Annotated in this window: 41 protein-coding genes and 1 pseudogene; 11 read left to right on the plus strand and 31 right to left on the minus strand. The window is 54.6% G+C overall.

Annotation, left to right across the window (positions count from 1 at the left end; all coding sequences use genetic code 11):
* Positions 1–318 precede the first annotated feature (318 nt).
* Both DQX05_RS19615 and DQX05_RS33455 read left to right on the plus strand, forming a co-directional pair.
* Positions 319–2,367 carry a methyl-accepting chemotaxis protein gene (locus DQX05_RS19615; RefSeq protein ID WP_119795171.1) on the plus strand — a complete coding sequence of 683 codons (2,049 nt, stop codon included), beginning with the start codon at positions 319–321 and terminating at the stop codon, positions 2,365–2,367.
* 95 nt (positions 2,368–2,462) lie between these two features.
* A pseudogene (locus DQX05_RS33455) lies at positions 2,463–2,540 on the plus strand (transposase); the annotation flags it as partial.
* Between the two features lie 14 nt (positions 2,541–2,554).
* Here DQX05_RS33455 and DQX05_RS19625 read toward each other — a convergent pair.
* Genes DQX05_RS19625 through DQX05_RS19640 form a run of 4 tightly spaced genes read right to left on the minus strand, consistent with a single transcriptional unit; the run spans position 2,555 to position 5,231 of the window.
* Positions 2,555–3,376, minus strand: coding sequence for a pyruvate, water dikinase regulatory protein (locus DQX05_RS19625; RefSeq protein WP_119795172.1), 822 nt, complete (start codon positions 3,374–3,376; stop codon positions 2,555–2,557).
* A gap of 24 nt (positions 3,377–3,400) precedes the next feature.
* Entirely contained in the window at positions 3,401–4,114 is a 714-nt protein-coding gene (locus DQX05_RS19630) for a helix-turn-helix transcriptional regulator (RefSeq protein ID WP_119795272.1), read from the minus strand.
* Between the two features lie 57 nt (positions 4,115–4,171).
* Positions 4,172–5,068 carry a phosphoenolpyruvate protein kinase gene (locus DQX05_RS19635; protein WP_119795173.1) on the minus strand — a complete coding sequence of 299 codons (897 nt, stop codon included), beginning with the start codon at positions 5,066–5,068 and terminating at the stop codon, positions 4,172–4,174.
* Entirely contained in the window at positions 5,058–5,231 is a 174-nt protein-coding gene (locus tag DQX05_RS19640; protein WP_087440908.1) for a GapA-binding peptide SR1P, read from the minus strand. Before DQX05_RS19640 ends, DQX05_RS19635 begins: the two co-directional genes overlap by 11 nt.
* Positions 5,232–5,486: 255 nt before the next feature.
* Between DQX05_RS19640 and glpX the strand changes: the two genes are divergently transcribed.
* Complete coding sequence (gene glpX / locus DQX05_RS19645; RefSeq protein WP_119795174.1) at positions 5,487–6,506, plus strand: class II fructose-bisphosphatase; 1,020 nt, start codon at positions 5,487–5,489, stop codon at positions 6,504–6,506.
* Between the two features lie 84 nt (positions 6,507–6,590).
* On the opposite strand, the gene DQX05_RS19650 is transcribed toward glpX, so the two are convergent.
* From DQX05_RS19650 to DQX05_RS19695, 12 genes are all read right to left on the minus strand, one after another.
* Positions 6,591–7,841: an ABC transporter permease gene (locus DQX05_RS19650; protein ID WP_119795176.1), complete on the minus strand. Its 1,251-nt coding sequence runs from the start codon at positions 7,839–7,841 to the stop codon at positions 6,591–6,593.
* The gene (locus DQX05_RS19655; RefSeq protein WP_119795177.1) at positions 7,829–8,611 is read right to left on the minus strand and encodes an ABC transporter ATP-binding protein; all 783 of its coding nucleotides are present in this window, start codon (positions 8,609–8,611) and stop codon (positions 7,829–7,831) included. Before DQX05_RS19655 ends, DQX05_RS19650 begins: the two co-directional genes overlap by 13 nt.
* Positions 8,612–8,837: 226 nt before the next feature.
* Positions 8,838–10,304 carry an ABC transporter substrate-binding protein gene (locus tag DQX05_RS19660; RefSeq protein WP_119795179.1) on the minus strand — a complete coding sequence of 489 codons (1,467 nt, stop codon included), beginning with the start codon at positions 10,302–10,304 and terminating at the stop codon, positions 8,838–8,840.
* 149 nt (positions 10,305–10,453) lie between these two features.
* The gene (locus DQX05_RS32360) at positions 10,454–10,591 is read right to left on the minus strand and encodes a hypothetical protein (protein WP_259392124.1); all 138 of its coding nucleotides are present in this window, start codon (positions 10,589–10,591) and stop codon (positions 10,454–10,456) included.
* 367 nt (positions 10,592–10,958) lie between these two features.
* Positions 10,959–11,651: an extracellular solute-binding protein gene (locus DQX05_RS32365; RefSeq protein ID WP_259392125.1), complete on the minus strand. Its 693-nt coding sequence runs from the start codon at positions 11,649–11,651 to the stop codon at positions 10,959–10,961.
* A complete protein-coding gene (locus DQX05_RS32370; RefSeq protein WP_259392126.1) occupies positions 11,590–12,204 on the minus strand; it encodes an ABC transporter substrate-binding protein in 615 nt (204 codons plus the stop codon). Before DQX05_RS32370 ends, DQX05_RS32365 begins: the two co-directional genes overlap by 62 nt.
* Positions 12,201–12,407, minus strand: a complete 207-nt coding sequence (locus DQX05_RS32375) for a hypothetical protein (RefSeq protein ID WP_259392127.1) — start codon at positions 12,405–12,407, stop codon at positions 12,201–12,203. The genes DQX05_RS32370 and DQX05_RS32375 overlap by 4 nt, the downstream gene beginning before the upstream one ends.
* Before the next feature lie 322 nt (positions 12,408–12,729).
* Positions 12,730–12,996: a hypothetical protein gene (locus DQX05_RS19675; RefSeq protein WP_119795180.1), complete on the minus strand. Its 267-nt coding sequence runs from the start codon at positions 12,994–12,996 to the stop codon at positions 12,730–12,732.
* A gap of 384 nt (positions 12,997–13,380) precedes the next feature.
* Positions 13,381–14,802, minus strand: coding sequence for an ABC transporter substrate-binding protein (locus tag DQX05_RS19680; protein WP_119795182.1), 1,422 nt, complete (start codon positions 14,800–14,802; stop codon positions 13,381–13,383).
* A gap of 82 nt (positions 14,803–14,884) precedes the next feature.
* Entirely contained in the window at positions 14,885–16,375 is a 1,491-nt protein-coding gene (locus DQX05_RS19685) for an extracellular solute-binding protein (RefSeq protein WP_119795183.1), read from the minus strand.
* 82 nt (positions 16,376–16,457) lie between these two features.
* Complete coding sequence (locus tag DQX05_RS19690; RefSeq protein ID WP_119795184.1) at positions 16,458–17,945, minus strand: ABC transporter substrate-binding protein; 1,488 nt, start codon at positions 17,943–17,945, stop codon at positions 16,458–16,460.
* Between the two features lie 185 nt (positions 17,946–18,130).
* The gene (locus tag DQX05_RS19695; protein WP_119795186.1) at positions 18,131–19,414 is read right to left on the minus strand and encodes a DEAD/DEAH box helicase; all 1,284 of its coding nucleotides are present in this window, start codon (positions 19,412–19,414) and stop codon (positions 18,131–18,133) included.
* Between the two features lie 345 nt (positions 19,415–19,759).
* Here DQX05_RS19695 and DQX05_RS19700 point away from each other — a divergent pair, with 345 nt between their 5' ends.
* Positions 19,760–20,014, plus strand: a complete 255-nt coding sequence (locus DQX05_RS19700) for a DUF2573 family protein (RefSeq protein ID WP_119795188.1) — start codon at positions 19,760–19,762, stop codon at positions 20,012–20,014.
* Between the two features lie 126 nt (positions 20,015–20,140).
* Here DQX05_RS19700 and DQX05_RS19705 read toward each other — a convergent pair whose 3' ends face one another.
* Both DQX05_RS19705 and DQX05_RS19710 read right to left on the minus strand, forming a co-directional pair.
* Entirely contained in the window at positions 20,141–20,917 is a 777-nt protein-coding gene (locus DQX05_RS19705) for an SDR family NAD(P)-dependent oxidoreductase (RefSeq protein ID WP_119795190.1), read from the minus strand.
* Positions 20,918–20,999: 82 nt separating this feature from the next.
* Complete coding sequence (locus tag DQX05_RS19710; protein WP_119795191.1) at positions 21,000–21,476, minus strand: chemotaxis protein CheX; 477 nt, start codon at positions 21,474–21,476, stop codon at positions 21,000–21,002.
* A gap of 464 nt (positions 21,477–21,940) precedes the next feature.
* On the opposite strand from DQX05_RS19710, the gene DQX05_RS19715 reads away from it, so the two are divergent.
* Entirely contained in the window at positions 21,941–23,995 is a 2,055-nt protein-coding gene (locus tag DQX05_RS19715; protein WP_119795193.1) for a methyl-accepting chemotaxis protein, read from the plus strand.
* A gap of 288 nt (positions 23,996–24,283) precedes the next feature.
* Here DQX05_RS19715 and DQX05_RS19720 read toward each other — a convergent pair whose 3' ends face one another.
* The 7 genes from DQX05_RS19720 to DQX05_RS19750 all read right to left on the minus strand — a co-directional run bounded on the left by DQX05_RS19720 (position 24,284) and on the right by DQX05_RS19750 (position 34,015).
* Complete coding sequence (locus DQX05_RS19720; protein WP_119795194.1) at positions 24,284–25,609, minus strand: glycoside hydrolase family 125 protein; 1,326 nt, start codon at positions 25,607–25,609, stop codon at positions 24,284–24,286.
* Between the two features lie 163 nt (positions 25,610–25,772).
* On the minus strand, positions 25,773–27,152 hold the full coding sequence (locus DQX05_RS19725; RefSeq protein WP_259392128.1) for a sulfatase family protein: 1,380 nt from the start codon (positions 27,150–27,152) through the stop codon (positions 25,773–25,775).
* Between the two features lie 45 nt (positions 27,153–27,197).
* Positions 27,198–28,031: a carbohydrate ABC transporter permease gene (locus DQX05_RS19730; RefSeq protein ID WP_119795195.1), complete on the minus strand. Its 834-nt coding sequence runs from the start codon at positions 28,029–28,031 to the stop codon at positions 27,198–27,200.
* Positions 28,024–28,908 (minus strand): carbohydrate ABC transporter permease, encoded by an 885-nt coding sequence (locus tag DQX05_RS19735; protein ID WP_119795197.1) that lies wholly within the window; start codon positions 28,906–28,908, stop codon positions 28,024–28,026. Before DQX05_RS19735 ends, DQX05_RS19730 begins: the two co-directional genes overlap by 8 nt.
* A gap of 169 nt (positions 28,909–29,077) precedes the next feature.
* On the minus strand, positions 29,078–30,406 hold the full coding sequence (locus DQX05_RS19740; RefSeq protein WP_119795199.1) for an extracellular solute-binding protein: 1,329 nt from the start codon (positions 30,404–30,406) through the stop codon (positions 29,078–29,080).
* A 250-nt stretch (positions 30,407–30,656) separates the two neighbouring features.
* Positions 30,657–32,273 carry a response regulator transcription factor gene (locus tag DQX05_RS19745; RefSeq protein ID WP_119795201.1) on the minus strand — a complete coding sequence of 539 codons (1,617 nt, stop codon included), beginning with the start codon at positions 32,271–32,273 and terminating at the stop codon, positions 30,657–30,659.
* On the minus strand, positions 32,270–34,015 hold the full coding sequence (locus tag DQX05_RS19750) for a sensor histidine kinase (RefSeq protein ID WP_259392129.1): 1,746 nt from the start codon (positions 34,013–34,015) through the stop codon (positions 32,270–32,272). Before DQX05_RS19750 ends, DQX05_RS19745 begins: the two co-directional genes overlap by 4 nt.
* Positions 34,016–34,231: 216 nt before the next feature.
* On the opposite strand from DQX05_RS19750, the gene DQX05_RS19755 reads away from it, so the two are divergent.
* Together DQX05_RS19755 and DQX05_RS19760 are read left to right on the plus strand one after the other, a co-directional pair.
* Entirely contained in the window at positions 34,232–35,212 is a 981-nt protein-coding gene (locus DQX05_RS19755; RefSeq protein WP_119795204.1) for a zinc dependent phospholipase C family protein, read from the plus strand.
* Positions 35,213–35,277: 65 nt separating this feature from the next.
* Positions 35,278–37,974 carry a calcium-translocating P-type ATPase, SERCA-type gene (locus DQX05_RS19760; protein WP_119795205.1) on the plus strand — a complete coding sequence of 899 codons (2,697 nt, stop codon included), beginning with the start codon at positions 35,278–35,280 and terminating at the stop codon, positions 37,972–37,974.
* A 180-nt stretch (positions 37,975–38,154) separates the two neighbouring features.
* Here DQX05_RS19760 and DQX05_RS19765 read toward each other — a convergent pair whose 3' ends face one another.
* Entirely contained in the window at positions 38,155–39,474 is a 1,320-nt protein-coding gene (locus tag DQX05_RS19765) for an MFS transporter (RefSeq protein ID WP_119795206.1), read from the minus strand.
* A 270-nt stretch (positions 39,475–39,744) separates the two neighbouring features.
* Between DQX05_RS19765 and DQX05_RS19770 the strand changes: the two genes are divergently transcribed.
* The 3 genes from DQX05_RS19770 to DQX05_RS19780 all read left to right on the plus strand — a co-directional run bounded on the left by DQX05_RS19770 (position 39,745) and on the right by DQX05_RS19780 (position 43,574).
* A complete protein-coding gene (locus DQX05_RS19770; protein WP_119795208.1) occupies positions 39,745–41,448 on the plus strand; it encodes a DUF4127 family protein in 1,704 nt (567 codons plus the stop codon).
* 398 nt (positions 41,449–41,846) lie between these two features.
* Positions 41,847–42,749: a LysR family transcriptional regulator gene (locus DQX05_RS19775; RefSeq protein ID WP_119795209.1), complete on the plus strand. Its 903-nt coding sequence runs from the start codon at positions 41,847–41,849 to the stop codon at positions 42,747–42,749.
* 12 nt (positions 42,750–42,761) lie between these two features.
* On the plus strand, positions 42,762–43,574 hold the full coding sequence (locus DQX05_RS19780; protein ID WP_119795211.1) for a histidinol-phosphatase: 813 nt from the start codon (positions 42,762–42,764) through the stop codon (positions 43,572–43,574).
* A 155-nt stretch (positions 43,575–43,729) separates the two neighbouring features.
* Here the strand turns inward: DQX05_RS19780 and DQX05_RS30365 are convergent, their stop codons facing one another.
* From DQX05_RS30365 to DQX05_RS19790, 3 genes are all read right to left on the minus strand, one after another.
* Positions 43,730–43,936 carry a hypothetical protein gene (locus DQX05_RS30365; RefSeq protein ID WP_147385210.1) on the minus strand — a complete coding sequence of 69 codons (207 nt, stop codon included), beginning with the start codon at positions 43,934–43,936 and terminating at the stop codon, positions 43,730–43,732.
* A 98-nt stretch (positions 43,937–44,034) separates the two neighbouring features.
* Positions 44,035–44,190 (minus strand): MerR family DNA-binding transcriptional regulator, encoded by a 156-nt coding sequence (locus DQX05_RS19785; RefSeq protein WP_310735685.1) that lies wholly within the window; start codon positions 44,188–44,190, stop codon positions 44,035–44,037.
* Between the two features lie 115 nt (positions 44,191–44,305).
* Positions 44,306–45,058: a metallophosphoesterase family protein gene (locus tag DQX05_RS19790; RefSeq protein WP_119795213.1), complete on the minus strand. Its 753-nt coding sequence runs from the start codon at positions 45,056–45,058 to the stop codon at positions 44,306–44,308.
* Positions 45,059–45,423: 365 nt separating this feature from the next.
* On the opposite strand from DQX05_RS19790, the gene DQX05_RS19800 reads away from it, so the two are divergent.
* Entirely contained in the window at positions 45,424–46,791 is a 1,368-nt protein-coding gene (locus tag DQX05_RS19800; protein ID WP_119795216.1) for an aldehyde dehydrogenase, read from the plus strand.
* On the opposite strand, the gene DQX05_RS30370 is transcribed toward DQX05_RS19800, so the two are convergent.
* Both DQX05_RS30370 and DQX05_RS19805 read right to left on the minus strand, forming a co-directional pair.
* Positions 46,772–47,104, minus strand: coding sequence for a hypothetical protein (locus tag DQX05_RS30370; RefSeq protein WP_147385211.1), 333 nt, complete (start codon positions 47,102–47,104; stop codon positions 46,772–46,774). The genes DQX05_RS19800 and DQX05_RS30370 overlap by 20 nt on opposite strands.
* A gap of 27 nt (positions 47,105–47,131) precedes the next feature.
* Positions 47,132–47,521 carry a hypothetical protein gene (locus DQX05_RS19805; protein WP_182914826.1) on the minus strand — a complete coding sequence of 130 codons (390 nt, stop codon included), beginning with the start codon at positions 47,519–47,521 and terminating at the stop codon, positions 47,132–47,134.
* Positions 47,522–48,107 lie beyond the last annotated feature (586 nt).

Consider the following 48,107-nt stretch of genomic DNA (forward strand, 5'->3'; position numbering starts at 1 on the left):
CCGCGACCGGACTCTCACCGGCTAGATGATGCGTGCTTCGCTGGGCACGCTGAAATGCAGAAAGGGGCTGTCTCATGGTAGTTAAAAACGACTTATGAGACAGCCCCTTTCTTTATTTCTTCATGATTCGAATGTTCGCCACGCCCATTTACCGTAATTTACCTATTTAAAAACACTTAAATATTTCCGTTGAATAGATTTGTAGACTTCTAATCATATATTTCCAAATAGTTGGGAAGGAGGCATATATATAGATGGAAAATCGGATTTACATAGGAGTCATAGGAACATATCTTGTACATCAGGGGTGAGACGAGGATGGTAACACTTAAGAAGTGGGGCATTCGCATCGCGAATATGTCACTGCAAGTAAAGCTTCCGTTATTAATCAGCACCTTGGCGGTATGCATGTTGATCGGAACAAGTTCCATACTGTACTGGTACGGGTCCGACATGCTTTTGAAGGAAAGCAAGAACAACATGATTTTGAATGCCAACCGCATCGGTGAAGGTTTATGGTCGTCCGTGCAACTGGAGGAGCAGTCCGTTTATCTGGCGTCTATTAATCAGACATACCTCTCCTTGCTGCAGCTTCGGGCAGAGCATTCATTAATGGATGCCGATTTTTTCTCTGAACGCAATCCGCTTTTCACGAAGGCGAATAAGCTGATGGCTGATAGTCTCAAAATGAGCACGGGCAGTCTCATCGATAAGAACGGCATCATCATTGCGAGTTCGAACCGAGACAACATTGGAAGCAGCCGCACGGATCGAGCCTATTTCCAAGAGGCAATGAAAGGACAATCGTTCATCAGCGAGTCGATTGTATCCAAAAGTACCGGCAGTCAGGTGGTTGTGTTCGCACAACCTATCCTGGGGGACGGCGCGAATGTTGAAGGTGTGTTTATTATGACCGTAGACACCTCGTTTTTTGTAGACCAACTGAAGCATGTGGACAGCAATGAGCAAGGAAGCACCTTGGTCTTGGATCGCGAAGGCCGAACCATCTTCCACTCAGACAATGACTCTGCAATCGGGCAGATGGTAGAATCCGACAAGTTTACTACAGTCGTTCAGACTCCGGTTAAGGGGCAATTATCCCGAGGAGGTATTGAGGATCCGGAATACTTTATCCGTTATTCAAAAATTCCGAAAGCAGATTGGACAATTGTGGTACAAGACAGCTATAAGAACATTAATAAACCTCTTGATGATCTTTTCGCCAAAATATCGATCATTACGCTTGTTGCCCTATTGATATCCTTGGCGGTGGGTATCATCATCTCGCGTACGATTACGCGGCCAATCGCAAGACTAACCGACTTATTCAAGACATTGGCGTCCGGCGATCTTACCGTTGCCGCAACGGGCAACTACAAGAGCGAATTTAAAGAGTTGGCGGACAGCTTCACCGTCATGGTCGAACAAAATAAGAGCCTGATTTCCCAAATGAATCACTCAATCGAGCACTTGAACACAAGCACAAATGAATTGGATACCGCCTCCAAGCAAACGACGATATCCATTCAGGAAACATCGATTACGACCATGGAAATCGCCAAAGCTATAGAGTCCCAAGCGCTGGATACCGAGCAAATCGTAAATAAGTTCGGTGATCTCGGGGATAAAATTGCAGTTGTCAATCAATTGTCATCCGCTGTGAAGGATCGGACGGATTCCATTATTGAAGTCTTCCATAGTGGAAATGAAGTCGTGAATCAGTTGATCCATACCCATGGTGACAGTGAACAGGAAGTTGCTTCAATCGCAGCCATCACGGCCAAGCTGGAGGAAAGCTCCTTACGTATTGCCTCCATTACGGAAACCATTGGCAAGATTGCAAAGCAAACGAATTTGCTCGCCCTTAACGCCTCGATAGAAGCCGCGCGAGCTGGGGAGCATGGCAAAGGATTCGCCGTTGTCGCTTCCGAAGTAAGACAATTGGCTGAGCTATGTGCAAAGCAGTCAAGCGAGATCGAGGAAATCATAACAGACAACCTTAGCTTGGCGCAGGAGGCAAATGGATCAGTAAGAAGCCTTCAAGATGTATCTGCCAAGCAAAATCAATATGTTGACAATACGAAGCTGGCGTTTGAAGCCATTTTGAACAACGTTGTTGACATTACAGAGCAAATTAAGGGCATGGCCTACGAAATGGACAACATGAAGCGGGGCAAAGAAGATGTTATGGAGCTAGCTCAGAACTTGTCTGCCTCTGGCGAAGAAGTGTCCGCTTCGGTTGAGCAGGTAACCTCTACGATTCAAGTACAATCGGCTATGGTTCAACAGTTGGCCTCCATGATTGAAGAGATCGACGCATTGACCAAGCAGCTAAGAGAGGCTTCCTCGAAATTCAAAACCGAATAGAATGCAAAAATGGGGCTGTCCCAAAAGTCATTTGAAATGACTAGGGACGCCCCTTTTTCAAAAATTAAAACAAAAAAGAAACCGTTCTTTAGTAAAATGGGAGTGGATTTAGACGCTTCCTGCTTCGAGGGCTGTCGAAAATAAGCCTTGAGGTCGGGTGGCTTTCCCTCGCCGCAATCCCCTTCTCTTATAAAGACGGAAGCAGCCGGATAATGGCGTTCGCCGTCTCTTCAATCGCTTTGTCGGCTACATCGAATACATGGCAATTCCATTTGTCGGCCAGCATGGCCGCATAATCCAGCTCCTCCTGTATCCGCTCGGCAGAGCAATACATGGAGCTATGCGGCAGGCCCAGATTCTTCAGCCTCTCTTCCCGGATGCGCAGCAGACGCTCGGCTGGCATCGTCAGCATGAAGATGCGCTCGCCCGGCATCCGGTAGATTTCCTGCGGCGGCTTCACTTCCGGCGACAACGGAATATTAGCGACTTTGTAGCCCTTGTGGCTCAAAAAGACGCTCAGCGGCGTCTTCGAGGTGCGGGAAGGGCCAATCAGCACGATATCCGCTTCGGCAATCGCCGTCGTATCCTTTCCGTCATCACATTTGACCGTGAATTCAATGGCCTCCATGCGGCGAAAATAATCGTCATCCATCGTATGAAGCAATCCGGGCTGACGCTTCGGAGAGTCGTTGAACGTATCGATGAATGCTTGCATCATCGGTCCCATAATATCGACCGCGCGCACGCCGAGCCGAATCGCTTCTTCCTTCATCATTTCCCGAAGCTCGGGCTGCACCAGCGTATAGGCGACGAAGCCGCCTTCGCGACTCACCTGCTCCATCAACGCTCTAATTTCATCCTCTTGCTTCACATGGCTCTTCCGTTGAATAATAATTTCCTGTCCATGGAATTGTCGTGCTGCCGCCCGTACGACGGATTCAGCGGTATCTCCCAACGAATCGGAGCATACCGTCACAATGTATGGAGATTGTTGGCTCGATTCTCCCATGCTTGCGCTTCCCCTTCCCTTCCTTTACCTGCCCTTCGCCTGGCGAAGAAATACTTTCAGAATCGTCGTCTTGGATATCCGTCCAACGACCTCCCATTTGTCGTTGGACGCATCTCCACCCTGTACAACGACAGGCAGCGTATCGATATCATGCTCGTCCAGCTTTTTGGCGGCCTCGATAATCGAATCCTCCGGCTGCACGGTAATCAGCGGCGTGCGCGTCATCACGAAGCTGACGGGCATCGTCCCCGCCACCGCATTGCCGAGCGTTACCTTCAACAGATCTTTTCTTGAGACGACGCCAAGCAGCATCCCCTCGTCATCAGCTACAATCAAACTTCCTACATTCTCCAAAAATAAATTGACTACGGCATCATGAACAGTGGAAGTGTCCCGGACGATGATGGGCATGCTCTGGACGTCCTGTACTCGAATGTTCAATGGCTCGCTTGGAGCGCCTGCCGTAATGTTTCCCGGGAAATAACCGACCTTCGGCTTGGCATCCAAATATCCCAGCATAACAAGCACGGAAAGATCAGAACGAATCGTCGGCCGGCTGATCCCGAGCTGCTCTGCGATCTGCTCGCCGGTAATCGGCGCGGACCGTTGCACGAGCTGGACGATTTCTGATTGGCGCGGCGTAAGTTGAATGGCGCATCCCCCCTTTTTCCTTCGACAAAATTCATGTTCATGCGCATCTTCATTCCCTACATTGTACTGCAATTCGACATCTTCCATCAATGCCCGACAGAAGAGACGATCTTCACCGCCAGGCAGGAAGATCGTCTCCATGGCTTAATAAGGGGAGAATGAGCATCTCCATACGATATCCGCATCCGTAATCCGCTCATCTTCATCTACCCCCGCTTCATCGCCCGTAATCCAAAGACCGACTAACGGGCCGCTTCGCTTGGCCGTCTCGCCCATAATCTGCTCGGCGGCAGAGCGGGCCATATGGACATGCTTCTCCCATGCCTCCGATTGATAGGGGAGCATCACGGTGACATGAGCTTTGCTGCCGTTCCGGTAACAACGATCGACGGCCCGGAACAGCGCTTCCGCCTGCATGTCTATCCAATCCGGCACGACGTCCGAGATGAAGGCCGGCTTCCGGTCCTCATCGGCAAGTAACCATTCCTTCCAGCGGCGCAGCACGAACCACTGCTGGTTCACCTTCTCAAGGCTGCGTCCTTCTGATTCCGCAGCCAGGCGCTGCAGCACTTCCATCCGCTGCTCGATATCCGTCAGGCTCGGGAGCGCTTCCTTCAAGCGGGCATCCGCCAGTATGATATATAGATGCACGGGGCGTGATGATGAGGCCGCCTTGATGGAGGACTCATATTCTGACGTCATGAACGGAACCAGCTTGTCAAGAGCGGCGCTTCGCTCAGACGCATTGGCCGCCTGCAGCATCTCCCTCACCAGCCGGATTCGCTCCGGCGTCAAGAGCGGCTCCGAACCCGAGGTGAGCAAAATGTGAGCGGCTTCCTGGCTGAGCGCTACATGAATGTCTGAACGCTTCCAGCAGCGCATGACCGTGCGGCTGAACGCTGCTCTCTGCCCTGAACTGTCTTCATCCCATATGTGTCCCCATGCGGAACCGGTGCGGCGAATGAGGCGAAAATACGCTGCCTGTCCGCCCTCGCTCCATTCCGCTTCCTGATGCCATGCCGGCTGCGCACTAGACTTCAAGGTACTGTACCTCTCTTTCCGATGCCGCATCCTCGTGACAGCCATGTGATTTGCAGTCCATGTAATAGACCGTTACCCGTTCCGTATCTTGTTCTGCGATAAACCGGTTGCATTGTTTGCATAGAATGACGCCCAATAGCGGCTTGCATTGGGTTTGTTCCATCACACTCATCCACCTCTCCTTAGTCATCGTGACGGGTATCCTAACGCGATGCATTATGGTGTCATTAATGACGGTGATCGCGGAAGCCTCTGGCTGATACCCTATAAATATGACGGCATAAACCATCATATTCTTGCAACAATTCGTTTGACTGGACAAAATAACGGATTGCTTTTCCATATTATATATCATATTATTTAATAACACACAATATTTAATTATTTAATACGTCATATTCAGGAGTGGTGAAGAAGTATGGATCGTCAATTAAGTTTGGAATGTGTTCGCGTGACCGAAGCGGCGGCATTGGCATCGGCGCAATGGGTTGGCAGGGGGCGTTCCGATGAGGCGGATGACGCGGCGACCCGCATGATGCGCAGCATGTTCGCTTCGGTTCCGATTCAAGGTATGGTCGTTATCGGGGAGGGCGAAATGGACGAGGCCCCGATGCTCGCCATCGGAGAATCGGTCGGATCCGGCGAAGGCTCGGAGGCGGATGTCGCGGTAGACCCCGTCGAAGGCACGGAATTGGTCGCCAAAGGATTGAACGGAGCATTATCCGTCATCGCTATTGCTGACCGGGGACAGCTCCTTCATGCACCCGATATGTATATGCGCAAGCTGGCCTGCGGACCGCGGCTAAGAGGTCATCTTCATCTGGATGATCCGCTTGAATGGACGGTCCGGAAGGCGGCCACCGTCTTGGGGCGCGAGATATCGGAGTTGACGGTGTCCATTCTCGATCGGGAACGCCATGCCACCGAGATCGCCGCCCTGCGGCGCGCCGGCGTCCGGCTGAAGCTGCTCGAGGCCGGCGATGTGGCAGGCGCGCTGGCCACGGCCTTCTCGGAGTCCGGCGTCGATCTGTATGTCGGCTCGGGCGGCGCCCCGGAAGGCGTCTTGGCCGCAGCCGCTCTGCGCTGCATGGGCGGAGAAATGCAGGCTCGTCTTATGCCGGCTGGCGAAGACGAATGGAACCGGTGCCTGGCGATGGGAGTTCACCCTCCCGATCGGCTGCTGCATACGGAGGATCTGTGCGGGCGCGGCGATGTCATCTTCGCGGCGACCGGGATCACGCCGGGAGATGTGCTGCAAGGAGTGCGGAACACATCGGGCAATTACGCGGAGACGCATTCGCTCGTGCTGCGCTCGAAGACCGGAACGCTGCGCTTCGTCCGAACGCTGCACGCGATGGATCCCTGCTCCCTGCAGCCGGATGCCGTTATCCCGGAGGTCGCGTCGGCCTCGGCAGACAGACGCTCCGATGTGATATAGATGGCGGCGCTCCTCATCACGCCTTCGAATCACGAAGAAGGGTATCCCTGCGCCCTTAAGCGCCGAATACCCTTCTTGCTGTCTCTAGGCTTCATCATCATCCGCCCGCCGCTTGGCGCGCTTGAGACGGAACAAGAGCACAAGCGCAAACCCGCCCGCCGCGGCGGCTCCCTTGAAGCTCCAAGCCGTCGCGCCCAGCCAGAGCGGGATCAGCAGGACGATGGCGCAGCTTAGATGGATGGCTGTGCTCATGCGCAGCGCCGCCTCATGCCGGGCGTTAGGCGGCAGGGGATAAATGCTTCGCATGACATCATGCCGGTGATACGTGAACAAGGTATGAAGCTGGGCTCCGATAATGAGCAGGAGCAGCCCGTAGGCCGCTGCGCTCCAGACGGAGTCCCGCACCCAAAATAAGGCGAGCAGGCCGATGACGGTGAGGCGCATCAGAATGCCCAGCAGCTCGCTGTGGGCGAATGTCTTCGCCAGCAAATACCGGTAAGCGGCATGAGGCCGGTAGGCATGGCGATCGCCGAACCGCTTCAGCCAAGGCCGCATATACCGGCGCTCTTCCGTGACGGCAATGTCGACGAAGTTCGAAAGGAACAGAAAGACCCGGCTCGTATGAACCCGCTCCGTCTCGATGTGGCGCTCCCATGGAAAACGGAGCCTGCTCCGGGAAAGCGCCCAGCCGATATAGCCTAGTCCCGCCGCTCCCGTAACCAGCGCTGCAGCCGGAACGTTCAGCCACAGCCAGCTCGCCAGGGATCCCCAGACCCAAGCATAGCGAAGCCATTGGCCCGCTCTGCGGAGAGACGGATCGCTCATCTGCCGTTCGGCCCAGCTGCCGGCGGCAACGACAGACTTCAACAATATAATCACCGCTAGCATCAGCGCAAAATGCTTCGGCTGCGCATCCGCCCGATGGTACAACGGCCACAGCACGGTCCATACCGCCAGCGGCAGCAGCATTCTCGGGATAAGACTGTAACGGATGCTTCGCTTCATGTAATCGGCCATCCGTCCTTCCACCCGGAGCAGGAAGACCAGATCCGGCGGCTCCAGGAACGTACGGTAGGTCATGTAAGCCGTCGCCGGCGCGACCAGAAGCAGCACCAGCTCGCGAACCGGAAAGCCAGACGGAATATGATCCAAATAGTTGGCGTAAAAAGCCGTCCCGGTGATAAATCCCAATACAAGAACTATGGCCAGTCCGCTCTGCGCGACATACCCTAAATAGGGAATCACTTGCCTCCAAAACCGCTGCCGTCGCTCCTGCCATAACCGGGCGGCCTCGAACATCGCGGCTCCGTCCGCTTCCCGGGTTATCCGTTCCATGGACGATCACCGCCCTCCTGCACACCGGTCACCCACGTATAGAAGAGATCCTCCAGCCGTTCTTCTGCAGGCCGTCCGGATTGGCCGCTCCACTGCTTCCGCAGCTCCTCCCGACTGCCCGCGCCCAGCACTCTTCCTTGGTGCAGCAGGACGAAGGCGTCGCAATAATGCTCGATCGTGGACAAAATATGCGAGCTGACGAGCAGCGCCGCCCCTTCTTCCTTGACGCTCTTCATATATTGAAGCAGCGAACGGATGCCGAGCGGATCAAGGCCAAGGAACGGCTCGTCAATGATATAGAGCGGAGGGCGAACCGCAAATGCGCACATCAGCATCGTCTTCTGCTTCATGCCCTTGGATAGATGCTGAGCCGCCTTATCCAGATGAGGCTCCATCTGGAACAACTGCGCAAGCTCGGCCACCCGCTGCTCGAAGCGGGCCTTGTCCACCCCGTAAGCGGTCGCCGTCCAGACCAGATGCTCGCGTACGGTTAAGGCGTCATACAGCAGCGGCGACTCGGGAACATACGCCAATGCCGCCCGGTACTGCTCCGGCGCTTCAGCGAGCGTGCGGCCCTGCAGCGTCACCTTGCCGGACTGCGGCTCAAGCAGCCCAAGAATATGCTTCATCGTCGTGCTCTTGCCGGCGCCGTTCAGCCCGATCAACCCGATCATCTGGCCGGCTTCGACCGTGAAGTTAATATCGTGGAGAACCGGTCGGCCGACACTATAGCCGCCGGTCAACCGCTCAATATGTAATAAAGATTCCATATATCGTCACCTCACAGCCTATTATACCGGACACGGAGAGGGGATGCGAACCCCACGGTATCATGCGGGCGCTGACGGAAGCTTTGTCTGCAGCTTCGGCTTCGGCTCGGGACACGCTCCGGGTAAGCTCGGGGCACGATCGGGGTACGCGTGGGATATGCGCTGGACACGCTTGAGACACGATCTTAAGCGCGGGGACCACGGCAGTATCCCGCTGCCCGGCTCCTTACTCGCTTTCGGCCGTTCCTTCCTTGTCCTCTTGCGCCGCCGAGCCTGCGTCTTTCCCGCTATGCTTCGCGGCCTCCCGCTTCATCTCCGCCGCCTCCCGCGCCTGCTGGAGGGCCGCATTGCCTTCGGTCTCGATGACAGCCACGGCTTCCTCCGCAGACTTTCCGTTCTCGACCATCGCCTTCAATTCCTTAATGATTAGATTCGAAAAGGCCATGCGGAAACCGTCCGGGAGATTCACGTTCGAGCCCCCCCATACGGACCCGCCCGAAGCTTTTGGACGCAGCATATAGAAGGCTTCCGTGCTTTTGCCGTCCACTTCTTTCATCGCGTCCACCCTTGTCGGCAGTTGGCCCCGGAAGGAACGGGAAGCGGCCTTCGCCATCTCCGGGCCGTTCACGAACTTCACGAACTCCCAAGCCGCCCGCTTGTTCGGGGAATCGGCCGCGATCGCATAGATAGAGTCCAACACCGTAAAGGCAGATTCCTCCGGCGCAGCCGGATCGACGGGCGCCGTAACGAAGTCCCAATTGATTTCTTCGATGCCGCTGTCATACTTCGGCCGGTTCCGAAGATCGCTCATGAGCCAGCTCGATCCGAACATCATCGCGACTTTGCCCTTGAAGAACTGCTCGGTCTGCAAAAAATACATCGTATTTTCTTTTTCCGGCTCCAGAGAAGCCGTATAGAGCGCTTTGCCGCGAATCGCCTTGGCTGTCACCTCCATCGCTTCCTTCCAGCCGTCCGTATTGAAGGTGATCTTCTCCCCCTTCGCGTCGAACACCCGGAGCGACGAGCTGTTTGCCACATTAAAAAGCATCCCTTCGACTTGACCAAATTCATCGGACAAACCATAAATCTGATCGTCCCCGGAACCGATGCCCGCGAAGCGGCTCGACAATTCGAGCAGTTCTTTCCAGCTCATCTTATTGCGCGGCGGGTCAATCTGATGTTCTCTGAACAGATCGGCGTTATAGTAGACGACCGAGGCATTAAAGTATGGAGCCAAGCCGTATAACGAGCCGCCGCCGCGTTCCCGAAGCATATCGACGAGCCCGGGCATATATCCGTCAAGATTGACTTTCTCCTGCTCGATCACCGTGTCCAGATTGTACAGCTTCCCTTCCTGCGCAAGCTTCTCGAAGCTGTCCGAACCCGTCATAATGACATCCGGCTTGTGTTTCTCGATAAACTTGAGATATTCCTCCTCATAGCTCGTCCCGTTTTCCTGCATATCCTGATAGATTGTGCCCGTGTTGATGACCTCGAATTCAATATTGGGATACTTCACATTGAAGTTGTTCCCGTAATCGCTATAAAAGCTGCCCTCGTCATAATAGAGTACTTTAAGTTTCCCCTTGCCCTCGGAATCCAGCTCTTCAAGCGCGGGCTCCCCGCCGAAGCACCCCCCCAGCAAAGAAATCACAGCAAGCAGCAGTATGACAACCTTCCATTTCTTTCTCAATCCGTTCTCCTCCTTTTCGTTACAAGAAGCAAGTATATCGGTGCTTTCCGCATCATTCAACCAAATAAAGGAAATCTTAATCAAATCGATAGGAGATGTTAAGAACTATTAAGGAATCTGCAATCGTTCCGCTCCGGCCTTGATCGGGTCTACTTCATTCCGGCATTCGCCGTCTCCGCCTTACTCGCTTCCCGCGCTTGCTCGAGGAGAGCGTTGCCCTCCCGCGCCAGCTTCTCGAAGCTGTCTGAACCGACCATAATGACATCCGGCTTATGTTTCTCCACCAATTTGAGATACTCTTCCTCATAGGTCGTTCCGTTTTCTTTCATATACTTTTGGATTGGGCCCCCAGTTCTTCAAGCGCGGGCTTCTCGGCAAAGCAGCCCCCGAGCAAAGCAATCGCAATCAGCAGCAGAATGGCTGCCTTCCATTTCTGTCTCAATTCCTTCTCCTCCCTTTCATTCCAGAGCAAGTATATCGGCCGCTCCCATTCGAATCAACCAGAAAAAGGAAATCTTAAGCGAATCGATAAGTGAATGTTAAGAATATTAATGAATCTCCACTCGTTCCCGCTCTCTCTTGAAGCATTCCTGTCTGCCGAAAAAAAAGACCGCCGATTTAGGTCAGCGGCCTCGGATCCAGCCTTCACTATCTTTACTTCTTCGCGACGTTCTCCTGCGCTTTCTCCCGCGCCTTCTCTGCCTCCGCCTTCTCTCTCTCCCGCTCTTGCTTGAGGATAGCGTTGCCTTCTTCGTCGATCTCGGCAACGGCGGCTTCGGCCGGTTTATTGTTCTCGATCATGTCTCTCAGTTCCTGCTTAATCAGGTTCGTGAAGTTCCAGTAGAAGCCCAGCGGGATCTTTACGTTCGGTCCGCCCCATATCGTTCCGCTCGTTGCCCTCGGTCTCAGCATAAAGAAAGGCTCCAGACTCTTGCCGTCCACTTCTTTCATGTGCTCCCCTCTTGTCGGCAGCTCGTCCCGCAAGTCCCGCAAGGAACGGGAAGCGGCCTTCGCCCTCTCTGGACCGTTCACATACTTCACGAATTCCCAGGCCGCCCGCTTGTTCGGAGAATCGGCCAGGATAGCGAATTCGTCGTGAAGAGACACATACTGTGATTGATCCGGATTCCCCGGATCGACAGGGGCGGTCACGATGCCCCAATCGATTGAGCTTGCTTCTTTATCATAATTCGGATACTCCCTAAGCTCGTGCATAAACCAGGGCGTTCCGAGCACCATCGCGACCTTACCTTTGAAGAAATTCTGGGTATGTGCAGCTTCAATCTCACCATAGCGAAAGCGCGGTTCCAACAGCGTAGTAAAAAACCGCATTGCCGCGTATTGCATTGGCTGTCAGCTCCATCACTTCCTTCCAACCGTCCGTACTGAACGTGATTTTTTCCCCTTTCGCATCGAACAGCCGCAACGACAAGCTCTCGGCCACATCAAAAAAAATGCTGTCGACTCGTCCGTACTGATTAACCAACTCGTAGATCGGATCGTCTTCGGAACCGTATTCCGCAAACCGGCTCGCCAGTTCGATAAGCTCCTTCCAGCTCATCCTATTGCGCGGCAGTTCAATGTGATGCTCTCGGAACAGATCAGCATTATAGAAAATGACCGAGGTCGAAAAGTACGGCGCCAGGCCGTATAGCGAGCCGCCCCCGCGTTCCCGCAGCAAATCGACGAACCTAGGCAAATAGCCGTCAAGATCGAACTTCTCCTGTTCGATAATCGCCACCAAATTGTATAGCTTGCCTTCCTCCGCCAGATTATCGAACAGGTCGCGTCTGCTCACAATCAGAACATCCGGCTTGTTCTTCTCGATATGCTTGATATATTCTTCCTCATAGGTCGTGCCGTTGGCCTGCATTTCCCGGCTGATTGGAGCGGTACTCACCACCTCCAGCTCAATATTGGGTAGCTCAAATTAAATGGGTTGCCAAATTCCTTAAAGAAACTGTCCTCGTCATAATAGAGAACTTTGATTTTTCCCTTGCCCACCGGACCCAGCTCTTCGAGCACCGGCTTTTCGGCGAAGCAGCCCCCAAGCATAGAAATCACCGCAAGCAGCAAAATGGCCGTCTTCCATTTCTGTTTCAATCCGTACTCCTCCCTTTCATTCCAGCCCAAAGTATAGCGGCCGTCCCCAGACTCTTCAACCAGATAAAGGAAAAGTTAAGCGAATCGATCAGTGAATGTTAAGAATCTTAAGAATCTCCATTCGTTCCTGTGTCCTGTTGGACTGTCCTTGCCTTCCGAAAAAAGACCGCCGGTTCTGCCCGGCGGCCGTTCGAATGTTCTACCCTATTGGCTGATGTCCTCTTTCGTAAGGCGGCGCGCTTTCTTCTCTTCCCTGACCTTCCGAAGAACGGCTTCGCCACTTTCCGTCTACACCGCAGCGGCGGCTTCATCCACTGTTTTCTTATTGCTGATCAAGGATCTCCCGCAGCCGCAGCAAATAGAAAGCTTCCATGCTTTTGCCGTCGATCTCCTCGACAAGATGGATCCTGGTCGGCAGAGTTTCCATCGTCTTCCGGGAGTTGGCCTTGGCCATGTCCAGCCCGTTCACGATCTTCAGCAGCGGCTGGTCCGGCTCCCCGTGTCGTTCATAGAAGCCCGCAACCTTGTTCTCGCCCAAATTGACGCCTTTGAAGTGGCTTGACAACTCCAGCAGCTCTTCCCAGCTCATCTGGTGGCGCGGCGGATCGATATGATACTGCCGGAACAGAGCGGCGTTGTAATAGCTGGCGCTCGTGCTGAATTCAGGTGCCCATCCATATAAAGCAGTGAAATGCTGCGTGGATGCAGCAATTTCTGCTCTTTAAGCCGCTATTTGATGAAATTCCTGCAAAAGTACATTATCTTTATCGATTTTTGTGTTTTTATCGATTGGATGGTCAGAAATTGATGCCATTTTGCAGGATTACCTGTAACGGGGTACATGTCATAAAGAAAAAGTGCATTTTTACAGTTTTCGGCGAGTCGAGCTTAGAGAATCAAGGGGGACTGTCTCACTGTAGTGAAATACTACTTTTTTGGGCCCCCTGAATATCGGCTCCGTTCGTTCGGGTTGCTATTTTCCCTGCTGTTTCTTTTCAGCCTCCTGGGCCGCTTTGTCCGCTTCCCGGCCCTTCTGGAGCGCGGCTTCCCCTTCTGCCTGGATGGCGGCGGCGGCTTCATCCACCGTCTTCTTGTTGTCTATTACGGCATTCAGTTCCTTACTCAGGATCATTCTGAAATCCATGTGGAACGTTGATGGGATATCCGTATTCGGTCCGCCCCACATCGATTCGTACTTCACCTTCGGACGCAGTGCATAGAAGGCCTCCGTGCTTTTACCGTCGATTTCCTTCATGAATTGGTTCCTTGTCGGAAGGTTGCCGTCCATCGAACGGGAGGCTGCCTTGGCCATTTCCGGCCCGTTCACGAATTTGACGAACTCCCACGCCGCCCGCTTGTTCGGCGAATCCGCCGCGATGGCATAGACTTCGTTCAGACTCGCGTACGAAGACTCGTCAGGAGACGCCGGATCGACAGGCGCGGATACCATACCCCAGTCGATGTTCTTGGAATCTTTATCCCACATGGCACGGTTCTTGATTTGGGATATGAACCATGGGCCCTCCATAATCATCGCGGCCCTGCCTTTGAAAAAGAGATCATCATCTGACGAAAATGTTCGAGCATTCCCCTCATCCCTCGGTTGGGTGTATACTCCCTTGTTCCGGATCGCGTCCGTTGTCACCTTCACCAACTGTTTCCACCCGTCCGTATTGAAGACGAGCTTCTCCCCTCTGGCGTCAAAAAACCGCAGCGAGGAAACGTTCGCCACATCCAACAGCAGTTCTTGAGGGTCTCCTCCATAGCGCTGATAGTAGCCATAGACTTGATTTTCGCCTGAGCCGACGCCGGCGAAGCGGCTCGACAGGTCGAGCACCTCCTGCCAGGTCATTTTGTTGCGCGGCGGTTCGATGTTATGCTCCCGGAACAGCTCGGCATTATAATAAATGACATTAGAATAGAAATACGGAGCCAGTCCGTACAAGGAACCGCCGCCATGTTCCCGAATCATGTCGACAAGGCCCGGCATATACCCTTCTAAATCGAATTTTTCCTGGGCGATGACGGAATCCAGATTATACAGCTTGCCTTCTTGGGCCAGCTTCTCCATCATTTCCAAATCGATCATCAACACATCCGGCTTGTGCTTCTCCAGAAACTTCATTCGCTCTGCTTCATAATCAACATCTTCTTTGTCCTGCATGTCCCGGTACATTTCTTGCTGATTCACGATTTCAAATTCAATATCCGGATATTTCACATTGAAATAATTGCCGTATTGCCGATAAAAGCTATCTTCATCATAATAGACAACTTTGATTTTCCCCTTGCCGTCCTTCCCCAACTCCTCAAGTACTTGTTTCTCGCCGAAGCAGCCGCTGAGCATCGCAACGACCAGAGCCAACAGCAGAGCAATCTTCCATTTTTTAAGCAAAATAGATTCTCCTCCTTTACGAAATGAAAAGACCGCCAACTTGTGTCAGCGGCCATAAGTCATGTCTTGCATTCTATGCTGGTCAATCTCCTTCTGCTGTTCCAGCCTCCGCGCTGCCAGAGCCTTCTGTTTTATTATCCTCTGTCGCTTTGCTGCTTTCGCCTTTTGCTTTCTGTTCAGCCTCTTTGCGTGCTTTCTCCGCTTCTCTGGTCTTGTGCAGCTCTACCTCGCCTTCTGCCTGAACAGCGGCCGCCGCTTCATCCACCGTCTTCTTGTTGTCGATGACGGCCTGCAATTCCTTCGACAGGATGGAACCGAAGCTCGAATAGAATTCAGAAGGGATTGTGACGTTCGGCCCGCCCCACATCGAGCCGGATTCCGCCTTCGGCCGGAGCATATAGAACGCCTCCGTGCTTTTGCCGTCTACTTCCTTCATGAACTGCGTCCGTGTCGGCAGATCGCCTCTCATTGAACGGGAGGCCGCTTTGGCCATTTCCGGCCCGTTGACGAACTTCACGAACTCCCACGCCGCCCGCTTATTCGGGGAATCCGCCGCGATGACATAGATGTCGCTCAGACCTGCATATGCCGTTTCATCGGGAGAGGCCGGATCGACAGGCGCGGTTACCATGCCCCAATCGATTTTCTTCGACTCTTTATCCCACAAATGGCGATCCTTAATTTGGGATAAGAACCAGGAGTTTTCGAGAATCATTGCCGCCTTGCCTTTGAAAAAGAGATCGTCGTCTCCCCAAAATACCCGATCTTCATTATTGCTCGGCGGCATCGTATATACCGCCTTGTTCCGGATCGATTCGGTCTCCTGCTTCATCAACTGCTTCCACCCGTCCGTGTTGAATACGAGCTTCTCCCCCTTTGGGTCGAACAGACGGAGCGAGGAAGCTTGTGCCATATTATAGAACAGATTCTCTAGCGAACCGTAACGCTCATAGTAACCATAGATTTGATCCTCGCCTGAGCCAATGCCGGCGAAGCGGCTCGACAGGTCGAATATCTCCTGCCAGGTCATCTTGTTGCGCGGCAGTTCGATATTATGCTCCCGGAACAGCTCGGCATTATAATAAATGACACGAGTATAGAAATTCGGACTCAGTCCATACAGCGAACCGCCTCCTCTTTCCCGGATCATGTCAATCAGGCCTGGCATATACCCTTCCAGATCGAATTTTTCCTGGGCGATAACGGCATCCAGATTATACAGCTTGCCTTCCTGGACCAGCTTCTCCATATTCTCGAGATTGACCATCATTACATCGGGCTTATGCTTCTCCATGAACTTTAGCTGTTCCGCCTCGTAATCGACATTTTCCTTCCCTTCCAAGTCCTTATACATTTCATTCATGTTCACGACTTCAAATTCAATATCCGGGTATTTAACGTTAAAGTAATTGCCGTATTCACGATAAAAGCTATCTTCATCATAATAGACAACTTTAATTTTCCCCTTGCCGTCCTTACCCAACTCGTCAATCACTGGTTTCTCGCCGAAGCAGCCGCTGAGCATCGCAACGACCAGAGCCAACAGCAGAGCAATCTTCCATTTTTTAAGCAAAATAGATTCTCCTCCTTTACGAAATGAAAAGGCCGCCAACTTGTGTCAGCGGCCATAAGTCATGTCTTGCACTCTATGCTAGTCAATTCCCTTCGGATGTAGTTGCCTCCGCACTGCCTGAATCCTCAGTTTTGTTATCCTCTGCGGCTTTGCCGCTGTCGCCTTCTGCACTTTTTTGGGTCGCTTTGCGCGCTTTCTCCGCTTCTCTGCCCTTTTGCAGCGCTGCCTCGCCTTCCGCCTGGATGGCGGCGGCGGCTTCCTCCACCGTCTTCTTGTTGTCAACCACGGCTTGCATTTCCTTCGCCATAATCTTAGAGAAGTCCTGGTAGAATTCCATCGGCAATTTTACATTCTCTCCGCCCCACATCGATTCGTATTCCGCCTTCGGCCGCAGCAGATAGAACGGCTCCGTGCTTTTGCCCTCAATTTCCTTCATGAACTGGTTCCGTGTCGGCAGACTTCCCCGCGAAGATCGGGAGGCCGCCTTGGCCATTTCCGGCCCGTTCACGAATTTGACGAACTCCCACGCCGCCCGCTTGTTCGGGGAATCCGCCGCGATAGCGAATACCTCGTGCAGGGTCGCGTACGATGATTCATCCGGATTCGCCGGATCGACAGGCGCAGTCACCATGCCCCAGTCGATTTCCTTTGCTTCTTTATCCCACATCATGCGGTTCTTGAATTGGGATACCATCCAAGTTCCATCGAGAATCATCGCGGCCTTGCCTTTGAAAAAGAGATCGTCGTCTCCCATAAATGCAGATTCATTGCTGTCATCCATTCGGGTATAGATTGACTTGTTCCGGATCGCGTCTGTAGCCATCTTTAGAGTCTGCTTCCAGCCATCCGTATCGAAGACGATCTTTTCCCCTTTGGCGTCGAACAAGCGCAGCGAGGAGCCTTGTGCCATTTTATTCAGCAGTTGGTCTACAGAACCGTATCGTTCGTAGTAGCCATAGATTTGATCCTCACCTGATCCGATGCCCGAGAAGCGGCTCGACAGATCGATCAGCTCCTGCCAGGTCATTTTATTGCGCGGCGGTTCGATATTATGCTCCCGGAACAGCCCGGCATTATAGTAGATCACATCCGTATAGAAATTAGGGGCCAATCCGTAGAGCGAACCGCCTCCCTTTGCTCGAATCATATCAATGAGGCCAGGCATAAATCCGTCAAGATCGAATTGCTCCTGAGCAATAACAGCATCCAGATTATAGAGCTTGCCTTCCTGGGCCATCTTCTCTATCGTGGACAAATCAACCATCAATACGTCCGGCTTATGCTTGTCCAGGAACTTCCGCATTTCTTCCCGATAATCGGCATCTTCTTTATCCTGCAATTCCCGGTACATTTCTTGCTGATCGATCACTTCAAATTCAATATCCGGATATTTCACATTAAAACTATTGCCATAATCGGAGTAAAAGTCTTCTTCGCTATAATAGACAACTTTAATTTTCCCCTTGCCGTCCTTCCCCAGCTCCTCTAGCACCGGCTTCTCGCCGAAGCAGCCGCCGAGCATCGCAACGACGAGGGTCAGAAGCAGAGCAATCTTCCATTTCCTTACCACAGTCCGTTCTCCTCCTTTTCCCATTCCAAATTCAGTATATCGGTTGACATAGCCCGGTTCAACCATATACAGGAAACTTTATGTTTTTGTTATGTTTTTGCTAGACTCGATGCCAATTCCTTTACAAATGAAAAAAGCACCACCGAATGATGCCCATTCAGCGGTGCTTGACCTTTTCCTCATCGTTACGTGCGTTTATCCTTGAGCCATTTCGGTGCGCCCTTGTCCTTCTGATCCCGGTGACGCTCCGACTTGGTCTGCGCCTTCCTTGCAGCTCCGGCGGCATCGCGCGCGCCCCGCGGCTTGCGGTTCGGCTTGCCGCCCCGGTTCGCGTTCGGGTCGTGCAGGCGCCCTTCGTAGAAGACGCGCTCGGCGATCGTAATTCCAAGCTCGCGTTCGAACTTGCGCATAATGAACCGCTCTTGCGGTGTAATCAGATTGACGGAGGTGCCTTGGCGGCCCATCCGGCCGGTACGGCCGGCGCGGTGAATATAGTGCTCCGCATCCAGCGCCGGCTCAATGCTGATGACGAGCGGCAGATCCGGGATATCCAATCCTCTGGCCGCGACATCGGTCGCCAGGAGCACCTGGACCTGGCCATCGCGGAAGCGCCGCAGCACGGCTGCCCGCTCCTGCTTCGGCGCATCCCCGTACAGGGAAGCAACCGACAGGCCGACATAGGCCAGCTTCGCCTCCCATTCTCCGATGCGGTTCGTGTCATTCACGAACGCGATCGCCCGCTTCGGGTTCCACAGCCGGATAAGACGGCGGAGCATATCGATCTTGTCCCGTTCAACGGCCACATACAGATGCTGAATCGTGTCCGCCATCCGCTTGTCCGGCTCGATTCCAATCTCCGCCGGCGCCTGCATGAAGCGAGCGGCCAGTTCCCGAACCTCCTGAGGGAGAGTCGCCGAGAAGAAGAGAAGCTGCCGATCGCGCAGCGCGCTGCGTATCGCCATGTCCGTATCGCGGGCTCCGCCCTTCTGCAGCAAATGGTCGACCTCATCCACGACGATCATGCGGACCTCATGCATCTTCAGCTTGCGCATTTCAATCAGTTCCCGGATTCGGCCGGGCGTGCCGACGACAAGCTGCGGCTTGTCTCGCAGCCGCTCCACCTGGCGGTTCAGCGCGGCTCCGCCAATGAGCGCGGCGACTTGAATGCCGCTTCCCTCGCTGTAGTACTCCGCCTCGCGCACGATCTGCATCGCCAGCTCCTGCGTCGGGGCAATGACAACCGCCTGCGTACCTCGATGGGAGGCGTCTATTTTCATCAATACCGGCAAGAGGTAAGCCAGGGTCTTGCCTGTTCCGGTCTGCGACTGGGCCAGGATATCACGGCCCTCCAGCCCTGCCGGAATCGCTTCCGCCTGTACGGGAGACGGAGCGGTAATGTCTTTCGCTTGAAGCTTGGCTAACAATTCCTCGGTAATCAACAAGGAAGCAAACGTGGTGCTCAACTGCATCGTTCCTCTCTATGACATGACATCCGTTCATGTATGTATATCTAACTCAACTGCGGTATCCATGGCTCTATTATAGCGAAAAGAAGCGCCGCCACCAAACTTTTCGTCCTTGACCGGCCCGTCTTGACGGCGAAATGTGGTACAATTAACCATATATGCAGATTATGCGCAATAAATAGGGCGGATCCTGAAGCCGGCCCGAGCCATCGTGATGCATCATCGTCTCTATTTCGTGACATGCTGGAATATAAAATGAAGTATTGAAACAATCGAAGGGACCGCAAATCGCGGAACGTAATCGTGAGGCATTAATCCTGATCGTAACAGGAAAAAGGAGGACCTAATATGAGTGAAGCTGCGCAATCCGCATTCGAACGGTTAGTTGAAAAATATGCCGAGCTGCTGACGGGGCATTCCGATCCGGCCACCGTCGACAAGGTGAAGCGGTGGGCTCTGTATAATCAAATGCATAAGACGATGCCGAACCTGACTCGGCATTGGAACGATGCCCATCCGGAAGGAAAGGCGGAAATACGGGCGCTGTTCGAGGAGATTAAGCTAATGAACGAGGCGCATCGGCAGGGCGGCTCCAGTTCCTGACGCTCTGTGCCGGCTGCTGCGACAAGTCCGCTCCCGCGATACCGCATTCCGTTGCGGCATAGTATGAGCGGACCGGCTGTACTCCTTCCCGAGCCGATAACATTCGTTCAGCGCCCATAGCGGCGCTTATTTTTTGTTCAGCAATCTGGCTGCGATTCGATTGGATATGCGGGGAAAGAAAGAATAGAGGCGCATTCCCAAGGCTCCCAGCCACGGCAGGTCGACTTCCTGTCTGCGCGTCTCCATGATGCGAAGCAGGTGGCGCACCACCTTCTCCGGCGGCATCATGAACCAGCGGACATTATTCACATACTGACCGGAAGGATCGGCCAGTTCGAAGAAGGGCGTATCGACAGGTCCCGGATTGACGGCCGATATGGCCACGCCAGTTCCCGCCAGCTCCATCCGCAGCGCATTCGTGAACCCGAGCACGGCATGCTTCGTCGCGCTGTAGCCGGCAGACTTGGGAGAGCCGATCTTGCCTGCCATAGAGGCCATATTCACGATATGACCGTCGCGGCGTGCCAGCATATGCGGGAGCACCGCCTTCGTGCAGCGCACAACCCCCATATAATTAACGTCCATCATGCCGACGAATCGGGTCACGCTCATGTCCGTAACGCGCTCGAATTCCCCGTATCCCGCATTGTTGAGCAGGATGTCGATACGTCCGAACCGCTCCAGGACATCGGCTACGACACGTTCCACGTCATCGTCGCTCGTCACGTCCATCGTATAGACGGCATGCTCCGCTGTTATGCCCAGAACGGCAGCCTCTAGCTTGTTCCGCGAACGTCCCGTCAACACCGGAACGGCTCCTTTGGCCGCGACGGCTTGGGCGGTCAGAGCCCCAATGCCGCTCGACGCTCCAGTGATGAGCACAATTTTCCCTGTCCAATCCATTTCCTGCTGCTCCTTTGGCGCTGCCTCGCCTGCAGTCCGCCATTCCTGGCGCTGCAGCTCGCCGCAGACCTTGCATCATGCGTCAGGATACAACACTGACCTTATCACTATATCCGAAATGCATGAGCACATCAAATCGTCCAATGTCTCCAATAATGAGCGGCACCGCCATCGCCTGTTGAATCGGTCCCGAGTTGGAGGGGAGCAACAATTGAGGCGGCGTGATATCAACGTGCAGCCCTTGATTGAACATCAACGTCGTCGCATTGCCGCTAATCATATTCCCCAGCTCCGAAATCGCACTTTCTCCAATAGCGTCAAGCACTTCCAGCGGGAAGCCTCCCATCATCGCAGAAGCCATCTTAATGGCAACATCTTCATTTAATCCGAACGCCACATGGCCCGATAATTGCCCTGTCATCCCTATCTGGATACGAAAATCATGAGACCCGCTCCAAGCTAGCATCTCAAGCTCTCCCCGTTCCGGACGGACTTGCACGACTTGCTCAATGACTGTGCACGCCGATTGCAAAAAAGGATGAATCCACTCGGCTTTCATCTTTGTATCTTTCGCCCCTTTCCGACAATAAGGGAGTGATGTCCGAACCCCATTCGAACGTCCTACCTACCCACTTTTATATGACTATTATACTAAAAACACTCGCATCGATCACTAAAACATTTATCTCAATTTCATTAATTTTATTTATATAGCTCCGAGCATAAAGAACGAGTCCCGCAGCTTTATTTTTGCTATCAACCGCTGGCTTTTACTTCTGCAATCGTGGATAACGCTGTTCTGAAGAGATTAACGCCGTTTCAATCAAGCTATCGTTCATGACCAAAGACCTAATCTTCAAGCAAAACATGAAATGAAAAATTATACAGCAAAAAACTCCCTTCTATTTATAATAGGTATTAAGAAAGACCTTTTTTAGGGCGATAAATAAAATAGAGAGGATGTCGAATTTCCTTTAATAATGTCGAATCTGTTTGCGCAAACAGCTTAGAGGAGGGCCAGCTATGTTAAAAAGTATTAAAATGAAACTGATTCTTGCCTTTTTAGTTACGATCCTGATTCCGATTTCAATTATTGGCATTATTGTGAATAACAGTATGATCAAGGAAATCACCGCTTCATTCGTAACATCGACGACCAACGAAATCTCGCAGGTAGACGGCCGAATGTCGCTTTTTTTCGACACGGTGAAAGAAAATGTAAAGTTTCTGGCGGACAGCCCGATCATCAATCAAGCGGATGACAGCATCACCTCGTATATGAAGCAGACGAAGAACATAAAATCGACATTTGCGCAAAACGGCGGCATTGAGAGTCAAATCTATAAGGAATTTGAGCGCTTTGCCAACACGCATCCGAACACCTCTGCCGTGTTTTTGGCGGCTAATCATGGCGGTTACGTCCAGTGGCCGGAGAAAGAAATGGCGGCCAAGTATGACCCGCGCACCCGCCCTTGGTATGCGAATGCGATGGCGAATCCGGACTTGGTGACGATTACCGATCCGTATGTCGATTCGGTTACGGGCAAGTTGAATATGAGCAGCGTCACAGTCGTCCATGACGACAACGGCAAGCCGCTGGGCGTAATCGGACTGGATACGAGCCTCGACAAGCTGGCCGAACAGCTTCAGAGCATCAAAATCCGGGAGACCGGCTATGTCGTTCTCCTCTCCAAAGACGGAACGATTCTCGCTGACCCCCGCAATCCGGAGCTGATCTCCAAAAATATCGCGGACATCGGCGTGCCCGAATTTGCCGATATCAAAGAAAAAGATGCGGATCACTTCGAGATTGAAGTCGATGGCACGCAATACATGACCAACTTGTATTCGTCGCAGACGACAGGGTGGAAATACTTATCTATCGTTGAAAAAAGCGAGCTGACGAAGGAAGCCGACAAGATCGCAAGGATCAATCTGATCACCAGCTCGATATGCGCCATCTTCTCCGTGCTGCTGGCGCTTGGGATGGCATTGAGCATAACGAAGCCGATTCAGACCGTCGTCGCCAGTCTGAAGGAGATCAGTGCCGGGGATTTCACGGGCGAGGTCCCTGCCCATATTCGGCGGAAAAAGGACGAAGTCGGCGTGCTGGGGCAGTCGCTGCAAGTGATGCAAGCCTCCATCCGCCAGCTTGTCGGGGAGATACGCAGCGCCGCGCATACATTGGCCGACTCTTCGAAGCAGTTGTCCGACCACACGGCCGCGAGCACGGCTCAGATTCAAGAAGTAGACTCGATCGTCAAGATCGTCGCGAGCGGCGCCGAGACGCAGATGCGGGGCACAGAGGAAGGAGCCAAGGCGATGGAAGAGATGGCCATCGGCATTCAGCGCATCGCGGAAAGCACAACCAACATTTCCGAGACGTCCATCGATACGACCGACCAAGCGAAGCAGGGCAACATGCTGCTCCAGGAAGCGGTACAGCAGATGAATACGATCGATGAATCGGTGAAGCATTCCGGGGGATTGGTGCAGACTCTCGGCGAGCGGTCGGAGCAGATGGCCCATATCGTCGATGTCATCACCCAGATCGCATCACAGACGAACCTGCTTGCGCTCAATGCGGCGATTGAAGCATCCCGGGCCGGAGAACATGGCCTAGGCTTCGCCGTCGTCGCTCATGAAGTCAGGAAGCTGGCGGAGCGCTCGGCCGAATCCGCCCGTGAAATCTCCGACCTGATCGAGTTGACGAGACATGATGCGCGCAAAGCCGTGGAATCGATGGATCTCGTGCGGGACAGCGTCACCGACGGCATTGAAAAGGTGCAAAATTCGGGCACGACCTTCGAACGCATCTTAACGGACATTACGGACATCGCAGGCCAGATTCAGGACACGTCGGCCGTGACGGAAGAAATGTCCGCCGGCTCCGAGGAAGTGCTTGCTTCCGTGAATGAGATTGCACACATCGCTGAGAAGAACGCGGAGCATGCCACGAATCTGGTGAAGTTCACGGATCAGCAGCTGCTCGATATGGACGCACTGCTGAATAACGCGGAGCAGCTTAATCAAATGGCGCAAACGCTGAACCAGATGATAAGCCGCTATAAAATATAAGAGAACGCAGAAAGGGGGCTGTCTCACAAGTAGTGTTTCACTACAGTGAGACAGTCCCCCTTGATTCTCAGAGCTCGACTCGCCGAAAAACGGCAAACTACACTTTTCCTTTATGACGTGTACTCCGTTACGGGGACGCAGCATTTCACTGCTTCATCTATCTTCCACCGTTTTCCGCGCCGCCGTTTTCCCCGCATCCACATTCCCTGTTAACTCGTCATCTCAATCGTTTTGCAGTGCCTGTGAGACACTCCCCTTGTTCGAGTCTCATGAACTTCGGCTTGTCCTTTATTTGTCCAGCAATCCCCGCTGCATCGCTTTCCACACCAACTGGGAGAACAGACTGTTCGACCAGGCGAACCACGGGCGGGTGAAGATGGCCGGATCATCCGCGTGGAAGCCTTCATGCATGAAGCCGGTATCGGCATCGGTTGCTTCCAGTGTGCCGATGAGCGACACGATCTCCTCATCGCTGATCGCGGTCAAGCCCTGCATCGAGAGCGCCATATGCCATATATAGCCGTCCGGCGTATGCGGGCTGCCGATTCCCGAGGCGGCCTTGCCTTCGAAGTAGTACGGATTCTCCTTGCTCAGAATGAAGCGGCGCGTATTCTGGTAGATCGGATCTGCTGCGTCCGTATAGCCGAGATACGGAATCGACATCAGACTCGGCGTCCCCGCGTCGTCCATCAGGCAGAAGTTGCCGAAGCCATCTGTCTCGTACACGTACATTTTGCCGTAGGTCGGGTGATTGCAGGTGCCGTATAGCTGGATGCCGTGCTCGATTTCTTTTTCGAGCTTGTGCATTTCCTTCACGAACGCTTCGTCGCGGAAGCCGTACTTCGCAATCTCCTGCATCTGCCGGAGCGAGACGGCCGCGAACATGTTGGAAGGAATATTGTAATGGAAATCGCAGGCATCGTCGCTCGGACGGAAGCCGGACCACGTCATCCCCGTATAGTTGACCGGCATGCCAAGGCCGTCGTTGCGCAGCGTATCGATATCCGGGCAATTCTCGCGCATGAAGCGGTACGGTGATTGCTCGAAATGGCGCTGTTCCGTCTTCCAGACGTCGACGATTTTGCGCATGGCGGATTTGAAGTTCGAATCCAAAATATCGGTGCGCCCTGTTTCTTTCCAATACATATAAGCGAGACGAATCGTGAAGCACATCGAATCAAGCTCATATTTGCGTTCCCATACCCATGGGGACATATCGGTCTGGTCATTCGCATCCCAGTGCCAGTCGTTCGGGCCTTCATTGAATGCGTTCGCATACGGATCGATATTGATATAGAACATATGGCGCTTAATCAGGCCGCCGATGATGCGCTGCAAATCGGCGTCATCCTTGGCGAACGGGACATAGTGAATGACTTGCTCCACCGAGTCGCGCAGCCACATAGCCGGAATGTCTCCGGTCAGCACAAAGGTCGTGCCGTCCTCCAGCAGCTTCGTCGTCGTCTCCAGCGTATTCGGGAAGCAGTTCTTGAACTGCTTCAACAGCTTCGGGCGATGCGCCAGCTTCTGCTCGGCCTCCGCCAGCACCTGCTTCACCGCTTGGGGAAGCTCGAACTTCGGCACGTCGATTTTGGGCAATCGGAATTGTTCCATCTTGGGTATCCTCCACCTGTTCCACTTGATGTATATATGGGATGATATGCGCCGGCACGGACAGCGGGAAGAGCGAAGTCATTCGTCTGCCTTGTCCTGCCCGCGGCTCTTCTTAGTTTACATGCAAATGCGGGTTATCGCTACCCTCTGCTCCGGAACTTCATCAGCTTATCGCAAATGAATCCGCGAACGGGTCGCCAACCTGCCTCATCCACGCCTGCATCGCCTCGTCCAGGCGGCGGATATGCTGCTGCATCTCCGGCTCGTGCGCCAGATTGCGCAGCTCTCCGGGATCTTCCAGCAGGTCGAACAGCTGCACCATATCCGTACCTTCGCCGGTGACGCCGGACTTCCGGTAGCGAATGAGCTTGTAGCGTTCGTCCTTCACCATCCGCTGCGTGTCCTTGTACAGCGCATAGACGGTATTCCGCTCTGCGCCGGCTTCGCCGCGCAGCAGGCCTGCCATGCTGTGTCCTTCCACGGACGCAGGAACAGGAATGCCGGCCAGCTCGCATAAGGTCGGATAAATATCCATCTGATACACTTGCCCGCGTATCGGCCCCTTGGCCGGCACGCCAGGCCCTGCCATCAGCCACGGGATGCGGATGCTGTGTTCGTACAGATTCTGCTTGCCCATCAGACCATGCTGCCCGACGGCGAGCCCGTGGTCAGACGTATAGACGACGATGGTGTCATCCCTTCGTCCGGTCTCCTCCAGCGTCTGCATCAACCGCCCCATCTGCGCATCCATATGGGTGATCATCGCGTAATAATCGGCGATATGGCGCCGGACTTCTTCCTTCGTGCGCGGCAGGCCCGCGAGCCCTTCGTCCCGGACATGCATCTCTCCATTGTCAAAAGGATGCTCCGGCAAAAAATTGCCGGGCACGGTGACGCGGCCGCCCTCATATTGCGACGCATACGGCTCGGGTGCCGTCCGCGGATCATGAGGAGACGTATAGGCGACATAGAGGAAAAACGGTTCCTCCCGGTCATACCTCCGGATGAACGCCTCCGCTTCCTCCGTGAAAAGCTCGGTCGAGAAGGTGCTCTCGACGGTGCGCTGGGAGGACGCATAGCTTCCCGTCGGATCATAGTTATAGACAGGGACCTCCCGATGATGGCTCATTCCGCCGAAGAAGATGCGGTTGCCGCCGGCAAAGCTGCGGTTGAAGCTGGCTGTGTCATTATGCCACTTCCCGACCGCATACGCATAGTAACCGTGCTGTTGGAACGTCTCGCCCAAGGTGTGCTTCTCCGGAGACAGCGTCATCTTCTCCACCGTGTCGCCCAGCTCCTGCTTCACCGTCGCCCCGAATATCGAGGAGCCGGTGTTCAGGCACGCTCGGCATGGCGAGCATACCGCTCCGTCCATCCCGCCAATGATGTTCGTGCTCTGGTAGCTGACGCCGCGCTCGGCCAAGCGGTCCAGCGTCGGAGTCAGCACCTCGGGGTTGCCGTGCGCCCGAATCGACTCATAGCGGTGGTCATCGGCGACGAGCACGATCACATTCGGCCGCCGCGCGGAATGCTTATCCATCATTCATCCGCCCCTATCTGCTCATTATGTTCGTTAGACGGGGGTCCGTTAGCCTTTGACGGCCCCCGCCGTCATCCCTTGCATAATTTTCTTATAGAAGGCGAGATAAGTCAAAATGACCGGCAATACGACGATAACCATCGCGGCCATCATTTGCGGATAGTTCACGGTGAACTGTCCGTTGAAATTCGTCAGACCGACCGGCAGCGTCCGCAGCTCCGGGCTCTTAATCAGCACGAGCGCGAACGGGAACTCGTTCCAGGCGCCCAGGAAGTACAGGATGATGGCCGTCGAGATGACGGGAAGACACATCGGAAGCACGATCGTAAGCACCCGCCGCGTCGTGCTGCTTCCGTCAATCGCCGCCGCTTCCTCAACCTCGAGCGGAACCGATTTGATGAAGTTCTCGAACAGGAATATCCCCATCGACAGGTTGAAGGCAACATACGGCAGCACAAGCGTTATCCGCTTATCGAGCAGCCCAAGCGCCTTGAACTCGACGAAGACCGGGATAAGCAGCCCGTGAATCGGAATGAGCATCCCTGCCAGGAACATGAAGTAGACCAGATTGCGTCCCGGGAACTCGAAGCGCGCCAAAATATAGGCGGCCAGGAAGCTCAGGACGACCGTGAAAATAACCGTCAGCACCGTGACGAATACACTGTTCACGAAATACGTATCCATTTTCCCGATGCGGAAGGCGTCAATATAGTTCTGGAAATTAAGCGACGTTGGCAATGAAATAATATTCACATTGAATTCCTGCTGGGTCTTCAGCGAGGAATAGATCATCCAGATGACCGGGAATATGCAGGACAACGACATGACCCACAGAAACAGGTTAATTAAGAACCGCGGAATGAATCGCATCGCTTTAGTCATTGTTCTTCCCTCCAATCAAGCGGCTCAACAGGATAAGGAAGACGCTGAGCACCATAATGCCAATGGAGATCGCACTGCCGTATCCAAGCTTGAACGCTTTGAACGACGTGTCATATGCATATTGCGCCATGACCGTGGAGGAATTGCCCGGTCCGCCTCCCGTCATGACGAAGATGCTGTCGAACGCCTTCATGTTCCCCGCAATACAGAGCATCACGGCAATTTTCATCGTATCCTTCAGCAGGGGCAGCGTAATGTACATCGTCTTCTTGAAGCCGGTGGCTCCATCGATCTCCGCCATCTCGTACACTTCCCCGTTGATGCTTTGCATCGAAGCCATAAATATAATCAGGTAGAAACCGATATATTGCCACACAATCGGTGCTGTTACGGAGTACATGACGACGTTCGGATCGTCCAGCCAAGGCTTGATCCAGGATTCGAGCCCCAGGGAAGTCAACAGCCAGTTCAGCAGTCCCGCATCATTATTGAAGATCATGGACCACAGGAACCCGATGACGACTGAGGACAGGACGACGGGGATAAAGATGACGGTCCGGTGGAATTCGCGCCACTTCACCCATTTGTTCATCAGGAATACCGCGATGACGAACGCGATCCCGATCTGGCCGACGACACTGAAGCCGACAATAATTAAGTTATTGAGAAAAGCGCCCCAGAATTTCGCATCTTGAAGAAGCACCTCGTAGTTGCGGAGCCCGATCCATTCCATCTTCGGTCCGCCCGACCATTTATAGAAGCTGTATCGCAAGGCGAGCACCAGCGGAACAAGGACCATGAACGCGTACAGCAGCACGCTCGGCAGCAAATAGGCGAAAAATGTCCAGCGCTTGGGCCGAATCGCGGAGTTATTCATCACGGCTCTCTCCTCTCTTTTGCATATGCAGAACAATAGACAAGACAGACTCCTCCCGAACATGGCGTTCAGGAGAAGGGTCCGTCCGTCTTCTATCCAACTGTTGCGTCTCTATCTTTGTCTCTTGTTTGTATCTTTGTTATAAGCCAGCTTGTCGTTTAAGCCGGGATTACATTTCGTTCTCGTATTCCTTTTGCATCACTTCAGCCGCTTTTTCCGGCGTCAGCTGACCGATGAGCAATTCCTGCATCGCAGAGTTCATCGCTTCCGTCAGACCCGGGGACAGACGGGAATCGTAGATAGGAACATATTTCGTCGTTTCAAGCAGCTTCACCATTTTTTTGGTGAGCGGGGACAGATCCAACTCGTTGATATTGTCCACCTTGCTGGAAGGAATGTCGCCGTATTTCAGAATGACTTCGGCTGCTTCCTTGTCGGACAAGGTTTTCATCAGCTTGGCGATATCGTCGAGCTTCGACTCGTCGATGTTGGCATTGATGGCATAGGCCCATCCGCCGCCGCCGGATACGCCGTTCTGATCGCCCTTGGCGCCATCGATAGCCGGGAAGACAGCCAATTCCGTCTTGTCCAAAATCTCTTGCGGACCGCCGGTCTCCACCGCGTTGCTCGCCCAGGCGCCTTCGATGAACATCGCCGCCTTGCCGTTGTAGTAGAGTGTCTTCATCTGATTGTTGTCGATCGAGTTCATGTCGTTGTTGAACGATCCGCGCTTGGCCAGATCCTGGAACAACGCCAGCGCTTCCACGAATTCCTTATCCGTGAACTTGGCGCCCTTGTGGTTCGCGAGGCTCTCGAACCATTCCGTTCCGGTGAAGCGATCGCCCAGCGTCGACATGTAGCTGGAGTTCGCAAGCCATTTGCCTTTGTTGCCGAAGGCAATCGGCGTAATGTTCTGAGCTTTCAGGTTGTCGATCAGCTTCAGGAAGTCACCCCATGTTTTTGGGAATTCGGGGAAGCCGGCATTGGCAACCAAATCTTTGTTGTAATAAATAACATGGGTCGGTCCGCCCGAAAATTGAATGCCGTATGTCTGGCCGTCGACTTGGTACGTATCGAGCGCGCCGTCTACGAAGCCGTTCTTCCAATCCGGATCTTTATCCAACAGATCGTCAACCGTTCTTACCAATCCGTTCTCGACGAAGGTCGTTACCATCGAGCTCTTCATCAGGAATACGTCCGGCAGCTCGTTGGCAGCGGCCAGCGTCTTAATCTTCGTCTCGTAGTTGTCATGGGACTGAATCTCTTGATCCAGCAGAATGTCCGGATTATCCGTCGTGAACTTCTCGAGCAGCTCCGCTTGATGGAGCCCGCCGCCTTCGGCGTTCTTGTCGAACATGTGCATGAACGTGATCGGATCGGATGGGCCTTTATCCTTGCCCGACTCCGCAGCCGGCTTGGACGAGCCGCAGCCAGCCACCGCTACCGCCAGACAGCTGATCAGCAGAATCGAGGTCCAGCGTTTGATGCCTTTTTTCATTTTTGTACACCCCTTTAAGTTGTGCAATCATTATGTGTGCGACCGTTTACAATTCTAAGTATAGGTAATCAGACCCGGCTCGTAAGTAGAGGATTATATCAAATTATCCGATTTTTTAACCTTCTTCCCGTCTCCTGCGGAACTGTAGCCGGAAGAAGGAAGACGCAAATAAGGCAAAGCCGGCGCCGCCAGCCTTGCCTTATTGTATTCTGCCCCATCAGCCGCATCATTTCTCCTGCCCGCTCTGCCGCTACAATTCATTGCGGTACTGCTTCGGAGTGATGCCGGTATATTTTTTGAAGATATGCGCGAAATATTTATAGTCATTATAACCTACTCGCTCGGCGACCTCGTATACCTTGAGCCCGACATCCTTCAGCAGTTGCTTCGCCTTCTCCACCCGGAGCTTGTTCAACCATTCCGAGAAATGCTCCCCCGTCTCTTCCTTAAAGACACGGCTGAAATAATTCGGGGTGACATAGACCTGACCGGCCACGTCCTCCAGCTTCAAATCCTGGGCATAGTGCTCCTGCATATACTGGATCGCCACCGCGACGATATTGCGGTAGCGCCCGGTCTTGTGGCGGGTAAGATGAGCCACGAAGGAATCGAAGATACGGCCGACCCAACTCCGCAGATCGAAGATCGTCTCGTACTTGTGAACCTCCTCGTACGGGCGCAGCAGGACCGGCTCCAGCTCGCCGCGCTGCACCCCCATCTGCTCCACATGATTCGTCGCCAGCACGATCAGCTTCACGCACAGCGACCGCACATGCGGATAAGATGCGCCCGCTTCCGCAAAATGCCGGAACCAGGTGTCGAGCCGATCCTGTATGCCGGCGGTATCCAACGCCGTTAGACATTGAAGCAGCTCGGCTCCCTCCTTGGCGGATACGAACATCGGCTCATCATTGTCCGCGTGCTCCCCCGGCTGGAAGGGGATGACCTGCCCCTTGCCCCGGTACGCCTTGCCCGACAGAGCGTTAAGCGCTTCGATCATGCTCTCGTTCACCTGATGGAGCGAAGGAACGACGCTTCCGATGCCGATGGTGACAGATACTTTGACAAAGCGGCGGATGCAATCGCTCAGCTCCTCGCACAGGGACAGGATACGGTGCCTGTTCATCCTATTGACGTTGAGCAGAATCGCGATCGAGCTTTCATCCATTTGGCAGAGGCAGCTCGGATACCGTTCCGTCAACAGCTCGTCCGCCACATTGTATAGTGCGAACATAAGCAGCTCCTTCTCCCGGTCTGACGCCTGGCCCATTAGGAGCAAGTAATCGTCAATATCGACGACGGCAACGGCATATTCCGGGCCTTCGAGCGTAATCTGAAGCTGGCGCGCCCGATCCAGCATCTCCTCATCAAGCTTCGCCTCTCCCTGCAGGAGACGGAGCAGCCATTTGCTCTGGATGAACGGCAGGCTCTCGCGCAGCAGCATGCCTTTATTCCGCTCATCATAAGAGCGATCCCGCTCCTCATGAATCTGATCGCCCAGCTTGAGCATCAGCTTCGTTAAGTCCTCGGCGCCGACCGGCTTGGTCAAATATTCGCTGACGCCGATTTTGAGCGCCTGCCGCGCATAGTCAAAATCATCATATCCGGAGACGATGATGATCTTGACATGCGGCTCCCGTTCGCGCAGCGCCGCAGCCAAGGCGAGTCCGTCCATGACCGGCATCCGGATATCCGTCATGACGATATCGGGCTCCAGACGGCCAGACAGCTCCAACGCCTCCTGCCCGTTCTTCGCTTCGCCGACGATCTCGATGCCGAGCTGCTCCCAATCGATGGACGTTCGTATGCCTTTGCGGATAATCATCTCATCGTCAACGATCAATACTTTGATCATGTCCCTGTTCATGCTGGCTTGCCCTCCCCGTAGCGCCAAGGCTGGATGATTTCTGCGATCGTCCCGCCTTCCTTCCTGTTCATGAAGGTTACCCCGTACTCCTGACCATAATAGAGCTGGATGCGGTCGTTCACGTTCTTGATCGCGAACCCCCGGTTATTGCCGCCGCTCTCGCGCATCAGCCGTTCCATCTCCGCGATATCGACCCCGGTGCCCGTATCCTCAATACGGAAGACGAGCTGTTCGTCCCGCCGGAAGATGCGAACGCGGATCGTTCCCGGTTCGCCCAGCTTCTCGATGCCGTGAACGATCGCGTTCTCGACAAACGGCTGCAAAATAAGCTTCACGGTCATTCCGTTCAGTGTATCTTCTTCATCGACCTCCAGCGCGAAATCGATTAATTCTTCATAGCGCTTGCGTTGAATAATCATATAATTCGTTACGTGATTCACTTCATCCCGCACCGTCGTCTGCTCCTTGCCGCTGTTCAGGCTGAGGCGGAACAGCTTGGAGAGCGCCTCGACGAGCTGCGCCGTGTCGTACGCCTTCTCCATGCGGCTCATCCAGTAGATCGTATCGAGCGTATTATAGAGAAAATGCGGGTTAATCTGCGCCTGGAACGCCTTGAGCTCCGCTTCCTTCTTCTTGAGCTCCGCCTCATAGACGAGATTGATCATCTGATGCAGCCGCTCGTTCATGCGGTTGAAGCTGCGTCCGAGCAGCGCAATCTCATCGTTGCTCCCGATCTCGACCCGACCCTGGAACTGGCCCCGCTCGACCTTCAGCATCAGGCCGCGGAGCTGCCGGATCGGGCGAATTATGCGGCGGGAGAACAGAAGCGCCGTAATGACGCATAGGGCGAAAGAGATCACCATCGCCAGCAGCATCAGCTGCGGAATCGCGCTATTCTCCTGGAGCACTTCATTCAACGGGACCGAGTGGACGATCTGCCAGCCGGACTTGCCCATGCCGGCGTAGGTTACCAGATAGCGTTGACCGCCCATCGCGACCGTATAGTATCCATGACCGCCCCGGGCCTCATTATCGTAGTCAAGCTCCGCCGGGAGCCGGGAATAGACATGCGCATCCCCGGTCGAGGCCAGCACGAGCCGCTCCTCATTGAGCAAATAATAGTTATCCTGCGTACCGATGCGCTGCTGCTTCATTAGATCGCGCACATACGGCAGGTCGATGTTGATCTGAACCATGCCCAGCCGGCGGCCGACATTATTCACATCCCGTATCTCGCGAATGAAGGACAGCATCTCATGCCCGCCCCGCCTCTGGACGAACCAGAGCGGCTTGCCGCGCAGCCGCTTCACCTCATCGAGCATCAGGCCGTCCAAGCCGATGGCTTCAGGCGAGGTAGAGAAGGTCATGCCGTTCTCCCCCCGCAAATATATCGAATGAATGAAATCCTTCATATTGATAAGATGAAGAAAAAAGCGTTCCATGACCGCCTGCTCCTTCGCGATATTGTCCTGCGATTGGGTTCCGCTAAGCAGGAAGCGCCGCACCTCATCCGATTGAATCAGGAACAGCGATGTATCATGCACGTAATCCGTCATGAATTGAATATTCAACCCGACCTGGGTCACGGCATTCAGATCCGACGCCGATACTTTTTGCTCTACGATCTCGGATGATTTCCAATAGGAGAACAGGCCGATGAGCAGAATCGGAATACAGACGAGCAGGACGGTAAATCTCAATATTTTCGACTGCAGACTGACAAAGGGCTTGATGCGCCCCATATGCATCGTCTCCTTTTCCAAGCTTGCATGCGAGGCCATATCCTTCTTCTGCGGCCCGGCATATACATCAACGGTTCCCATTATACAAAAAGGTTGACAACTTTGCCTAGAAAGCGTCATCTTGAACTTAGAAACGGTGTTCAAAAGCGGACTTGGCGAACAGCTCGGGAAGCTGCTATACAGGAGAACGCTGAACTGACAAAGGAGATAGTATTGATGCCGAATGTGTGGACGCATTTGCTATTCGGCCAGGAGGCGCTCGCCGCGGCGGGCCTTGGCCGTTCCATTGAAGAGAACCGAAGCCGGCGGCTGTTCAATCTCGGCTGCCAGGGGCCTGATTTTTTGTTCTACCATCATTTTTTCCCGTGGCAGCCCGCGAGCGTCATGAACGAGCTGGGAAGCGCGATGCATAATGAGCATTGCGGCCCGTTCCTTACCGGTCTGATCCGCGCGGCAAGCCCGGATCTCACCGCCGGGGAGGACAGCCGCTTATACGCGCTCGGCTTCCTGCTTCATCATATTTTGGATCGGAATATGCACCCGTATGTGTTCTCCCGCTCCGGCTTCCGGAAGTGGGATCACCAGCGGTTCGAAGTGTTGATGGATACGCATGTGCTGCAGGAGAAGAGGGGCATTCCTTCGTGGAAAATTCCCGTATGGAAGGAGATCGAGGCAGACCCTTCCTTGCCTGCGGCTGTCATTCATCATTTATCTGAGCTGTCGCGGATCTATTATCCGAAGCTTGCCGCAGGCGTCGCGCCATCTTCGTGGAACGCCGCTTACCGGGCGATGATTCGCGCGCAGAAGCTGTTCCATGATCCGACTGGCGTGAAGCGCCGTCTCGCCGGCAAGCACCTCGATCCGTTCGTCTACCGCAAGGTGACGCCGCCTTACGATGTGATGAATATCGCCCGCCGGCCATGGCTTGATCCGACGGGAAGCGGCGAGCGCTTCACGACGACGGTATGGGAGATGTGGGATACCGCCCGGACGGATGCGGCAGCAGCCTTGGAGGCCGTGAAGAATTATTGGCACGCCCGCAGGACGGAGGGGGCCGACAGCGCGGATGCGCGCCATGCCGATGCCGCCTTGACAGCGGCCATCGGCAACCGCTCGTATGAGACCGGACTGCCGCTGGCTCAGAACCGGGCAATTACCGTCGAGGATCCGATATGGGATGAGGACGACGTCCGTTGAAAGGCCGGCACACACATATTTTTCCGTTTGTTCTCTCACACTAGCCTTGATAGGAGCTGAGGAGCATGAAGAAGGAACAGGAGAATCAAGAGGCAGCTTATCATACATTGACCGCCGATGCGGCCTTGCAGAAGCTTGGCTCGCGCCGGGAAGGCCTTACCGGGCAGGAAGCGGAGCAGCGGCAGCAGCAATATGGGCGCAACATACTCGAGGAGACGGCAGGCCCGTCCCTGCTGGCGAAGCTGCTGGCCCAATTCAAGGACGTCATGATTCTCGTGCTGCTTGCTGCCGCCATCGTCTCCGGCCTGTTGGGCGAATGGACCGACTCGGTCATCATTCTCGTGGTCGTCGTCCTGAACGCCGTGCTTGGCGTCATTCAGGAGCAGAAGGCGGAACAGGCGTTGAGCGCGCTGAAGCAAATGTCTACACCCCATGCCCGCGTCATGCGCGGGGGGCAGGCGCTCGATATTAAGGCCGAAGAGCTTGTCCCCGGCGACATCGTCCTGCTGGAGGCCGGCAATGTCGTACCTGCCGATCTGCGGCTTATCGAATCCGCCTCGCTGAAGATTGAAGAGGCGGCATTGACCGGGGAATCGGTCCCGGTCGCAAAAGGAACGGAGCCGTTAAGTGAAGCCGATCTCGTGATCGGGGATCGCATCAATATGGCCTATATGACAAGCCAAGTCTCTTACGGCCGTGGCCTCGGTGTCGTTACGGCCACCGGAGGCGCCACCGAGGTCGGTTCGATCGCGGGATTTTTGTCGCAGGAAGAGGATGAGGTCACGCCGTTACAGCGCAAGCTGAACGAGCTGGGCAAAACGTTCACCATCATTATCGTGATCGTCGCGGTCGTTATGTTCACCGTCGGGCTTATCGAAGGCAGGGAGCTGTTCGACATGCTGCTCACCTCCATCTCGCTTGCGGTGGCGGCCATTCCGGAGGGCTTGCCTGCCATTGTCACGATTATTTTGGCGCTTGGCGTGCAGACGATGGCCCGACGCAAAGCGATCATCCGCAAGCTGCCTGCGGTGGAGACGCTCGGCAGCACAGATATTATCTGCTCAGACAAGACGGGAACCTTGACGCAGAACCGGATGACCGTCAAAGAGCTCTACGCCGACAATACCCTCCGCTCATCCGGGGAGGAGTGGAGCCGGACTCCCGCGGCCGAACGGTTGATGCAGGTGATGGTCCTCTGCAATGATGCCCGGCTAGCGGATGACGGTGGAGGAACGACGGCCGGAGCGATCGGCGATCCGACCGAGACGGCGCTGATCGACTATGCGCTCCTGAACGGCATCGACAAACGCGAGGCCGAACGGCGCTTCCCGCGCATCGCCGAGCTGCCGTTCGATTCGGAGCGCAAGCGGATGACGACCGTTCATCAGCTGCCCGCTGAGGAGAACGGAGAAGGCGGGAGCCGGTGCCGCATCATGACGAAGGGCGCGCCTGACGTGCTGACGGCCCGATGCACGCACATTCTTCAGGATGGCAGCGTTGTGCCGATGGCAGACGAGCACCTCCAGCGTATCGCCGCCGCCAATAAAGCGATGGCCGACAAGGCGCTTCGCGTGCTGGCCCTCGCCTACCGGGATGCGGAGCGGGTACCGGACAGCCTGACAGTGGATGCCCTCGAGAGCGATCTCGTCTTCGCCGGCCTCGTCGGCATGATCGATCCGCCGCGCGAAGAAGTGAAGGAAGCGGTTCGCATCTGCAAGCTGGCCGGCATTCGTCCGGTGATGATTACGGGCGATCACGGGGACACGGCCGCCGCGATCGCGAAGGAGCTGGGCATCCTCGACAAGGATGGCACCGTCCTGACCGGGGCGGAGCTGAGCCGCATCGATGACGAAGAATTCGAGGCGAAGGTGGAGCAGTATTCCGTCTATGCGCGGGTGTCGCCCGAGCATAAGGTCCGGATCGTGAAGGCGTGGAAGAAGAAGGGCAAAATCGTAGCCATGACAGGTGATGGAGTAAATGATGCTCCGGCCTTGAAGGCGGCCGATATCGGCGTCGGCATGGGCATTACCGGCACCGATGTGGCGAAGGGCGCTTCGGATATGGTGCTGGCGGACGACAATTTCTCGACGATCGTTCTCGCCGTCGAGGAAGGACGGAAGGTGTACAGCAACATCCGCAAGACGATTCAATATTTGCTGTCTGCCAATCTCGGCGAGGTCGTCACCCTGTTCGTGGCGACGATGCTGAACTGGAAAATTCTCTTTCCGATTCATATACTGTGGATCAATCTGGTCACCGACACCCTGCCCGCGCTGGCGCTCGGCTTCGAACGGGCCGAGGAGGACCTGATGAAGCAGGAGCCGCGCCAAGCATCGGCCAGCATCTTCGCCGGCGGAATCGGCGCCAGCATCGTCTATCAGGGACTGCTTGAAGCCTTGCTGACACTGCTAACCTATTACTGGGGACATACGCATTATTCCGAGGATGTGGCGATTACGATGGCCTTCGCCACGCTGGGCTTAATCCAGCTCACGCATGCGTTCAATGTCCGCTCCAACAAGCAGTCGCTGTTCAAGATCGGCTGGTTCACCAACCGGAGGCTAAATATCGCCGTGATTATATCCGGGCTGTTTATCGTGCTCGTCATCGCGCTTCCATTCCTGCGCGATCTATTCAGTGTCGTAGCGTTGAACCGCCAGCAGTGGCTCATCGTCGTCGGCGCATCTCTGTCCATGATTCCGATCGTGGAGATCGTGAAGCTGTTCTCCCGCAGACGGGCAGGCGGCACGAACCGGGGTTAATAAGCCGCAGCACTCTCCGGTATCCGCTTCGACAGGCCTCGAAGCTCCAAGCCAGGAGGGCGTGGCGGCCTAGCTTCAGGAGCGGCACCAAGGGCGTCTGCCGCACTCGCGGCATGACGCCCTTATCTTTTTTCCACGCAATAGTCCGTTTCTGTTACGGTGTCCCGGCCCCGCTCCGTCTCAATTCACCGGAACGCCGGGGGCTGGCGGATTGATCGAGCCTCCCGTGAACAGGCTCTCTTCCTGTTCCGCCTCTCGGCGCCCCTTCTCAATATCGACGAAGACAAGGAGCAGAATACCGATAATGAAGAAGGCGAGAATCGATAAGATCGCCAATCGGGTGGAGCCGGTCAGCAGGCCGACCATTCCGAATACGGCCGGGCCGATGGAGGCCGATACTTTGCTCGACAGGCTCAGGAAGCCGAAGAACTCGGATGCCCGGCTGCGCGGCACCATCTGGCTGAAGACGGAACGTGCCACGGCCTGGCTGCCGCCTTGAACCATGCCGACAAGGAAGGCTAAAATATAGAAATGAAGCGCGGACGTCATGAAGTAGCCAAGGAACACGATGACGATATACGTGCTGAGCGAAATATAGAGCGATCGCTTCGAGCCGAGCTGTCTGGCGAACTTCGCGAACAGGAACGTGAACGGAATGCCCACGAACTGCGTAATGAGCAGGGCAATAATGAGATGGCTCGTCTCGATGCCAATCTCGGCGCCATAGATGGCCGACATGGCGATGATGGTCGATATCCCGTCATTGAAGAACCAGAAGGACAAAATATACTTCAACAGCTCCGGATAGTGCTTCACTCGCTTCAAGGTGTAGAAAATGCGGCCGAACCCATGCTTCGTGTAATAAACCACCGAGCGCCGTTCAATTCGGGCCGGGTCGCGCAGCGTGCGGAACAGCGGCAGCGAGAACAGAAGCCACCAGACGCCGACCGTGAGGAACACCGCCTGGGTCGCCGCCACCTTGCTGGCGAAGCCGAACGTCTCCCACAGTTCCAGCATCACAATATTGACGGCCAGCAGGGCCCCGCCGCCGATATAGCCGTACATATAGCCTTTGGCAGAGATCTCGTCCCGTGCTTCGGGCGGAGCGATATCCGGAAGGAGCGAGTCATAGAATGTATTGCCGCCGGAAAAACCGAGCGTGGCGAAGACGAACAGCACCGATACATACAGCCAGTCTCCTTCACCCGCGAACACCATCAGGATGCAGGCCAAGGCTCCCATCCAGGCACATACGCGGAGGAACGCCATCTTCCGCTGGGACAGATCGGCCACCGCCCCCAGTATCGGCGACAGCACCGCAACCAGAATCATGCCTATCGTCTGGGTGAAGGCCCAGTAGCTGGTCGCCTGATGTCCGGGTAGATTCGAAGCGGCGACGGTCTGGTAAAAAATCGGCAGCACCGCCGCCAGCATCGTGGTCGCAAAAGCGGAATTCGCCCAATCGTACATCATCCAACTGCGAACTTCTTTCGTACGCATTGCGTGTCCCCCTAATTTCAACTTATCATCTCCGCATTCCGCTACGATGAGAGCGTCTTCATTTATTGTGAGGCATCGCAGGCTGGCGGGTCAACTGTTTCAAATATTAAGTTTTCGCAACGAACCAGCCCCATTCTTGTCCAAGATTTTTTTGCCCGATTGGTTGTATTTGCCGCTCCTGCATTGCCTATAGAAGTGAAAGCATGCGCACACATAGGCCAAGGAACTGAAATGGGGCGCAGCTTATCCATAACAGGGAGTTGATCAAGGATGAAAAACATTCTGTATGTGCCGCTCGACGACCGGCCCGTTAATTTGGATGATGTGATTATGCAAGGGCGCTCGGCAGGTCTCAACGTCATCACCCCTTGCCGAAGCGATATTCGGAACCGCCCGGACGCGAAAAAAACAACAGCCGGCAGCATCCTGGAAAGCACGTCTTCCCCGGCTGTCGGCCATCCGGACCACATTCGGCGCTTTATTCTCCATCACGCAGAGGCGGTTGACGGCTTCATTATCTCCACGGACATGCTCGTCTATGGGGGCTTAATCGGCAGCCGGCGGCCAAGAGCGAGCGGGGGCGGGATGTACCCCGACTTCGACCCCGCTGCGACGGAGTTGCTGGATATCATTCGTCTCGTGAAGCAATCGTGTCCGAGCAAGCCGGTCTACGTTATCGACACCATCATGCGATTGGCGACGACGACATTCGTGGATGGTCTGACCTACGAGGCTTATGCGGAGTCGCGCAGCTTCATGCAGCAGCCCCGCAAGAGCTTTACCGCGTTAGACGATATTTTGCAAGGGTATGACTTGTCCCCTGACGGGTCTTATGGAGATACCATTCATTTCGACAAGGAACAATATTACAACGCCCGCCAGCATAAATTCAAAACCAACTATTATATTCTGGAGCAGCTTGCCCGGCCGGGTTATATCGACTTCCTGGCGATTGGCGTTGACGATGCTTATACGCAAGGCGTGCAGCTCAACGAGATTCGATTCATCGAAGGGCGCATCAACGCTTGGCTAGGCGGCGGAGCCAGCGGACAAAATCCCGACCGTGCCATTATTCTTCCGGACGCGGACGGACTGGGGCATGCGCTGATGGCCCGCATGGCGAATCAATTGCATCGCGGCGGGGCCAAGCCGCGCTACGCAGTGCACTATTACGGGCCTGACGGCTCCACCATCACGAACCCTTACGAATATATGAATGTGGATGACAATATCCGTCGCCACGTCGATATGATCGGGGGCCAGCTTGTCCCTTGTTCACCAGATATCGAGATCCTTGCCATTACCGCGCCGGAGCAGGTCTCCGCCGCCATAAGCCGGATGGAGGCGAATGTGTCGAACCGGATTCCGACGATCGCCATCGATTTCGCGGGGCAAGGTCCGGCCAACGCCGCCGTGACCGAAGCTCTGCTGGACAGCCGGCATACGGGATGCCTGCTTGGATACAGCGCCTGGAATACTCCGGGGAATAAGATCGGGATGGCGCTCGGCATGGGGCAAGCACGCTATGCCTTCCTCGTTACAGAGAATCGTCCAGCAGCCCTCGATCGGGCCGTCAATGCGCATGGTTCGCTGCTGTTCAAGCGTTTCCTGAAAGACTATTATTATAAAACAACGGCAATCGGCGAAATCCGTACCTATTCGAGAGACCACTGCATGTACTCCAATGTGGCGGCAATGGCCGACCAGAACATGCGCCTCTTCAACACGGCGGTCGATTATGCCTATCTCCGGGCGCTCCTCCGCAAGCGGATGCAGACGCATACCGCCACGCTTGCCGGCAAAAACGCATTTGGGGCCGGCTGCCCGGGAGCTGCGCAAAATGTACGGCAAATTCGCGGATCTTTCTGGTCATTGGCGGCCTACTCCCATGCATCGCTGGACGATGACAACCCGGACTTCATTTGGGGGAGGGCCTTCGAGGTCACCTTGCAGCCTGCCGCAGCATTTGATTGAGCCTGCACCGCAGCATTGCCTTGAGCTTAGACCGTAGCATTGCATTAAGCCTAGACCGTAGCATTGTATTGAGCCTGGACCGCAGCAGCCCGTTCCGTTGACTGGAGCGGGCTGTTTTGGGACTGGCGTCACAGCCGGTTCAACTAGGATGGCGCTAGACCAGTTGTTCTCCGGCAAAAAATGCCGGCTGAATCATTATGCGTGAAATGGGGAAAAATTCGGACGTACCTGCATGCACAGCATGGAAAAAGGGGCACACATTGCTCCGGCCATCCGCTTACTCTATAATCTAAGATATATAATGACAAAACAATTTTATTGCTATGTTATTATTGATAAATATTTTTATAATCTCGGCATTTATGATTCATCTCATTGCACGGGAAAGGAGAGCTTCAATGAATTTGAGCCAATTGGAAACGCTCATTACGATTTCCAAGACAATGAGCTTTCGCAAAGCCGGCGAGCTGCTGAACCTGACTCAGCCTGCCGTATCTGCACAAATCAAGAGCTTGGAAGATGAGTTCAAAACCATTCTCATTGATCGCAATCAGCCGGTTACGCTGACCGACAGCGGCCGATTGTTTCTTGAACATGCCGAACGCATACTCCAAATCGTCGATGATTTGAAGCAAAAGCTGACCGATTTGCAGGAAACTCCGCAGGGTCATATCGTGCTCGGAACGACGACATCGATTGCCATTCAAATTCTCCCGCGGGTGCTTTCCTATTTCCAGGATCAATTCCCGCTCATCAAGACCACCATCTTGTCCATGTCCTCAACCCAAATCATGAGCCAAATCGAAAACGGCACCTTGGATATCGGAATCGGGTATTTGAATGAGCAGAATCCAAATCTTGTCTCCTCCGTTCTGTACTACGACACGTTCGAACTAGTTGTCAATGCGAACCATCCGCTAGCCGCGCATAAGCATGGCACCATGGATCTGCTGCGGGATATCCCTCTCATTATGCTGTCCACCGACACCCTCGGCCGCCGGTTCGCGGATGAGACGTTCCGCCGTCATGGCATTCAGCCTCATATTGTGATGGAATTGAACAGCAGCGAGGAAGTGAAGCGGATGGTGGAGCTGAATCTTGGCGCAGCCATCATCTCGAAGCTGTCCGTCAGCAACGAGTTGAAGCGGGGAACCCTGCAGATTGTACATATCCATGAGTTGGAGATTGCCCATCCGGTCGGCGTCATGTACCGTACGGGCCGATACTTGAATTCCGCGATGCAACAGTTCCTGAATGACCTGAAAGGCATGCCGGAAACGCAATTCATCGGGTCAGAATAGGAGGAAGAAGACATGAAATTCGACTTGCATACACATCATTTCCGCTGCGGGCATGCAGACGGGAATATTCGGGAATACATCGAGGCTGGGATCGCGAACGGGCTGGACGTCATCGGCATTTCCGATCATACCCCGTACTTCGGCAGAGAGGAAGATCAGGCCTTTCCCAATATCGCGATGGCGAAGAGCGATTTCGAGAATTACGTGAATGAAGTGCTGGAGCTGAAGCGGGAATATGAAGGACGCATCGACGTACTGCTCGGCATCGAGTCCGACTATTTCCCTCCGCACGCCGAGACCTACCGACAGATGCTGGACCGGTATCCGTTCGATTATATTATCGGATCCGTTCATTATACGAACGAGATCAGCATTTTCAATAAGAACCGGTGGAAAAAGCTGTCCGAAGAAGAGCGCATCGCCCAGAAGGTAACGTATTATGAGCTCATCCGCGATTCCGCCCGCACCGGCATGTTCCAGATTCTCGGCCACATCGACGCGATGAAGGGGAACTATCCGGCTTTCTCGGATATCGCTGCCGCCGAGGCTATCGATGAGACGCTGTCCGTCATCGCCGATTACGGCGTGGCGATCGAGATCAATACGTCCGGGAAGACGAAGCTGAGCGGCGGCTGGTATCCGTCCGACGATATTCTGGAACGGGCCCTTCACTTCGGCGTCGATGTCACGTTCGGCTCCGATGCCCACAAGCCGTCCCGCGTCGGCGACGAATGGGAGCAAGTCCGGAAGCGGCTCCTCGAGATCGGCTTCACGTCCTGGGTATACTATAAGCAGAAGCAAAGACATGAAGTGCCGCTCGCGTAGAGCGGCTTTTTGGTCCTTCCGGCCGCTCCTGACAGCCAGGAGGCAAAAAAAAGAGGACCTGAACATTCAGGTCCGACTCAAGGGATATATATTCATCAAAAGGGGGTCTTGTTATCAATATACCCTCTCAACATTAACCTCCGTTAACAGAAATATTACCGTTGTGTAACAAATGATGAAAATTTGATGTTCGAACCGCTTTTCGTATTTTTTGACGGCCTATAAAGCGGTCTCTCATTCATCGCTCCATTGAAACTCATTTGCCCAATCGAACGAGGCCGATCCTCCAGGCAATGCGGCCAATGGCCCCACCAATCCGGTACATGAATTTTTCCAATCGGATTCAACATCAGTGGCTTCATAGCAAATCCTCCTCGTTTTGGATGTCAATTTACGGTATGCCCCTACATCGTGTGAGAGTCAATCCTGAAAAAATCGAATCGCCGTTAGAGAAGGAAATCTATTGTGTTTTGCGCAAGACAGGCGTTTGAACTTCCCCGGGCCGGTTCAACAGGCCGGCTTCATCATAATATCGCAGCATTCGGATGGACATTTGCGTTAATTTTGAAAAGTCTCTGATTCGGAACATCGATATCACCGCTACGCAGCATAGCATTCTATGGAAATGAGTCCATAACTTCTGCCGCCGCACGACAAACAGGACAGTCCGTTACGGGCTGTCCTCATCGTCTGATCAGGCTCGCATGGCTGGTGATGCCGAGCTTCCGAGTCTATGCTTCTACGTTCTGAAGCCCCCGGTACACACCGGTGCGCAGCTCCCGCACGTACGGCTGGAGGCCGGGGATATCCGCCTCTTGGGCAGCCCGGACGGCCCGTTCGATATCATAGGGCACCCGGTGAAAATGAATCGAAAATTCACTGGTCGTCACATGGCCCATACTCCCCTGCAGCATAATATAGGACGCCTGGGTAATGTCGAGCGGATTGCCCACGCTGCCGCAGTTGACCAGCGTACGGCCTTGAAGATGCTGCAAATAAGCATTATGAATATCCCCATATATGACAACATCCGGCGATTGGCACGGATGAAGAGGCTCATTGAGGGAGGAGGTGAATTCGAACATGCCGAGTCTTCTCTCTTCCGCATCCCACGGCTGCACCCGATGATAGACGCTCTGCGGAGACGCATGGACGAGACGGATATGCCGGCCGCTCATGATGAAGTCATGAGAGAACGGCAGCGCGGCCAGCATGCTCCGGCGCTTCTCCCCCAGCCGTTCGGCATGCCAGCGGAACTGAATGTCCTCTTCCATCCGCAGGACAAGCTCATCCCAATTGCCGCGCACGATCACATCGCAATGCTCCCAAATGAGATCGACAGCCTCCGCCGGATTCGGGCCCTTCCCGACGACATCGCCAAGACAGTAGATCCGGTCGGCGCCTTGGCGCTCCACATCCTGCAGCACCGCTTCCAATGCCTGCAAATTCCCATGTATATCTGAAATGATAGCGATGGATTGCATAATGTTATTGTCTCCTCTCTAGACTATGAATGTCGGTGTCTTGTTCTGTGTTATGCGCGGGCAATCCGAGATATGATACCCTTTCTCTTGTCAAAGTAAGCAGCGCCCACTCCGGAGGACCGAACAAGCGAACCGGCAGCAGCTAGGCCGACGCGCATTTGTCCGGATTGCGCAGCGAAGCTGGGCGAATGACATTCCCCTCCCGCGTTCCATAGCCGTGCCGCAATCGCCAGGAAAAATAAGCGAAAATCACATTGAATTCTGTACTTTTATTATGAATCAGCAAGAAGTTCAATGCAAACCGCAAAAAAATATGATGTAATGAGGTCATGAAGCATTGCGATTGGGAAGAGGAGGCGTCATCCATGACAGATCCGGCTCTGCTGGAAATGCAAAAAACGTATTACCGTGAGGGGCGCACCCGTAACGTTAAGGAGCGGCGCGCAGCCCTTATCCGCCTTGCTGACCGCGTGCGCAGGATGGAGCAGGACATCACCGCCGCGCTTCGGCAGGACTTGGGGAAGAGCGCGTCGGAAGCGTACATGACCGAGATCGGCATCGTTCTGGAGGAAGCGCGGCTAGCTGCGCGGCGGGTCAGCCGCTGGGCGAAGCCGCGCCGTGCCAAGACGGCGCTCACCCATCTGGGAAGCCGCGGCATGATCGTGCCTGAGCCGTACGGCAGCGCGCTCATCATCGCTCCCTGGAACTACCCGTTCCAGTTGGCCCTCGCCCCGCTTATCGGCGCTATCGCCGCCGGCAATACGGCGGTACTGAAGCCGTCGGAGCTGACGCCGAACACCGGCGCGGTGCTCGAACGGCTCGTCCGGGAGACGTTCGATCCGGGTCATGTCACCGTCGTGCAAGGGGACGCCGAGACGGCCCGGCAGCTGTTGGCCTTGCCGTTCGATTATATTTTCTTCACCGGCAGCGTCCCGGTCGGCAAGCTTGTCATGGAGGCGGCGGCATCCCGCCTGATACCGGTCACGCTGGAGCTCGGCGGCAAGAGCCCCTGCATCGTCCATCATGACGCTGATATGAAGCTCGCGGCCAGACGGATCGCCTTCGGCAAATGGACGAATGCCGGGCAGACCTGCATCGCGCCGGATTACGTATATGTCCATCAATCCCGCCGCGATGAGCTAATCCGCGAGCTGGAGCGGACGATTGGCCAATTCTTCGGGCCACGGCCGCTCGACAGCGACGAGTACGCATCCATCGTCAGCGAGCGGCACTGGGAGCGGCTGCACAGCTTCCTGGACAACGGCCGCATCGTATTCGGCGGCGATTCCGACCGGGAGCGGCTGCGCTTGGCTCCGACCGTCATGACGGAAGCGGACTGGTCGGCGCCGGTCATGCAGGAGGAGATATTCGGGCCGATCCTCCCCATTCTCGCTTACGAGTCGTACGAGGAAGCCGAGCAAGCGATCCTTGAGCGTCCGAAGCCGCTCGCGCTCTATCTGTTCACGGCCGATCGGGCCTTGCAGGAGCGCGTCGTCCGGCAGCTGCCGTTTGGCGGCGGCTGCATCAATGATACGCTCATGCACCTGGCTACGCCTTATCTTCCGTTCGGCGGGGTCGGCGAGAGCGGGATCGGCAGCTATCACGGCGTTCACAGCTTCAATACGTTCAGCCATCGGAAGAGCGTCCTGTATCAGACGACCGCCTTTGATTTCTCCTTCCGGTATCCCGGTCACGCCCGGAGGCTGGATATCATCAAGCGGCTGTTCCGCTAGCCAGACAGCCGCGGCCTGCAAGCCCGGCCCTTCCCGATGCCGATACTGCGGATTCGGCCGGGAGGGCAGCGACCTGCAAGCCCTGCCCTTCTCGATGCTGATACTGCGGATTCGGCCGGGAGGGCAGCGGCCTGCAAGCCCGGCCCTTCTCGATGCCGATACTGCGGATTCGGCCGGGAGGGCAGCGACCTGCAAGCCCGGCCCTTCTCGATGCCGATACTGCGGGTTCGGCCAGGAGGGCAGCAACCTGCAAGCCCTGCCCTTCTCGATGCCGATACTGCGGGTTCGGCCGGGAGGACAAAGGGCTTCTCATTATTCAGACAGGCTACCCCTCCAGCCGTCAGCATACCTCGGTCTTATGACAACGCCCGTGGTGAAGCCTCCAATGCTCATACCTCTCGAACAGCCGTTCATCTTCAAGTAAACGCCGACAAAATGTCCGAATGCTTCGCGTCCACGCTTCCCCGCGCTCTCGCGGCATCACTGCCGGACCGAGGCCGAATTGCTCCTCCATATGTCGCTCCAATTGCGTAGCCATGCCGTCCGGATCCGGACGCTTGGCGTACAGCAGCGTAATATACAGGGACAAGCTGTCGTACTCGTCAGACGGTGCGCCCAGTGACAGCAGGCCGATAGGATCCCACAGATCGACTGCTTCCTTAATATGCGGGTAGAACAACCGGGAGCACGCCATAGCGTCGCTTTCGCAGTTCGCAAATGATTCACGCAATGAGAATCCCTCCCCTATCCTGTCTGTTCCAGACTCAAGGTGATGCAGAGGTGCTGCAAAGGTGCTGCTTATATTTACCATTACTATAAAGGAAATTGTTGTCTACGGAAATATGAAATTCACGAATTCGTCAAATTTATTGCTGCGGCGAGAAGTATATTGCTCCGCGCAGCTTACGTTTCCCAGGCCAATGCTGCAAAAATACAGCATTCCCGGTGAAGCTCTATTTTGAAAAAGAGATTCCTGCAAAAAGGCATCAATTTTGTGCTTTTAGGCTTGGATTTGCGATTGGACGGGGGAAAAGATGCAGATTTGCAGCAATTTCATCGGAAACGACCTCTAAATGAGAGAAATACTGTATATTTGCAGGATTCAACCGTTCTTGCCTCTCCGAGTAGCATCTTGCCCATGCGGGCCGCGTAGTGCCAGCATCGTACTCTCTCCATATCTCATGCCCCACCATATCGCATTTTTCGGCCTTTCGCGGTGGCGGCCTATCGCGACGGCGCGCTTTCGCGGTGGCAGCCTTTCGCGGCTCGCTTTCGCGGTGGCGGCCTTTCGCGGCTCGCTTTCGCGGTGGCGGCCC

Source organism: Paenibacillus thiaminolyticus (assembly GCF_003591545.1).
GTDB lineage: Bacteria > Bacillota > Bacilli > Paenibacillales > Paenibacillaceae > Paenibacillus_B > Paenibacillus_B thiaminolyticus_A.

Coding starts and splice junctions, on each gene's coding strand:
- DQX05_RS19625 (WP_119795172.1), bottom strand. CDS start 3,376: ATGGGAGAATCGAGCCAACAATCTCCATACATTGTGACGGTATGCTCC.
- DQX05_RS19710 (WP_119795191.1), bottom strand. CDS start 21,476: ATGAAAGCCGAGTGGATTCATCCTTTTTTGCAATCGGCGTGCACAGTC.
- DQX05_RS19780 (WP_119795211.1), top strand. CDS start 42,762: ATGAAATTCGACTTGCATACACATCATTTCCGCTGCGGGCATGCAGAC.
- DQX05_RS30370 (WP_147385211.1), bottom strand. CDS start 47,104: ATGAGAAGCCCTTTGTCCTCCCGGCCGAACCCGCAGTATCGGCATCGA.
- DQX05_RS19735 (WP_119795197.1), bottom strand. CDS start 28,908: ATGAATAACTCCGCGATTCGGCCCAAGCGCTGGACATTTTTCGCCTAT.
- DQX05_RS19720 (WP_119795194.1), bottom strand. CDS start 25,609: ATGGAACAATTCCGATTGCCCAAAATCGACGTGCCGAAGTTCGAGCTT.
- DQX05_RS19770 (WP_119795208.1), top strand. CDS start 39,745: ATGAAAAACATTCTGTATGTGCCGCTCGACGACCGGCCCGTTAATTTG.
- glpX (WP_119795174.1), top strand. CDS start 5,487: ATGGATCGTCAATTAAGTTTGGAATGTGTTCGCGTGACCGAAGCGGCG.
- DQX05_RS19730 (WP_119795195.1), bottom strand. CDS start 28,031: ATGACTAAAGCGATGCGATTCATTCCGCGGTTCTTAATTAACCTGTTT.
- DQX05_RS19740 (WP_119795199.1), bottom strand. CDS start 30,406: ATGAAAAAAGGCATCAAACGCTGGACCTCGATTCTGCTGATCAGCTGT.
- DQX05_RS19750 (WP_259392129.1), bottom strand. CDS start 34,015: ATGGGGCGCATCAAGCCCTTTGTCAGTCTGCAGTCGAAAATATTGAGA.
- DQX05_RS19760 (WP_119795205.1), top strand. CDS start 35,278: ATGAAGAAGGAACAGGAGAATCAAGAGGCAGCTTATCATACATTGACC.
- DQX05_RS19655 (WP_119795177.1), bottom strand. CDS start 8,611: ATGGAATCTTTATTACATATTGAGCGGTTGACCGGCGGCTATAGTGTC.
- DQX05_RS19640 (WP_087440908.1), bottom strand. CDS start 5,231: ATGGAACAAACCCAATGCAAGCCGCTATTGGGCGTCATTCTATGCAAA.
- DQX05_RS19675 (WP_119795180.1), bottom strand. CDS start 12,996: ATGAGCTGGGAAGAGCTGCTGGAGTTGTCAAGCCACTTCAAAGGCGTC.
- DQX05_RS30365 (WP_147385210.1), bottom strand. CDS start 43,936: ATGAAGCCACTGATGTTGAATCCGATTGGAAAAATTCATGTACCGGAT.
- DQX05_RS32365 (WP_259392125.1), bottom strand. CDS start 11,651: ATGCAATACGCGGCAATGCGGTTTTTTACTACGCTGTTGGAACCGCGC.
- DQX05_RS19705 (WP_119795190.1), bottom strand. CDS start 20,917: ATGGATTGGACAGGGAAAATTGTGCTCATCACTGGAGCGTCGAGCGGC.
- DQX05_RS19630 (WP_119795272.1), bottom strand. CDS start 4,114: ATGGAAGATGTCGAATTGCAGTACAATGTAGGGAATGAAGATGCGCAT.
- DQX05_RS19745 (WP_119795201.1), bottom strand. CDS start 32,273: ATGAACAGGGACATGATCAAAGTATTGATCGTTGACGATGAGATGATT.
- DQX05_RS19800 (WP_119795216.1), top strand. CDS start 45,424: ATGACAGATCCGGCTCTGCTGGAAATGCAAAAAACGTATTACCGTGAG.
- DQX05_RS19790 (WP_119795213.1), bottom strand. CDS start 45,058: ATGCAATCCATCGCTATCATTTCAGATATACATGGGAATTTGCAGGCA.
- DQX05_RS19725 (WP_259392128.1), bottom strand. CDS start 27,152: ATGATGGATAAGCATTCCGCGCGGCGGCCGAATGTGATCGTGCTCGTC.
- DQX05_RS19715 (WP_119795193.1), top strand. CDS start 21,941: ATGTTAAAAAGTATTAAAATGAAACTGATTCTTGCCTTTTTAGTTACG.
- DQX05_RS19755 (WP_119795204.1), top strand. CDS start 34,232: ATGCCGAATGTGTGGACGCATTTGCTATTCGGCCAGGAGGCGCTCGCC.
- DQX05_RS19615 (WP_119795171.1), top strand. CDS start 319: ATGGTAACACTTAAGAAGTGGGGCATTCGCATCGCGAATATGTCACTG.
- DQX05_RS19650 (WP_119795176.1), bottom strand. CDS start 7,841: ATGGAACGGATAACCCGGGAAGCGGACGGAGCCGCGATGTTCGAGGCC.
- DQX05_RS19775 (WP_119795209.1), top strand. CDS start 41,847: ATGAATTTGAGCCAATTGGAAACGCTCATTACGATTTCCAAGACAATG.
- DQX05_RS19765 (WP_119795206.1), bottom strand. CDS start 39,474: ATGCGTACGAAAGAAGTTCGCAGTTGGATGATGTACGATTGGGCGAAT.
- DQX05_RS19695 (WP_119795186.1), bottom strand. CDS start 19,414: ATGCAGTTGAGCACCACGTTTGCTTCCTTGTTGATTACCGAGGAATTG.
- DQX05_RS19785 (WP_310735685.1), bottom strand. CDS start 44,190: ATGCTATGCTGCGTAGCGGTGATATCGATGTTCCGAATCAGAGACTTT.
- DQX05_RS19700 (WP_119795188.1), top strand. CDS start 19,760: ATGAGTGAAGCTGCGCAATCCGCATTCGAACGGTTAGTTGAAAAATAT.